Below are 57,671 nucleotides of genomic sequence, written 5' to 3'. Positions count from 1 at the left end.
CTGGTGGATTTGTTCGTGTGTTAGCAATTGACCGGGATGGCGCATTAAGTATTCTAATAACTGACATTCTTTTTCTGATAAGTCAATTGTACGATCGCCCCGATAAGCTAATTGATTGTCGTAGTCTAGCTGTAAATCTGCAACTTGCAGCCGCCCGACAGCAACCTCGGCGTCAAAAGTAGGAGGCCGCCGCAGTAATGCGCGGACTCTCGCTAGCAGTTCTCGCAGTTCAAAAGGTTTGACTAAATAGTCGTCTGCACCGGCGTCAAGTCCTTGTACGCGATCGTCTACGGTATCTTTGGCGGTGAGAAATAGCACTGGCGTATTCCGTCCTTGCGATCGCAACTTCTGGCAAATTGCCAGTCCGGTTTGTCTCGGTAGCATCCAATCCAAAATTAGCAAATCGTAATTGCCCTGCATTGCTAAATTGCTGCCACTTGCTCCGTCAAATGCCACATCAACTGTATAACCTTCGCGGGTTAAGACTCGACTCAAAGGGTCAGTTAACTCAACTTCATCATCAACTAAAAGAATCCGCATCCTGATTTCAAATTTGAGATTTGAGATTTTAGGTTAAGTAAACTGATTTTTCCTAAATTTTAATGTGTGGAATATTTTCCGTTTCGCTGCAAGCTGCTGCTACCCATTCCTGGATGGCCGGCAAGGCCAAAATCGCATCCGCATACGCTTTTGTTACTGAATCTAATTTGACTCCGTAGGTGACAAAACGCATGACAACGGGGGCAAACATAGCGTCAACAATTGTGAATTTTCCGAATAGCATATTGCCACCTATTCCGAATTTTTGACGGCATTCGCGCCAAATGGCAAAGATGCGATCGATCTCTGCTTCTACACCGGCAGTCCTCCCTTCTCCCGGATAGCGGTTGCGGCAGTCCATCGGCATATTGTCGCGCAAATTTTGGAAACCCGCGTGCATTTCGGCGCAGATGGAACGGGCGATCGCCCGTTCCGCTACATCCGCCGGCCACAAATCATTTGCAAAGCGTTCTGCAACGTATTCGCAAATTGCTAAAGATTCCCACACTTTCAGATCGCCGTCGATTAAAACTGGCACTTTTCCCGAAGGAGAATAGCGCCGAATTTCCTCATGGGTTGTCGGCCAGTCTAAGGGGATTCTCACCTCGGCAAATTCCAGTCCAGCTTGTTTCATCGCCAGCCAAGCGCGCAGCGACCAAGAGGAATAATTTTTGTTGCCGATTACCAGAGTCAATTTGGTCATAATGTAGCTGTCAGCTATTTCCGATCGCCCGTGCAATTTTAAGTTTTAGAGTTGAATATACAAAAGCGTGACACACAATGGCGATCAGGCGATCGGCCCGTTTTCTGCACCAGCCTCTGCAAGCATTTTACCAAAAAATTGGGTCTAAAGCCCCGTCTTTCTAGGACGACTTTTTATTCTTGGTCGTGATAATATTGTAATGTGGCTAGGGTATTCAACCACATTAAAAACCCAGTCGCCGGAAGGCAACGCACCTTGAAAACTGAAGTTATGGGCTTGAGCGCAGAAAAGCTTGCGCGGGTAAAAACTTCGAGCAACAAGTACGCCTAGAAACCAGTATTTTGGGTTTTGAATTGTACCGTGGGGCACACGGGAACAAGACTCTGCAATGAGTCGAAAGCTTGAGGACAGAACCATCTTGCGGTAAGTACAGGAAGCTGTACTTATTAAGTGGACTGAATGATACAATAATCTCTGCCCTTCTAGGGCCCAGAGTTGTCAAATTAACAGCCTCCCAGCGTTCCGCGTTTTTCTGCAAACTGCGATCGGGGGGCGCGATCGAACACGCTGGATTTCACATGAGATGAGAAGCCTCCGTCCCTGGGAACCCTAGCCTGGTTAGCGCTAGGTAAAGCTACTGTATAGTCCATTTCCTCCCTCTCTACACCACCGCCTGAGAGGATTTCATCTACTGTAATCTTTTTCAGGGAATCCGGGTCTACACTGTGAAAATTTGCGTCAAATTCTTGATTGTTTTCCATACCGACCGCCCTTGAAAAACGTGACGAAATAAAAACTTACTAAATATAATATATACCCAAACAAAGGATCGAGCAATACCCGAAATTTATTTTTGCCTAGGAACTCTATGTGTTATTCTGAGTTGGGCAAAAGCTGTTTATGCTTGTGCCGCGATCGCCCCCTTGCCAAATTAAGCAATTTAGACTCTAAAAATTGACATGATTACTGTTGCACTTCCCAAAGGCGGACTGTTAGGAGATAGCATTCGACTGTTTAAATCTGTTGGATTAGACTTCAGTGCTTTTCTCGATTCATCTAACAGACAACTTCAAATATATGACCCTACCGGAACAGCAAAAGCTTTGCTAGTCAGGACGCACGACGTGCCGGTTTATGTGGAATACGGTCAAGCAGATTTGGGGATTGCTGGCTATGATGTTTTGCGGGAAAAAAAGCCGAAAGTTGCCAATTTAATTGATTTAAAATTTGGCAAATGTCGGCTGTCGGTGGCGGTGAAGGAATCTAGTTCTTATCGACGAACTGTGGATTTGCCTCCTCACGGTAGAGTTGCTTCTAAGTTCGTACACTGTGCTAGGGAATATTTTCACAATTTGAATTTGCCGGTGGAAATTGTGCCGCTTTACGGTTCTGTTGAGTTAGGGCCGATTACGGGTATGTCGGAGGCAATTGTGGATTTGGTTTCGACTGGCAAAACTTTGCGAGAAAATGGTTTGGTGGAAATTGATGTTTTGTTTGAAAGTTCGGCTTATTTAATCGGTCATCCTCTGAGTTACCGTTTGAATGCGGGGGGGGTGAATGAGTTGATCGGGAAGTTGAGAGAGCAAGTTTTGACCGCTGTTTGATGGTATAAAATTAGAGTAGACTTATGGCATAAATCTTTCAGTGATAGGGAAAGCACAGACGCAACGCAGATACAATTCACGATAGTTAGCGACTTTTTCCAGAGTTCTAAACTCTTGTAGGAAGTAGGGGTTGGGCTTCTAGCCCGCCCTAAAAGTTAAATCTTTATGAGCTGGTATTTGCCGTAAGAAATAGGACTGAAATCCTCAGTACGAACTGGTTCTATTTAGTTGATTTCTGAGCGCTTACTTACAGGTATAAAACCTAGTTTTTCCTGGCAGCGATTGATATAAAAACTGACGACTGTATCAGCAGGGTTTTGTTCGATTAGTTGCTGAAAATATCCCAAGGCTGCGACAAATCTTTCGGATTGCCATCCTTGAATTCCTTTGTCAAATAAACCCTGGGTAAGCTGCTTTGCCTCCGAGTCGGGACATGAGGCTGCCCAGATTTCGTAGATTTCAATAGCTTCCTGCTTGCCGCGCGGGGTTACTCGATCGATCCAGCGATAGTAATAATTGTGGTGCCCCAAATGGCTGTCAGCAGCAGTCGCCCCAGAAGTACAAATAATACTCTCCTGTGTTTCCACTTCTAAGTCGCACTTTAATAATAGACTTTCTTTTGAGTGGGAGTTGGAACTTATGCCATTGAGAAATTCTCTCGCATGAACAATGGCATTTTCGCTAACAATAATTTGGCAACCGTATATTTTAGTTAAATTTTCTAACCGAGAAGCTGTATTTACCACATCACCAATGACTGTAGAGTCCATGCGGCGATCGGAACCTAAAGTGCCGATCATGCCGATACCTGTGTTAATTCCCGTACCAATATTGACGGGAGATTCTAAATTGTATTTGTGGCGACTGGCATTAAATTCTTGCAAAGTTTCTTGCATTGCTACTGCGGCTTCGATCGCATTCATGGCGTGAGAATTTGGCTTGTCAAATACTGCCATGATTGCATCGCCTAGGTATTTGTCAATAAACCCGCCGTGAGACGTTATGCACTCGTTCATTTTAGTAAAAAAAGCGTTCAACCATTCAAAAGTCTCGCGAGCTTGTTGAGATTCGGCGATCGTAGTAAACCCGCGAATGTCGCAAAATAAAATAGTCAACTCTTCTTCTGTGACATTGCCCAACTGAATAGATTCTATTCCTTGTGGCGCAATTCGTCCGAGAAGTTGCTCTGGCACAAATAGCTGAAATTTTTCTGAAAGATATTCGTTGGCTTCCCAAGCGGCAGCGATTTGGCGTTTGCTTTGCTCTTTTACCTGCTGGTTGAATTGGGAAGATACAGCTTGCGATCGCATTTGACTCAACTGCAAAATATTTTCAACTTTTGCCAGCAACAAACGACTGTTAAAAGGCTTTGTCAAATAATCATCTGCCATCATTTCTAACCCTTTGATTCGAGACATATCGTCATCGAGGGCAGTTAAAAAAATTACCGGTACAGTCTGCAATGCCGTATCCTTCCGCAGGATCTCGCACACCTCAAAACCGTTCATCTCCGGCATCATAATATCTAGTAAAATTAAATCCGGTCGAGAGGCGCGGGCAAGCGAGAGCGCTTCATGGCCAGATAGCACTGATACTGTAGCGTATCCTTTGAGGTGCAATAACTCTTCCAGTAAAGTCAGATTAGCTGGCTCGTCATCAACCAACATGATGCAGGGCGACTTGTTTGACATGGAATATGATATAATATATCGAATTTAGCTCGGAAGTGGCGCGTGGGGAAGCTCGAAAACGGGTTAATTGATATATTTCTCCTTACTAAACTCGATATTTTTCCTAGGAACAGGCTTTCGGAGGCAAGTGCGGGCAAGTCATATAGATATTTATCTACTATTGAGTTTAACCTTTGTTGTTATCAATTTTCATAAATGGCAGTGCTGGAACTGCAAATAATTATTGTTAGCCGAGAAAATTACGGACTGTAGCGATCGTCAAATTCAAATCCAGTGGCTTGCTCAAATAAGCAGAAGCGCCAGCTTCCAAACATCGTTCACTGTCACCGGGCATCGCCATCGCCGTCACCGCAATCATCGGTACCGAATCCCAGACAGGATCTGCTTTAACTCGGCGCATCAACTCAAAGCCGTCAACATCCGGCAACTGAATGTCCATCAAAATCAAATCCGGCAGCAACTCCGGGGCAGCAGAGGCGGCGAGAATACGATCGACCATAGCCGAACCATCCGCGAGTATCTCTACCCCGTACCCCTCCAATTCCATCACCTCAGAAATTAACATTTGGTTAAAAGGCTGGTCTTCGACAACCAAAATCCGCTTCCTGGCAATTGGTAAAGCAATCGCAGAACCAGGGACTAACTTAGAATCTAAGGCACAAGAAGCAAAGTTCTCCAACTCTTGACGCATCTCTGTCAAAGGCAGCCAAACGCGGAAAATACTTCCCCGATCGCAAACAGATTGAAAAGAAACAGTTCCCCCGTGCAATTCTGCCAGACGCTTAGTCAAAGCCAAACCCAAACCTGTACCTTCGTGCCGCCTAGTCAGGGAAGAATCCACCTGTTGAAAAGGTCGAAATAGCAAGTGCCAGCGGTCTTGAGGAATGCCGATGCCGGAGTCTTTCACCTCAAAACAAAAATAAGGAGTGCTGGCATTTACAGGAGAACAATCCGGTCGGTAGTCGCCGTCTATTTCACTGCCGTAGGCCAGACGCCCGCTGAGTTTAACTTGTCCCTGTTCGGGGGTAAATTTGATGGCATTGGAAAGTAAATTAATCACAATTTGTCGCACTCGCCTTTCGTCGAGGAAAACTTTAGTAATACGGTAGTCGAGTTCTAAAGACAAACCGATTCGCTTTTTGTCGGCCCGTGGCTGCATCATTTTCATACAGTCTGTCGCGAGTTCTTGAACGCGAACAGGCTGTAAGTTTAGTTCTACTTTCCCGGCTTCAATTTTAGAAAGATCGAGAATATCGTTGATTAGCTGCAACAAGTGCTGCCCACTTTTTTCGATCAGTTCTACATAGTTCATTTGTCGATCGCTCAACTGTCCGGCCGTTTGCCGCAGCAGCAAGTCAGAAAAGCCGAGAATGCTGTTGAGAGGCGTCCGCAATTCATGGGACATTGAGGCTAAAAACTCGGATTTCAACTGAGAAGAATACTCTAATTCTTCGTTAACTTGGCGCAGGTTCTCTTGTGTCTGAGCCCGCTCGATCGCCGCCCCCAAAGTCCGGCAAGCAGCCTCCAGGACTTCTTGGTTGAGGGCGGTTTGCAGTTTTTTGACGTTGCGGGACTCCAGCGTCAGTACGCCAATAATTGTACCGTCGGTGGCTGCGATCGGAAAAATGCCCAGTTGTCCAATTCCCGGATGCCGAAATTTCGGCACGGCATTGGGATGTTGGGCATAATCCTCTACGAACAAAGGTTTACCAGTTTTCACCACTTCCCACAGCAAACCGATGCCGTAGGGAATGCCTTGGTCGAGCAATTCTTGCATTCCTGCGACTACTGGTTCCCCGTAAGTAGCCAAAAATTGACTAGAAACTTGGTTGGAAATCGCCGCCGCTTGCCGATCGTTTCCTTTGCCGTTAATCACCTTAACATCTCCGAAAGCTGCATTCATTGCCTCTACTAAATAGGTGAGGGCAAACTGACCTATTTCTTGCAAACTGTCAGATTTTTGCAGGCGTTCGGTTAAACCTAAAAGAAAGCTCAGCCGCCTTACTTCTGCGTTCAAGCTAGCTTGGGAGTTTCGGTATACCGTAACGTCTCTAAAGGTAAACAGCCGTCCGCCGCTGTTGGTAATCGTGGCGCACACCTCCAAACAAACCCCATTGGATTGCTCGAAATAAAATGATAAACTTTCATCCTGAGATTTTTCGAGTGCTTGCTGAAACTCTTGCCACTGCTGAAGGGACAAGTAACCCCGATCGACAATTTCCGCAAACAGCAAGTGGCACTTCGGTTTTGTTTCCAGCCATTCTGGGGACAGTTGCCAGATTCCGGCCAATTTTTTGTTAAACAAAACTAAGCAGTCAGACGAGTCGAACAGAGCGATCGCATTGTCTACTTGATTGAGAATCAGTTCTTGGTCTGCCCTCAACTGGTGCAAGTCTCTCTCCATTTTCTCTGTGTGTGTAGCTCTTAGTTTCGTTGTCATAACTTTCTAGGGATATGGCAAGAGTTATTTTATAACCCCTTACTTAAGGTGACATAACTTTACGTTTTTTGGCAGTGAGGGCGATCGATCTGCCTTGTGATCTGAGACACTTGCTGATTTCGGAGGGCGATCGGAACCCGCTTTGAACTGCGTCGGCTACACTGCTTAATCATCAGGCAATAAGGAGGGAAAGCATTATAACAGAAGGAGAATATTTTAATAATAATGCTGTCGAACTTGATGGCATCTGACTTGAAACTATTGTCTCCAACCCTGTGCTAAATTGACCCATAATAAAAACTAATTCCGCTGATAAGAAATCAGCATATAGCAATCCTCGCATCATTTGTGAATTTCTTACGGACTCCCAGCGGGTTCGGAGAGGGTTGGGGGGGGGTAAAAAATTTACGACTCCTGCAAGGATTCCTATATGTCAAATGCAATCATGACCTTACCCTTAAATTTTATTAGCAATAACTTGGTTATTTGGATTAACTGCTCAAGCAAGTGTGGGATTCAAAAACATAGGTATAAGGCGCGCACGGATCACCCGGAGACAGTGATATCAGTTTCAAAAAAGCAACTGTAGGCTCGTGTTCCCAACCCATACACAATCAGTTATTCCCAATAATTTAATCTCAAATTGTGCGACGGAGCGCTCACGCCGAAGTCTAAAATCTACAATGGTATGAGTTATTACGATCGCACTTATGAGTCATGTGTGCAGTGCACACCCTACAAATGTGAGTTAAGCTAATCCGCATTTAAATTGCAGAGTAAAATAAATCTTTACTCTTATGGGGAGTAGGGGTTGGGCAGGAACTCCCACACTTAATATCGTTTCCGGTTGTATCGGAATGATTTAACCGCAGAGGGCGCAGAGAACGCAGAGGGAGAGAATACAGAGATGAATAATTCCGATGCTACCGGATTTGATATAACATACAATTTAAACTCACATCTTGCACCATTGTCAATTAGCCTTTTCAGCAACAGGCTTTCCGGCCTGTTCCACAAGAAGAAAATTTATCTTTTGTGGAACAGGCCGGACAGCCTGTTAAGAGAGAATGGTGCAACATCTCAGTTTAAATGCAGTGCAGCTTAGAGCGTAAGTCTCGTTAATGTTTCTTAGGATTTTTCGGAAAAGGAATGCCCAAACTTTCGTGAAAAACAACCTGAGTTTTATAAGTCAAGCGCCGGTTAACTTGTTTGATGATTTTTTCCAAAAGCGCATCGCCGGTTTTTTCTATTAAAGGTTGAGACATCGATCGAATAAACTTGGGAAAGCAAACTCCCACAGCCAAATCCAGCTTCCAGGTAGTAATGGTAATCACAGGTGGCAGCTTAGCACGTTCCGAGCTCGGCCAATCGGCGGCAAACTCCTGAGACGGTATCTCCACTAGCTTCATTGCCGATCGAAAATCCACCTCATACCCAGGCGAGGTATAATTCGGAACCGGAATAGTCTTAATCAAATAGCAGCCTTCAGCGTCAGGGGGCAGCAACTCTAAACCAATTCTGGCTTCAACGCGGTAGCCGAAAGCCCCAAAACGCCCGATTAATAAATCATAGCCGTTTTCGCCGATCGGCTGGGCCTTCATCGGCGAAGCGCAGTGGCAAAACCAACTCTTGTGGTTGTTCAAATGGTTCCCCACCGTTTCCGCATCCGCGTACATCTCCATGCTGTCTTCAAAATGCGTGTGAAACCAAATCGGCTCAACTTCTTCTCCTGCATCCGCGCTTCCACTTTCGGGGTGTCGGAAACTCGCATCTGGGTAGTTATTTTCGTCAGAAGCTTCAACAGTTTGATATTCAGCGGAATCCTGCTTCATCGTATGCTCTCCTGTTATACACGCCAATCGATCTGGTTGGGGATGTGTTAAGGGAGTTTCCTCCCTACAATTGAGAAATTGATAGTAACAAAACTTACCCTAGTTCAGCATAACTCGACATATGAAAGCATTTGTAGCAGGAGCCACAGGTCAGACAGGTCGCCGCATCGTCGCAGAATTGGTCAAGCGAGGTATTCCCGTGCGCGCCTTAGTCCGAAATCTAGACACAGCTAGACAAATTTTACCACCGGAGGCTGAGTTAGTGACCGGGGATGTATTAAATGCGACTTCTCTGGGCGATGCCATCGGCGATAGTACGGTATTGCTGTGCGCGACAGGGGCGGCCCCTGGTTTTGACCCCACAGCGCCTTACAAGGTGGATTTTGAAGGTACTAAAAATTTGGTGGATGCAGCTAAGGCTAAGGGCATTGAGCATTTTGTGCTTGTGACTTCTCTGTGCGTCTCTCAGTTTTTTCACCCGCTGAATTTGTTCTGGCTGATTTTGGTTTGGAAGAAACAAGCCGAGGAGTATTTGCAAAAAAGCGGCTTGACTTATACGATCGTCCGTCCGGGCGGTCTCAAAAATGAGGATAATTCAGATGCGATCGTCATGACTGGTGCCGACAAAATGTTTGAAAGCAGCATTCCCCGCACTAAGGTAGCCCAAGTGTGCGTGGAGGCGCTGTTTCAGCCGACTTCTCGCAACAAGGTTGTGGAAATTGTGGCGAAGTCGGAGGCTCCGCAAAAGAGTTTTGAGGAGTTGTTTGCCAGTGTGATTTGATTGAATTAGGACGCACGGGTGCCCAGAAACCGGGTTTTTTCACGAAAATACCCGTTGCAGCCAGCAGCCAAGGTAAAAAACCCGGTTTCTTTAGTCCCAGGTAGCGAACAAAGAAACCGGGTTTTTTTACCGAGATTGAGGGTTTTAGGCAAGTTTTTGGTTAAAAAACCCGGTTTCTGGGCATCAGCGCGCAAGTCCCACCAGTACAAACCGCAGGGGAATTGCCAGTTTTCCGATCGCCAAATCTGGCAAAATCTTAATAGTTTTACGATTCGCCCTTAAAATTTCGTTTTCCCAGCATGAAAACTCTCAAGTGGCCAGCTTGGTTCCCCTATCCGATTTCGTGGTTAAGGGCATTTGCTCTCGCTCAGAGTTTTAGTTTTGTCCTTCGCAGGGGCATTCCTTTTGTCAGCGACGATATCGGCTTTCTGACTCTACTGCTGGCGGCTTGGCTGATTCAGTTGCCTGTGTTTTTTGTTTGTCACTTTTTAGCAGTCAAAATCTTAAATCCCTTACTAATTATGCTGCCGGGGCGCTTTCGCGTGGCGCGCAAGTTCAAGCGCCGGCATACGGGTATTCGATCGCACTTGCGAGAAGGCTTGAATGCTGTTGTAGTGATTTTTTTTGCATTTAATCTGTCGCTGTTGGTGCAACTTGCGATTTTTTATTGGCCAGCGCGATCGATCGATCCGGCCCAGTTACTAACAGGAATATCTACTCTGACAAATGTTGCCGTAGCCGGTGAATTAGATTTCTGGCTGATAAAATTGGCGGGGGTTTTATCGAGTCTAACGCTGGTAGCCGCGCCGCTATATCAATACGATTTTCGGGTGCGCCGGATGCGGGTGGCTCGCAAATGGGTCGAAATTTCGGAAATGGAAATGACTTTGCTGGAAGCTGAGAAATTTGGCCGTCGCAAAAGAGGTTTGCTGAGGCGAGCAGAGATTCAAATCCTCGGATTTATACTTTTAATCGGCGCTGTGATTGGCGGCGGTGTTTTTTTGGTTGACAGTTTGCGGGGAAATCAGCAGTTATCGCAGTCGGTAAGCGGGCGGGGAAAATTCCCACCGCTGGCTATGAAAACGGGCGATCCTTACATTCGGGCGCTGATGCGTACTATTTCTGCTAGCGAGTCGAATGTTTCTCGACCTTATCACGTTGTTTACGGTGGCAAATACATATTAGATTTGAGCCGCCATCCTGACTGGTGCGTGAAGATTGTTAATGGCCCGAATCGGGGCAAGTGTACTACGGCAGCGGGCAGGTATCAATTTCTGACTACGACTTGGAAGGAGAAGGCTAAGCGCTATCAGGCGCGTCGTGCTAATTTTTTATTCTGGGAAGATTACAGTTTTGAACCAGAAGATCAGGATGCTGTGGTTTATGCTTGGTTGAGCGATCGCAAGTTTTGGAAAGCGGATATTTCTGAGATGTTGCGGCAGGAAAGATTAACTGAGGTATTGCGGATGCTTTCGGGAACTTGGACGAGTTTGGGATATGGAATTGAGAACAATTCTATGAGTTCTCGTTTGCCGAAAGTCTACCGGGAAATGCTGCGGGAAGAATTGGAAAATGCTGGTTCTTAGGAAGTTAAATGTTGACTGTTGACTGTTGACTGTTGACTGTTAACTGTTAACGAATGTTATTGGTTATTAATAAGCCAAAGCGATTAAGAAATAACCACTAACAAATAACGAATAATTTCATGTCTGGTCGAGCGACCGCGATTTTTGTAGGGGCGGGTTCACCCACAATACCTGCCAATAATTGACAATCTCAAAAACCCGCCCCGACCGGGATATTATGGTTGATCGATCGGACATGATATGATTACTTCAATTTTGGTAAAAATGCTGTCAAACATTTGTACAATTCTAATCCCGGCCCAGCTTGCAGTGGATAAAGCTTGTCGAAATTAATCGGGTTTCCCGGTGCTAATTTCCACTCGGTTTGCTGTGCTGTTTTCGGCGAAATTTCGATCGCTACCGTGATGTTAATAATGTTGTTGTGCTGGGGGATGCCCCGGAAGCAGTAACTTTTGCCCGTGCGTTTGTCGGAATCGCTGCCGATGATGTATCTGTCTTGTTTGCGAAATTGAATTTCTCGAAAAGGTCGATCGAGCACAAAGGAGTCTCGGTAGCGGTAGTCTCCGTCGCGCAAGCTTTGGACAGTCGGTCTAATTTGAGCTATAACTGTTGGTGCTACAAGGGGATGTGGTACAAAAAACATAGCTAAAGAAGATAACTTGTAGCGGCGGGTTATACCAACCATCAGTGCCTAAGACCAATCATCTCATAAATCTGCCCCCGTGCAACCATAAATCGCCATTTACCTCTTTCAAAATACAAGGTACGGATTTCACCAGAGATATTTTAGGTAGCTAATAGTATAGATCAACCCGCCCCCTGGTGATCGCATAAAATATTGTCAAAAACATGAAAAAATCTCAATCTCAGTCTTTCATTCTGTGGCGACAAGTCGGGGGCGTGGCGGCTTTGCAAGGGGCAATTACTCTGAGTTGGATGCTTTACCGACTGTATTTGCCTCAGCTTTTAGCGGGATTTGGTTTTCCGGGACTCGACAGGGGAATCACCATTCTAGAGGATACTTTGGCAATTGCGATCGAACCTTTTTTTGGCTGGCTTTCTGACAAGCAGCGTCACTGGATGGGCACTCGTTTTCCGCTAATTGTTGTCGGCACTATTCTGTCGTCGGTGCTATTTATTGCGATTCCGGCTATTTTTATTTTCGGCAATCCAGTCTCGCCCCTGCGCTGGCTTTTGCTTGTGGTAATAGTAGCTTGGTCGATCGCAATGGCGATGTTTCGATCGCCCGCAGTGTCGCTGTTGGGCCAATATGCAACCCAAACGCAGTTGCCCCAAGCCATGAGTTTATTGGTTCTTGTGGGGGGATTGGTTGGGGCGGCCAGGCCTGTTGCGGGGGATTTTCTTCTGAGTTTGGGCCCAGCTTTTGCCTTCGCTATTGGTTCGTTTGTATTGTTGGGTGCGGTGGCTTTTTTGCGATCGGTTAATCCTGATGCTGCGCTGTCGGAATTGCCACCGGATACTGCAATTTCCGAGAAAGTTTCTATCACAGCGCTGGGGTTAATTGCGGTGACGGGAATGGCTGTTGCTTGGGGAAGTCGGGCGATGGGAGAACGGATTTTGCCCCATGTTTTCCAAACTCAAATCGCGAGTGTTGATAGTAAGTTGTTAATGGCGGGATTTACTTTGGCTTTGGCTTTTGCTTCTTTGCTGGCTGGGGTGATTGCGGTGCGTATGGGCGGCCAGCGTACCCTGTTGGGTGGATTGGTAGCAACGGCTATTTTGCTGTTAGCAATGGTTTTTAGTCAGGGATGGGTGATGGTAGTGGCGACTGTTTTGGCTGTGATTTTTACTAATAGTTTGATTACTACTGGTACGGTTCCTTTTGCTTTGTCTCTGGTTCCTCCGCTGCGGGGAGGATTTGGCGTAGGTTTGTATTTTGGTGGTTTTTCCCTGGGGATGAGTTTATACTCTGTGGTGTTTGTGGCACCAAAGGCGATTCCTGCTGTGACAACGGCGATGGTGGGGGCGATCGCCTTTTTGGTTGCTGCTGTCTGTGTCGTCGTGGGCGATCGGCTTAAACAAACGCGCGCCGTGTAACAAATTAATAAAAGCCGTTAAGCAGTTTAAGTTGATCCCTGCCTATCGTGAATAATTATTGCATGGTTTCATCTCTGTTACCTATCTGAGTAATAATAGAAACATACAGCAAGCCGTGAGAAATTTTACGGGCGCATATTTAGGGATTAATTGACAATACTGCGAGGATACTGATATGTTTTGCCTGACGCGAGAAACAAAAAATTTAGGGCGGGTTGAAACCGGAAATTCCCAACGGCGAGGCTCTTTCACCTCTGCGTCTAAAAGTACCCGTATTCGGCTATCTCGAGTTTACAAAGATGAGGCTCTGGTGTCGGCTGCGCTAGCGGGGCTGCCAGCTCTTTTGGCATCCCTCGAAAGCTTTCGCGAGCAGTAGAACTTGGTATTTTCTATTGCGATATAGCAATCCTTGCAGGAGTCGTAAATTTTTTACCCCACCCCAGCCCTCCCCTTATCAAGGGGAGGGAGTAAGAAATTCACAACCCTCCCCTTATCAAGGGGAGGGAGTAAGAAATTCACAAATGATGCGAGGATTGTTATATATGGCGCGTGGATGTTTGTGATAGCGGCTGCCAACCGAGCAAGGGCTGTTTTGATTGCACCTAAAATTATCCTCGATTTGAGTAGAGTTTTGCTGTGCTGAACTATTGCAAGACTCAGAAACCTGGTTGTTTATACAAAAACATTTTTACAGCCCTTTGTTATGGTATGAAAAATGGTATAAAAACCAGGTTTCTTGGTATCTGTCCGTAAGTCTTGTGTTTACAAAATTTATTTGTCAGTGTCATCGGGTGCGATCGATGCCTCTACCTCTTGGGAGGAACGGCTTAACATAGAGTCGTGCAGGTGTTCGCTGTGCTGCCTTTCTTGAGCCATTAATTCTCTGGCTTTTTCTTCAGCAATTCCCTCCCCATGTGTTTCTAGCTCGTGGGAGGAACGATTGAGCATAGATTCGTGCAAGTGTTCGCTATGCTGCCTTTCTCGTGCAATTAGTTGTCTAGCTTTTTCTTCAGCGTTCATGAGTAGTATCTCCAATTGTTTGTTTGAAGTGATTCTTATATTAAGATGCCACAATTGGAGGGTAAATGTAGCAAGATTAACATAAATTTTTACAAATAATTGTATAAAAAAAATTGAGTTGGCTGGCGGTGGGTATCGGGTTCGGTGCTTGCTGAGCTAATTATTGCCAGACGCCGGAAAAGATATTCTTGACTGCGATCGCAATTCGATTTAAGTCTTCCTTCAGCAGCGGCGGCCAAGAAACTCCTCTGCGAAGTCCTGCTTCAAATTGCTGCAAACCTTCTACTGACAGTAAATGCAGTGCCGAGATTAATTGTCGATCGAGCATTGGAGATTCTTGCAGACTCTCAAACAATATTTTTAAAGCTAATAAAATCGATGTCACCTGTCCGGGTACGGGCGGTTGACCTTGTTTGAGACGCATCAGGAAGGCGTCGGGATTTTTCTTGGTTTCCAGGGCGGTTCCTTGGTCGATCAGAAAACTGCGGGCTGTTTTGTAATCCATTTGACGTGCGATCGATCTCCTGCAATTAATTAGCTGGCATTATATCACTTTTTGGCTTGCTCAATTTGGTAATATATTTCCAGACAGCCTACACTACAGCTACTGGTGAGGTGCGCCCATAAGCACGCTACAGCTAATGATTAGAGGCGTAACATTTATCCCACAGTCGCCTTGAGCGAAGTTAAACGGACAGGAAAAAATAGAACAATGGCAAAACACCCAGGAAATAGCAGAAAATCCAAGATTTATCGCTACTTGTGGCTGCTTTTTTTGTGTCTGAGCTTTCTGTTAGTTCCGCTCATCAAAAAAATAGCTGCCGATACGCCATTCCCCCCACCCGCTCCTATTGCAAATAATGCTACTTTTGGAGCGAGGATTCAAAGGACGATGGGGCTACTTGCTGCTAGCACTCCCACAGACCGCCGCCAAGTGCGTATCCTATTTTACGGTCAATCCATCACAGAACAAGATTGGTGGCAAGAGGTAGTAAAGGATTTGAAACAGCGATTTCCCAATGCAGATTTGATTGTGGAAAATCGGGCACTCGCAGGATTTTCAGCCCCGATTTTAATCCGTCCCAGCGAACACGATTTGTATCCTTTTTATCCAGACTTGCTAATTTTTCACGTCTACGGAGGCGGTGAAGATTACGAAGCCATAATTGCCAATGTCCGCAGCCGCACTGCTAGCGAAATACTCTTGCATTCAGACCACATCGACTGGATGCCGACAGGCAACAGCGACGATCCAAATTCAGTCAGCAGATACGAATGGCACAACACTCATTCTACTAAATGGCTGCCGGAGTTTGCCGATAAATACGGCTGCGAAATCGCCGAAATTCGTGAACCGTGGCGCAGGTATTTGAAAGACAATCGCTTGCAGCCCCAACAGCTATTGAGCGACAGCATTCACCTCAACGATTGGGGAAATTTTCTCCTAGCAGCTCTCATAAAACCGCATCTGCGATACAAGCCAAATTCTCCTCAACCGCAGCAGGATTTAGTGAAAACCTATACAGTTGGCAGGGATGTTAAGTGGCAAGATGGCAAGTTGGTTTTAGAATTTGAAGGAAATAGAATAGATGCGATCGCCGATAAAACCTTCAACGGCAAGGCAATTTCTGCTAAAATTGCGATCGACGGGAAAAAACCCTCAGAATTTCCTGAACTTTACAGCATCACCAGACCTAGCCTTAGCCTTGGCGTCGGTTGGCCAGCAATCATCCAAATATCCAGTCAAAAACCGCTAATCGTCGAAGATTGGAAAGCCATAATTACTGAGATTAACAGCGACGCCAGCAAGTTTAAATTTGACGTTGTAGGTTCTAAAACAGGTTACGACGGCAGCGGTACAAACGACGAAATGTTTGTCTCAAACTCTGGCCGCGTCGTGATTGAACCGAGAAACTGGTGGCTAAAAAATTCTTATGAATACTCTAAAAAACCTACGCCTAAAGGGTTTGAGATTTCCTGGCAGGTGCGACCAATGTTTGTTGATTCATACGTTCCGCCACAAATTGCAGATTCAAGCCGCGAGTATTCTACAACATTGGCTCAGAATTTGAGCAACTCCAAACACACCCTCGAAATCGTCCCCGAAACAGATGGGAAATTTCCTATTGAGGCAATTCGAGTGTATCGCCCTCCTTTCTCCAATCTACCATCTAAAGTTGAGAGTTTTAAACCGCAGATCTCAGCGGATGAACACGGATGAACGCTGATAAAATTGCATCAGCGTTTATTTGCGTTCATCTGCGGTTTAAAAAATCTTCATGTTGATTTTATAGCAATCGCCTTGGCGGCGTAGGGCGTTGATGATTGTTCAAACCCTTAATATTTAAGCATCTGGACGAATAATATCAATTCCGGTTATATCGGAATGATTAAACCACAGAGGGCACAGAGGAAACAGAGAAAGAGAAGAGAGAGATTATAATTCCGATGTCAACGGATTTAATATAACTCCTGACCCCGAATTTCAAAGGTGGTACCCGCCACGTGATTTATCCGTGGAATCAATCCAAAATCGAAAATCAAAAATCCTCAAGCCCCCGCATTTATCTCGCGCAAGTCAATCGAAAATCGAAAATCAAAAATCGATTGACTCCTGCTATAATCGCCAAGATTATCAACTTCTGATAATCCCCAACTCGTAAAACATCAACAGCGATAAAAACAAATCCGCCACAAAAATAAACACCCACGAAGTCACCACCGCAGCCGTTGCAGCTTGACCTACTCCTTTCCCTCCGCCCACCGTCGTCAATCCCCAACCGCAACCGACAAGGGCAATTATTAACCCAAAAATAAAACTCTTAATCGCCACAGTTACTAAATCCCAAGGCCCCAAAGAAGTCCGCACTGATTCCAAAAATACCGACGGTTCCAAATTATAAAAATTAACCGCTACAAATAGCCCGCCCAAAATCCCCACCGCTACCGCAAAAATTGTTAAAATCGGCAGCATGATGCAGCAAGCTATCACCCTCGGCACTACTAAATAATCAACCGGATTTGTTCTCAACATATACAGGGCGTCTATTTGTTCCGTCACCTGCATTTCTCCTATCTCTGCCGCAAAAGCCGAACCGACTTGTCCCGCCACCACGCCCGCCGTTAAAAGTGGTGCTAATTCCCCACAAAATGCCACAGCAAAAGCACCTCCCACCGCCCCTACCGCCCCAAAGTGAACCAATTCTCTGGCTGATTGAAAGGTAAAAATCATGCCGCCAAAAAAGGCTATTAGCAGCACCGAGCGCAAAGAATCCAGACCTACTGTTACTAAATGTTCCATGATTTTGCGGCGGTCAATTTTGCCTTGGATTATGCGTAGCAGCACTTGGCCACCCAGGAACAGCGTCACGAAAAACCGCTGAAACCACCTGTTATTGAAGGTTTCATCTAAAGGTCGATCGTACTTTTCTTGGTATTTCTTAACCAATGACTGACGGCTCGCGATTAATTGCAAACAGGGCGAAGCACTGCTAAATAGAGATTTTCGGCAATCCTACGGCAATTATTGCACGATTTGTCAACATATATTTTCAGTCGGCTTGCCCTGCGGTTGGTGGGTTAGGCGCGGTTTAAGATTTATTTATTGGTGACTTAACTTAATCGTCGCGCCCAACCCACCCTACAATATGACGAAAACTCTAGGACTACTCCGCAAGTAACAAGTCGATAAACTTATCCAACTGTTCATTATTCTTTTCGGCTTGCTTCTTGCCAATTCTCAGCAGGTCTGATATTTTCTCTTCCGAGGCATCATCAATCTGCAGCGGTTGTTCGTGGCTCAAATCGGGAGTAATTCTCAAATATTGATTCGGTCTTTCAACCGCATCATAAATTTGAATTAGTTGATAATTTACAGTTTCCGCAACTCCCGTCATCATGATATTAATCAAAGGCTCAACCCACTCAACTTGACCCCAATTTTTTACTCTTTCGTAGGGGTATTTTTTCTGAGCTTCTCCGGTTCCCAAGGATAAAATTACCATATCTTTTGCTGTCGGGCCTTTGTCGGGGCGGTCGTCAGGAATTCTGAATTTATTTCTAACTTCTGCATAGGCACAAAGTGCGGGATTGTTTGCGAATACTCCCCCGTCAATTAAAGCGTAGCATTCATTGCTAAAAGAGTAGATTTTAGCAACCTCAAAATAAGAGGGAGCTGCCGATGTTGCTCTGGCGATATCTCTAATGAAATAGTCTTCTGCTGGACATTTTTGAGCATCTATTTGATCGAAGAAGTGAGCTTTTCTCCTTTCGATGTCGTAACTGCAAATTAAACAAGGTTTTAGCAGTTCGCTGAGTTTGTAATCGCTAAAATTTTCCCCAAATAATTTTTCTAAGGGTTCCCTGGGATATTTCTCATCTCTCAAACCATCTAGAGATCTGACTTTTTGCCATAATGAAGTCTTAAAAACGTCGCGGCCGCTCTTAATCGAAAAATTAAGAGCATCTTCGGCAGACCACCGAGGTCTGGTGGGATTTTCGCCGTCAGGACACAAATAGATGCAAGTTAAAATTCCTCCCGCACTCGTGCCCGCGATTAAATCAAAATAGTCAGCTATTCTCGCCTCTGGGTTGCCACTTTTTTGTTGCAGCTTTGACTCAACGCTAACTAAAACTTGCGCGGGAATAATTCCTCTAATTCCGCCTCCATCTATCGATAAAATCCTGGTATATTTAGCCATAACTGTTGTCTATTTTGGACGTTTGCTCGTTTCCTAATTTGAAATCCCTAAGCCTCGGAATGCATGCACCGCTCAATCTCTACTCTCAAATCTTCAATCTAAATTTAATTGGCGGGCTGCGATCGTATAGCGAAAAATGTATTCTACAATTTCTACGTAATTGTAGGCAGCGGCTGGCGAGTCTGCCCAGACTGTGATACCGTGATCGCGAATTAATAAAGCGGGTACAGAGGGCGCACAAATGGCAAAGAAGTCGCAAATTTCCTTGGCTATCTTAGGCACTTCTAAATAATTTGTAAAGAGGGGTATCGACACTTGCGGGTTTTCCTCCCACACCCCCAAACCTTTCACCATTTCGATCGCGGGTAAAGGCACTGCATCTCCTGCGGTTAGCCGAGAAACTAAATTTGCTTCAATGGAGTGCACGTGATAGCAAGCTTTAGCGTCTGGAAAACAATTGTAAACGGCTAAATGAATGCTGGTTTCGGCTGAAGGGCGGCTGTCGGCAACAGGTTGCTCAACAATAGCGCCGTCTGAGTTCATTCTGATAAAATCTTGTTCAGTTAACTGCCCTTTCGCGCGGCCACTAGCAGTAATCCAAAAACTGCCATCTGGTAAGCGGGCTGAAAGATTGCCAGCAGTCCCAACCATCCAACCGCGATCGTAAAAATGTTTGGCTGCTGCAATTAAATCCGATCTCAAATCGCCACTCATTGTTTACAAATCCTCAATTTTTAATCTACTTTTTACGTTAATAGGAATTGCGCTGGCCTATCTAAACGTAGGGTGTGCATTGTGCACCTTATATCAAATCCAGTAGCATCGGACTTATATGCACGGGGGCGGGTTTATTATATTGTCTATTATAGGCCATTGTTGCTGGCTCACGGGCCCCTACAAAATTTAACATCATACAATACCGATGCAAACGGAATTTATATTACCTGAGAAAGGCGATAGTTTCAATTCCATTTTTGGGACAAATTTTCCAACACATCAAAAAAATTATCCCATTTAGTATAAGGCTTTTGCTGTTCGTCTAGATACTGGGCAAGCCGATCGCGCGCAAACACCGAGGAAGCCTGCAAAGCCATATTAAAATCCGTCAGGGAATCTCCGATTGCCACCTGTTCCTGGGCCGGGTGCTGGCCCATCACCCGCACCTTAGACACCAATTCCTCATCTCCTTCAAACTCAGAATTGACTTGCAAGCGAGGGCCACTAGCATCCACATCCACAGCATAAATAACGCTCGCCCGGTGTACCAAATCGCCCATTACCGTCTCTACCATAATCCGAAGACCGCCGGAAACGATCGCAAAATCTACCTTTTTTTCGTCCAAAAAATCCAGCAACTCCAACAATCCCGGCCGCATCAGCCTTCCCCTAGAAAATTCCACAATTTCCCCGTAACGTTCCGAGGGAATAGACTCTAATAACTGCCGCACTCCCGATCGCAAACTCAGCCTTCTAGCGTAGATTTCAGGCATCAGTTGAGACGACAATTCGGGTGCGAAATGCTTGAGCATTGCCACAAAAGTTTCTTCAACAGTTATCGTGCCGTCAAAGTCGCAGAATACCACCCGTTGCTGATTGTTCGGGATTGAAGATTTTTGCTTGTCATCGGTCATTGTCAGTCGCACCTTTCGAGAACGGGAAAATTTTACACAATTAATCGTACACTGTCGAGCGATCGAGCGCGACTGCCCAAAACTAATAGTGACGTGCTGTTTGTTGGCAATTTACCGCAGGATTTTATGCAGATTCTTCGAGAGAATCTTCATCATCCAAGGAATCATCCAAGGAATCTTCCAGGGAATCTTCCAGGGAATCTTCCAGGGAATCTTCTACGTCCTGCTTGTGGTTTTTTGTCTTTTGGGGGTTAGACTTAGCCGGCAAACAGATTAAATTATCATCCTCAGTATTAATCAAACCTTTCGATCGCAACTTACCCATCAGTCGTGTCACCGTCACCCGCGTTGAGCCAATTGCGCTGCCAATTTGAGCGTGAGTCAAGGCCCAAGGCAGCCGGTAGCCCCGAACTACATCCGGTTCGTCGTCACTTACGTAAGGTTCGCCGAACTCCTCGATCAACAAAGTGAGAAATCCCAACAGTCGATCAATCGTCCGGCGCTGTCCCAAAGTGCTTAGCCAGAGAAGTTTCCGCTGGTGCTGGTAGCGAAACGCATCCAAAATTTCCCTGCGAAAGTGAGGCCAATTATCCAAGTCGTGCCAGTACATCCACACTACGTGAGTTTGATCGGCATGGGCGTAAGCTTGGAGAGTAAACGGAGACTGAGCAACAAGTTCAAAGGGCTGACCGGCCCCGACGAAGCCCAAAAAAGCTTCTTCTGTAGTTTTGTCAACGGATTTTGACTTCGCTGCTGCCGCGCTAACTTGAGCGCTGCCTACGAGCCGCACAGAACCTTTCTGGACTAAATACAGCAGTCCGGGTCTTGCGGGAATCCGCTCATCTTTGCTAAAAGTCCGGCAGCGGTAGTGTTCCTGGGCCCAGTCGATAATTCGCTGCCAAGTGATAAAAGGTCGATCGATAGTCTCTAGATGTGTGGAAGTTGATTGCATAAGTGAGGCTCTGGGATATATTTGATAGTGAGAAAAACAGCTTTTGCCAGCAGTGCGATACCAAGTGAGACAACCAACCCCCGATCAAGCTTGCACGCTTCTTAACTGTGCTGACTTTTCTTAGTTTTACCGAAAGATTTAATGTAGCAAAAAATACATCAAAATGGTAGAGTTCAGCAAAAAATTTGTCGTAAATTATTGTATAGTTAGCAAACAAATGGCTAGAAAGCCGATTAATTCGAGGTAGCCCTGATCCGGGGAGCTGATCGACTATCTCTGACATCAGCAGTTTAACGTACAAGAACAGTGCAAGTGGTAACAGTCGCTCGTTGCTCTTACGGTAGGATGAGCCGATATGGATACAGCAAATATGGAGCAGTGCCCGGAAGTTACAGTGAAGTGTTTCTTGCTTTCAAGGTTCCAAAGGGCGATCGGCCAGCAAGAGGCACTAGGGAAAATTCCATTAAATCTCATAGGTGGCACCATTCTCAAGAACGGGCAAGATGCCCATTCCACAAGAGATGAATTTTCTTGTGGATCAGGCAAGATGCCTGTTCCTCAACAAGTAATTGAGAATGGTGCAATATTCCCGTTAAATCTTAAATCTTGCACCATTCTCAAGAACGGGCAAGATGCCCATTCCACAAGAGATGAATTTTCTTGTGGAACAGGCAAGATGCCTGTCCCTAAACAAGTAATTGAGAATGGTGCAATATTTCCGTTAAATCGGAGTAAAGATAGCGCGCGGGTGCTGTACATGTCTGCGATCGCCCTGAAATTGGCTAAAACTTGGCAGCAGACACCGCAGACAATCGCTGCACAGTTGGCCGAAACACTCGAACCGCTGTGCTACCCGGATTTCGCCGTTAAAGTGGCGCCGGCGGGAATTATCGAGCTGGAGTTGACTGATGCAGGTTTAGCCGTCTGGTTGCAGCGTTTAGCTCAAACGAACCTCCCAGTTCCAGAATCTAGAATATTATCTCCTGTTGTGTGTGCCGATCGACTGTTTCCCATTCAGTACAGCCACGCGCGCTGCTGTTCCCTGCTGCGAATGGCCCACCGCGATCGGATAATTGCGATCACGCAGCCCGATGTCGCTACAGCGCCGGAAATTTGGTCGCTGGCGAGTCCAAATCCTATCCCTTGGATTGACGAGGGCGATCGACTGCGGTTAGTGCATCCTGCAGAACGCCGTTTAATATCCCAACTCTTAACAGTGCTAGACAATTTATATCCTACTTTTGATGTAAAGAACCGCGAACAACCTGTCAATTATTTCAAATTAGCCAATAGTTTGAGCGAATCATTTCAGATTTTTTACAGCCAGTGCCGAATTTGGGGAGAAGTTAAAATAGAACAGCCAAAGCTCGCCCAAGCTCGATTAGGTTTAATATTAGCAACTCAATCTTTGCTGCGATTTATCCTAGAAGACTTATTGAACGCTCTTGCTCCTTTAGAACTTTGATTAGGTTCTCATTTTTAGCAACATTTATTCATACTAAGAGGTGGGTTTCCGAAAGTTACCTTGACCGAAAGCGTCCAAAATAAAACCCCCCGGATTCATCCGTGGAAAAATAAAAAACCTGTATCCGATGAAACTTGCCCCCCGAATTTATCCGTGTGGTCAATTCTTTAATCTAAAATCTAAAATCTAAAATCGATTGACTTCTTCCATCTGAAAAGCTCTCTGTTTTATTGGGTTCACCCTGAAGAACCCAGTAACCTACTGTCGCATAGGAAATTTATAAAAACTTAGCTATTTATTGATTAATTATTATTATTAATCAATGCAATTAATAATAATTAATCGGTAATTTTGGCATTCTTATTTTTTCTAATTTATTTAAGTAATCTTTCTTTTTACTTGTGAGAGCGATAACTTTTAGCTCAATACGGTTCAGTTAAGCTCGATCCCCCCTACTAGCCATCCTTAAAAAGAGGGATATCAGAACTTACTCAAAGTCCTCCTTCTTAAGGGGGATTTAGGGGGATCTCCGAGGAATAAATAGTTGTAAACCAAGCGTATAGACTTTTAGCTTGCATCTATGGCTGTGCTCCTTAAAATACTTAATCTTATGTTATACAATTAAGCTGCGTAGCAGCTTATCTATTGGCTATCCAGTATGCTCGAAAAACAAGAAGAAGATTACAGCTTAGTAGGAACGAATCCTCTCGATCTTCAGGAAATCCAAGAGGATATAGCCTTACCAGAGACGGTACTTCTGACAAATGGGCATCTAAAACTTTCCAAACCGGAAACTCGATCGAGCCTCAGAGCACTAACTTTGGACGGTGTTTTCGCTACGCTTTTTTACAGCATCATCGGCGGCGCGTTGCTCAGTAATTTCTTGCTCGATTTGGGGGCTGGTCCAGTCGAAATTGGTATGCTCTCCTCCATTCCTCAACTGGTAAATTTGCTCCAACCGTTCGGAGCTTATATAGCAGACCGAACACAGAGCCGCCACTGGTATTCCTTCTGGATTTTCGGAATATCGCGACTGCTGTGGCTGATTCTCGTGCCAGCCCTTTGGTTGGGAGGCTCATTTCATCTGGCCGGACATCAGCTAGTGCAGTTGACATTGGCAATCATCTGGATAACTCAAGTCTTAGAATCTTTAGGTCGTGCTTCCTTCTTGAGCTGGATGGCGGCGTTAGTACCTCAGCGGTTGCGCGGGCGGTATTTTGGCTTTCGCAATAGTGCTGTCAGCTTGACGACTCTCATTGGTGTGCCGTTGCTGGCTCTAGTGGTATCGAACTGGCCCGGTGGAAAGCTCCAAGGTTACAGTGCCATCTTGGTTTTAGGAATTGTGCTTGGCCTCATCAGTCTAGGTTGTCAGTTCTTTATGACCGATGTGAACCCAAAGCTTGTACACACGCATTCAGATACAGGCGAAAAATCATCCACAGGGACAATTTTTAGCTTTCTCAAGGAAGCCAATTTTTTAAAGTTTTTGCTTTACTCTGGTCTATGGAGCTTTGCCGTTAACGTCAGCGCGCCCTTCTTTAATCTTTACTTGCTGGATGACCTAAAGATAGATGTCAGCGTGGTAACGCTCTATAGCAGCTTAGGTGCTGGTGCTAACTTGCTGATGCTGGTTTTTTGGGGGAAGCTGGCTGACCGGGTTGGGAATCGCCCGATTATGCTAGTAGTGGGAGTTTTGGTGGCTCTGACCCCTCTACTCTGGCTAGAAGGGGGAACGGCTCCAATTTTCCTATGGGTGTGGTTCCCGCTGTTGCACATCATCGGTGGTGCAACGTGGGCGGCGATCGACCTGTGCAGTGGTAATCTGATGATGTCGGTGGCACCACTGTTGAATCAGTCGATATACTTTGCGATCGCGGCCGCGGTTCCTGGTGTCACTGGGGCAATGGGAATCACCGTGGGTGGCTTTCTCGCCACTTTGACCAATCTCGGTGGCTTGCCAGGGGTGTTTGCCCTCTCAGCCGTCTTACGACTGGTGGCTCTCCTGACCTTGGTTTTTGTTCACGAGCAGCGTTCTGTGTCTTTGGGTAAGTTTTGGCTGCTCTTGTTGCCAGCTTGGTGGAGAAGAGTGGCAATTGAACCGGGAGACATCAGGTTTCAACCATTAATAGTTGAACAGTTGGACTGTCCACATGAAAGCTCATGCGATCGCTCTTCAACTCTTGATTGATTGTACGGCACAAGAGTCCGAAAATAATTCATAAAAGAGTTTATTAACCATTTTTAAAGTGTTAAAATACTCATCAGATAATCTCAGATGTGACGGTTGTTGGGTCGCTTTTTTTCAGAAATATAAAGTCTGGCTACTCAGATAAGTTTTGAATGGTATCTAATTATTTTTTGGGTGCGTTCAACATTTTTTACGATGCCGATCGAGCTTTGAGGAACGATCGCCAATTCTCCCGCTCGTCGATCGCTCCTGGAACGACGATGCTCAATTTCATCAGTTGACCAGCGACTGTTAATGGTTCTTCAAATTCTGGCGTTGTAAAATAGCGAGAGTGTTCTTAAGTTTTTTGAGGATACATATCAGGGTCAGACTACCACGTATAGCCTCATCCGGGCGTCAAAGTTATCAATGAATATCCCAATATAATGCCTGCATCTAGTTTAAGGCGTTGCAGGCGAGATTTGCTTTTTTCCAGGTTGTGCGATCGGCAGCGTTACTGTAAATGTACTGCCAACCCCTTCTTCACTGTTGACAGTAATTTCGCCACCGTGCAAGTCCACGCATTTTTTAACAATGCTCAGCCCCAGTCCCGTACCGGGAATTCGACCGACATTTTTAGCCCGGTAAAATGAATCAAACAACCGTTCTTGGTCGGCGACAGGTATGCCAATTCCTGCATCCTGTACCGAAAAAATAGCCTCGGCTTCAGTAAGTTTTAATTCAAAGATCACTTCGGTATTTGGGGGAGAATACTTAATAGCATTGGACAGCAAATTGCCCAGAATTCGCCGGAGTAAGCTTACCTCCAAACACGCCATCGCGGCTGGATGGTGATTTACAAAAATCAGCGTTACCCGATCATTTTCCGGTTTCAACTTCAGGCTGTTCTGAAATTCCCCTACCAACTCATTACAAAACTTTGCTAAGTCTATCGGTAGCAAGGAAAACCCGGTTTTTCCTGACTCAACACGCCCCAGCAACAGAACATCATCTAATAACAGATCAATGCCTTTTGCGGCGGCTTGAGTTTTGTCTAACAGTTCTTGTGTTTTCTCATCTGTTAATGTCAACTTGTACTTGGTAAGAAGTTGGGTAGTGCCGATGATGAAATTCAAAGGATTGCGAACATCGTGGGCAATCATGTACAGCAAAGATGTTTTCATCTCGTTGAGTTCTTGGGCTGTTTGCAGAGTGCGATCGAGTTGGTCGTGAGACAATTTGAGAGTTAAAGACAACTGGCGCGATCGCAGCAAAATCTCCACCCGCGCTTGCAATTCTATCTTCTCGATCGGAGCGATAATCAAATCGTCAATACTTTGCCAAATAAATTGCGTTGCCATCCCTACATCCGAGCGGGATGTAATCAAAAGAAAAGGCAAGCATACCGGGTGTTCTGCCTGTTTTTGGGCTGCCACCCATTGCCAGTGGCGTTTCAAGGAAATACCGTCAATTATCCCCAGGTCAAAAGATTGATTAAATGGTAAAAACTCCTCACTATTTTCTGTTGAGTTTGGCAGCAAAACCTCATAGTAAACTGCTAGCCATTCTAATAACAAGCGGCGATTTTCTTTCTGTTCGACAAGCAATAAAATTTGACTCACGCACGTTCTCCTAGCAAGCTGTGAACAATGGATAGCAAATCTCTAACGATCAAAGGTTTTACCAACATATTCCGAGCACCGTGGCAGAGGCTTTCGTGCTGAATGGCAGCGCTTTGTTTGGGCGAGAGTATCAGAAAAGGGATTTGGTGATTTCGCAGTTGTTCGCAGCACTCCCAAATCCGGCGATCGAAACCAGAAATATCTACTAAAGCCATCCCGATCCTAGCAGGCTGACTGATAGCTTGTGCAACATCTTCAAAGTTATAAGCCGCGATCATCTGGTATCCTTCTTTGTTGAGAAACTGTGCTAACAGTTCCAAGTTGCGCTGATTGCGGTCTACGGCTAAAATTATTGAAGTGCCAGTCATTTATCAGCTTCCTGTGAATAGGGGTTATAACCATTTTAGATTTTAGATTTTAGATTTTAGATTTTAGAAGGGGGAGTGACTGATTGGGAGCATCTCATATTTGTAAAAACACTTCTTCTTCCTGCTTCCTTCTGACTCTTTCCTCCTGACTCCTGACTCCTGGCTCCTAACTCCAATTTTGGGCTGGGCTGCTTTCATTGAGATGCTCCCGACTGATTATATATGGGTTGGGAGGTGGCCTAAAGTTGGATTCTTTTTTTATCTGGTATTAGCTTACTTTTCGGCGAGGGATTACATAGGTTTTCAGTTGAGTGAAGTACAGATGCTGGGGTACAGGATACGGCCGCGTGCCCTGTGCCTCTACTGTATTTCAGAGAATTGAAAACTGCTATAAAAGTCGAAAAATACACAAATTTACCAATATATTTAAGTTTTCCAGGACTTAGGCTAGTGGTGAGGTGCGCGGTGCGCCCCTACTGATTAGTAGATTCACGACTGTAAAATTAGCTGCAATTGCCCCAAAACAGCAGCACAAATCCCGATTCAATCTTCCTCCCCTCCCGCCTCAATCCACACCGGCGCCGAACTCAAAATGCCGCGCAGCCCCGCTATCGGTTTGCTGACTTTGATGCCGTAGCGAGTAATCTCGAGTTCTCGCAGACTTCTCTCGAAATTGCTGACTCGTTTTTTAATTACTCCGATCGCCTTGCGGATTTCTGTCCTATTATGGAGTTGGCATTCCAGATAACGTAGAAACAGAAGATTATCCGCCAAATAGCTAATCCCGATCTCGGTCAGCCGAAAATCTCCGCTAATGGCTTCTACCTCATTAATCAAGATAACGGTGACTCCCATATTCTTCAGATACTTACACAAAGCGTGCAAATTGTGCACCAAATCTTGCCCCTGCATCGAAAGCTGATAGCCAGAAATACTGTCAATCATCACAATCTGCGTCTTTTCCTGCTCCACCTGCTGGCGAACCATAGAGGCAAACTGATCCGGCGAGTACAGCAAAGGTTCCACGGGTATCACGGAAAGACTTCCTTGCCCCATCATCGCCCCAACCGGGATGTTAACTGATTCGCAGCGCTGCAGCAGAGTAGAACTTGACTCCTCAAAAATGTAAACTACTGATCGCTCCCCCCTTCCCGCCGCTTCCTTCATAAACTGAACCCCCACCGTCGTTTTACCAACGCCGCTAGGCCCGGTAATCACCGTGACAGTCCCCCGTTCCAGTCCCCCGTGCAGTAGTTCGTCCATTTCTGGAACCCCAGAAGAAATTGCTTCCGCAACAAAATCCTGTTGAAAGTTATCTGGAAGCAGTCGCGGAAATACCTCCATACCAGCCTGAGTCAGGCGCAGCGAATGGCGGCCGCTGCGGAAGTTGGAGCCTCGCAGCTTGGTGACAGACATGGCGCGTCCTTCAGGGCGGAGTTCTAAATAAATTACTCCGTCGCTGATGAATTGCAAATCGTCATCGGGAGCACTTGAAGTGCCTTCTGAGGTGAACACCACCGTCGCCCCCCCTTCGACTAAAAAGCGCAGAAAAGATAGAACTTGTTTGCGGAATTGGAACTCATCCGCAGCTAAGTAGCGAAATTGAGTTATCGCGTCCAAAAACACCCGTTGTGGCTTGACAGCTTGGACTCGTTCGATAATCTTTTGTGTAGTCGGTTCTCGCTCCACCTCCGAGGGCGAGAAAATGTCATAAGTCTGAACTTCTGTAAAAAATTCTGAGGATGGGCTCAAATCCAGGAACGCCATCGCTTCCATATCAAAACCGAGACTTGCGGCATTGGCCCGCAATTGCGCTTCGGGTTCTCCTAAAGTAATAAACAGGGGCGTTTCTCCCAGAGCCACACCAGCAGCCAAAAAGTGAAAGCCGAGTGTAGTCTTGCCAGTACCCGGGCCGCCACGCACCAGATAAGAGCGTTGAGAAATTAGGCCGCCGCCAATCACTTCGTTGAGACCGGTAATTCCCAGAGAAATTCGGTTTTGAGACATTTGTTTCTTCATGTTTTGAATATCGGGCCCGTATTAATATTTAATGGTTTTAGGCAATGTTTTGAGAATTTTTTTTACCGGGCGTCTGATAACCTTCATGAAATCTTTTTCTACCGAAAATTACGTAAGCACACAAGAATTAGAAAGTATTGTCGGGACTGCTGGCATCTGTCGCTGGCAAGATACAGAGCTATTTTGGCAAGAACGGGTAGAAAAAGCAGTTGCCCCCGACACGAAAATAGATTGTACCGTTTACCCCAATACTCAGGAAGAACTGGCGGCTGTCATTGCTTGGGCTGGGCAAAATCGCTGTGCAGTCTTGCCCTGTGGCAGCGGCAGCAAACTTGATTGGGGCGGTTTAGTCAAATTAGACTCCGATCCCCCCCTGCCCAGGGCGGGCACGGGGGCACCGCCCCTACAAAGGGGGGAGCAAGATGTTGTCAAAGTGGGTCTTTTTAAGGGGGATTTAGGGGGATATCCTGGGGCAGGGGGGCTTGTGGCTGTCAGCACTTCGCGCCTCAATCGACTTGTAGAACACGCTGTGGGCGATTTAACCGTGACTGCGGAAGCGGGGATGAAGTTTGCGGATTTGCAACAAATTTTAGCTGCAGCAGGTCAATTTTTGCCGATCGATCCAGCATATTCGCAACAGGCAACTTTGGGCGGCATTGTCGCTACTGCTGATGCGGGTTCCTTGCGGCATCGCTATCGGGGGGTGAGAGATTTGCTATTGGGAATTACCTTTGTGCGATCGGACGGTAAAATTGCCGTAGCCGGGGGTCGAGTTGTTAAAAATGTCGCCGGTTACGACTTGATGAAACTGTTTACTGGTGCTTACGGTACCTTGGGCGTCATTTCTCAAGTAACTTTCCGAGTTTATCCGCTGCCTGAATCATCGGGAACCGTAGTGCTGACAGGGGAAGTTAATGCTTTGTCCCAAACGGCTCAAATCTTATTATCCTCTGCTTTGACACCAAGTGCGATCGATTTGCTGTCACCTGAATTAGTGGCAAAATTAGGCTTAGGAAAGGGCACGGGATTAATCGTCAGATTTCAAAGTATCGCCGAAAGTGTTAAACAACAATCAGCCCGCTTGCTGGAAGTTGGCGAAAAGTTGGGTTTGCAAGGCACTAGCTGCTGCGAAAATGATGAGCATCAGTTATGGCAAAGATTGCCAGAAACTATGTGGGATTCTGGCACAAAGTCGGCAATTATTTGCAAAATAGGAATCAGACCGTCGGAAGCTGTAAGGGCCCTTAACGAATTGCCGGTACAGGACGCTTGGATTCATGCAGGCAGCGGTTTGGGGGTTTTGCGGTTTGAGAATGCGACGGCCCAAACGCTGTTGCAGGTACGCAGAGGGTGCGAAGCGAAAGGCGGTTTTCTGACTGTTTTAGCAGCGCCGACCGACATCAAGCAACAGTTAGATGTTTGGGGCTATACTGGAAGTGCGATCGATTTAATGCGCCGGATTAAACAGCAGTTTGACCCGGAAAATCTTTTGAGTCCCCGTCGTTTTCTCAGCGGTATTTAGTTGAAACTTTGTAGTCAGAAATTCAGTTTCATTGGTGTCAACTTAACGTCTTATGTAGTACCGCTCTACTGTTTGACGATTAGGCTCTAGATCCCCCCGGCGCCAAGGGCGGGCACTCTTGGCACCGCCCCTAGGTCGGGGGGGACAGGAAATGCTCAAAGTCAACCCCTACTCCCCAACAATCAGGGGGATTTAGGGGGATCTAGACTCAGCTAAAAGCAATAATTCTCAAGGGTTTTAGGCGATAGTCACTAGGAACCAAAACAATTAGGTAATATATATATGCAAACTTCAGAAAAATCTCAAGTTCCCAGCGACAATTTAAGACCTGCCAAAGAAAGCAATTTTCTAGCACAAAATCCCCACTTAGAAACCCTCGAAATCCCAGGTTTCGACGCCAACAATCCGCCCGACCCGAAATTAATCGATACTTGCGTACACTGCGGCTTTTGTTTGTCAACTTGTCCGAGTTATCGCGTACTCGGCAAAGAAATGGATTCGCCTAGAGGTCGCATTTATTTAATGGATGCAATCAACGAAGGCGACGCACCATTAAATGAAGCAACCTCGCAGCATTTCGATACTTGTTTGGGCTGTTTGGCCTGCGTTACAACTTGCCCTTCTGGAGTTCAATACGACAAATTAATTTCCGCCACTCGCCACCAAGTTACTAGAAATCAGGAACGCACTTTTTCCGACAATGTAATTCGCACTCTGATTTTTAATCTCTTCCCTTATCCTCACAGATTGCGGCCTTTGCTTGTACCGCTGTTTATTTATCAAAAATTAGGACTGCCAAAACTTGTCCGCAAAACAGGTTTGCTGAAAAAAATATTTCCCCGCTTGGCGGCGATGGAATCAATTTTGCCGAAAGTTACTGTCGATTCTTTCCGGGATAATTTACCAGAGGTAATTCCGGCAATAGGTGAAAAACGCTATCGAGTCGGTGTGATTTTAGGCTGCGTGCAGCGGCTGTTATTTTCGCCAGTTAATGAAGCTACGGTGCGTGTTTTGACGGCTAACGGTTGCGAGGTTGTGGTTCCTAAAAGTCAGGGATGCTGTGCTGCTTTGCCGGAACACCAAGGCCAAGCGGAACAGGCGAAAGCTTTGGCGAGACAAATGATTGATAGCTTTGAAAATACTGGCGTTGATTTTGTGATTATCAACGCTGCGGGCTGCGGCCATACTTTGAAAGAATACGGTCATATTTTAGCAGATGACCCGCAATATCGGGAGAAAGCTGAGAAATTTGCTGCTAATGTTAAGGACGTGCAAGAGTTTTTGGCAAGTGCGGGAATTACGGCAAAACTCAATCCTTTGATTGATGGAGATTTGACAATTGTTTATCAGGATGCTTGTCATTTGTTGCACGGCCAAAAGATTAGTTTGCAGCCGCGTCAGTTGCTACAACAAATCCCTGGGGTGAAGTTAAAAGAACCTGTGGATGCGGCTTTGTGCTGCGGGAGTGCGGGAGTTTACAATATGCTTCAGCCGGAGGTTGCTGATGAATTGGGAGTGCAAAAGGTGGAGAATTTGCTGAATACTGGGGCGGAGTTGATTGCTTCTTCTAATCCGGGTTGTTCTTTGCAAATTAAGAAGCATTTGGAGTTGCAGGGAAAAACAGTTACTTTGATGCACCCAATTGAGCTTTTGGATTATTCGATTCGCGGGGTGAAGTTGCTGAGGAAGTAGTTTTGTAGGGCGGGCGGTGTCTGCCCTATTTTCGATGCGCTCTTTTGTGAATGAGATTTTTTTTTAATGAATTGCAGGAATTCACAGGCGGGCCGCCTGTTCCACAGAGGAGCGGCGGGTGAAGAGTGGCAAATTTATCGCCCTGACGGCGAACCGTTTACAAGTTATGAGGAGGTTTCTCGCAGCTTGGAACAAGCCGAACAGCGGGCTGCTGTACTGGCAGAAAGGCTGCGAGCGATGGCGATTGACCCGGAACAATTGTAAACTAGATTGGGGAAAAGAGCGATCGCACTTTTAAATTTTAGCAAAAGTGCGATCGGCATAACAACTAATGACTAATGACTAATGACTAATGACTAATGACTAATGACTAATGACTAATGACTAACAACTAACAACTAATGACTAATGACTAATGACTAATGACTAATGACTAATGACTAATGACTATTTCCCCTCTTCTAACCTCAAAAAATGCACCTGTCCCGAAGCTTCCGCCACTACGATTGTCACCCCATCCGGTGCAATAGCGCAAGCTTTCAAAGCACTATCTCCGCTGAAACTAGCAATTACTTCTCGACTCAACAAATCCCAAACTTTGAGAGTATTATCGTCCGAAACAGAAATTGCCTTTGTTCCCATAGTCGCCACAGATGTTACCGCATCAGCATGACCTGCCAAAGTAAAAACTTCTTTTCTACTTGACAAATCCCAAACTTTCAAATTGTGTTCCCGCCCGCCAGAAATCGCCCATTTGCCATCCGCCGTAACTGCCACAGCATTCACAAAACTCTCATGACCTTTGAGAGTGAAAAGTAGATTTTTGACGGCTAAATTCCAGAAATTTGCCAAAATATTATTTTCTTTCCGCAAACTCCAAACTTTCAGAGTTTGGTCGCCGGAAGCCGAAATAACCCGCTTGCTGTCGGGAGTAACTGCCACAGCTTTTATCCCGTCCTCATGACCTGAAAAAGTAAAAAGTTCCTCTCCTGTTTCTAGATTCCAAACTTTAATAGTTTTGTCTCCCGAACCGGAAATCGCCATCGTTCCGTCTGGCGTCACTGCCACAGAATTTACCCAGTCTGTGTGACCCGTGAAAGTAAAGATTTCCTTTCCGGTTTCTATATCCCAAAATTTCACAGTTTTGTCGCCGGAACCCGAAACTACTCGCTTGCTATCCGGTGTGATTGCGATCGCTTTTACCCAATCTTTATGTCCCGGAATAGTAAAAATTTCCTGTCCGTTTTGGAGATTCCAGACTTTAATGCTGTTGTCTCCAGAACCGGAAATTGCTTTCGTACCGTCTGCCGTCACTGCTACAGCATTTACCCAGTCATCGTGACCTGCAAATGATAAATTTTCTTTGCCTCTTTCTAAGTGCCAAACTTTGAGAGTTTTGTCAGAGGAACCAGAAACTATCCTCTGGCCGTCGGGGGTAACAGCCACAGCATTCACTGGGGCGATGTGATTGGTAAAAGTGAAAAGTTCTTCTTTTGTTTCCAGATTCCAAACTTTTAGCGTTTTGTCGCCGGAAGCCGAAATTACCCGTTTGCCGTCAGGACTGACTGCCACAGCTTGAACGAAACTGCTGTGTTTTCCTAAAGTGAAAAGTTGCTTTCTTTCTGACAAACTCCAGACTTGAACAGTTCCGTCGTAACTGCCGGAAATTATGAGTTCGCCGTCGGGAGTAACTGCTACACTTTTTACCCAGTCTTCATGACCCGTGAGAGTAAAAAGTTGTTTTCCGGTTTCTAGGTTCCAGACTTTCATGCTGTTGTCGCCTGACCCGGAAATTAACCGTTTGCTATCAGGAGTTACTGCTACGGACTGGACAAAACTGCTGTGACCTTTGAAGTTAAAAGTTACTTCCCTGCTTGTCAAATCCCAAACTTTAATACTGCCATCCCAAGAACCAGAAATTACTCGCTTGCCGTCGGGAGTTACTGCTACTGCTTCTACGGCAAAAGTATCGCCTGCAAAGGTAAATATTTCTTGTCCCGTTTCTAAATCCCAAATTTTAATAGTATTGTCCCAAGAACCGGAAATTACTTTAGTCCCATCGGGCGTGACAGCTACAGCATTGACGTAGGTAAGATGACCTTTGAGGGTGGCAAGTTCTTCTCCTGTTTCTAAGTGCCAAATTTTGAGATTGTGGTCGGAGGAAGCAGAAATTGCCCGCTTGCCGTCGGGGGTGATTGCTACAGCTTGTACCCAGTCTGTATGTCCGGTGAGGGTACGCAGCAATCTCCCGCCGGGAGGGGTAAAGCTGGGCGTTAGCGGTCGCAGCCAGGGGGTTGTTTGGTGTTTTGCCTGTGCTAGCAGTGCTTGAATTTCTGGACTTTCAAAGCACATCAAGCGGGCTATTAGTTGGGTGGCTAGTTGGCTTTTATCTGTGGCTAGAATGTGTGCTGACAGCCGAATTGCTTCTTGGATTAATTTGAGTTGGTCGGCTTTTGGGTCTGAGATAATAATATCGGGATTTGTTGCTAAATCGTAATCTTCTATTAGGGCCTGTACTCCCGATGCTGACAGCTTGGCTTTAATAAAGTTGTAATCTGTTAGTAAGCTGTATAATTTTTCTGAGTCTGAATTCGCTGCTAGCTGACTGGGCACGATTCCCAGGTAGTGCGTCTGTTCTGCAGGCTGCATTTTATCCAGCCCTTGTGTAAACTCGGTCATAAATTTACGGATGTGTTTTTAAAATGTATACGATCGCTAGCTGCACCCTACCGAAAAGCCGATCGACAATCTTTTCTCTTAGACTTAGCATGACATATTTGAATGCTATGTGCTACGGGCTTGCTGTCCTCGGTTTGGTGATGGTTGGAGGAATTGCTGGTTTTTTAGTCGGAGTCTGCTTTGAGAATTTTCAAGCAGTGCGCTTATAATAAATCGCCGTCAATATAATTCAACTCAGCAACGCCCAATTTACCGATAGATCGACAAAAGCTTAGATATATCGTTGCTTTTCTTAACATAGCTGGTATTTGGGCGATGATGGTCGATCGATAAACACTGTCAATCGATTTTAGATTTTAGATTTTAGATTAAAGAATTGAAGCCTTGACCCCACGGATAAATTCGGGGGCTTGTGTATCGGATACAAGTTTTTTATTTCTGGACGGATGAATCACGTGGCGGGTATCCTGGATGCTTTCGGTCAAAGCTAAAAAATTTCAGGTATCGTAATCCTATTTAATGTGCGAAAAAGACTTTTTATAACGAAACATGATGGCGGATGATCTAATTTTCTCTCAAGTCGGCCGCATCAGCGAGGCAGATGTCCTCCTGGTTGGGTTTGCTACCTCAACGGCATCTGCAATCTGCTTTACCCAAAGCTCTCAGAAAGCTTTGCAGGTGCGCCCCCTTCCTCTAAAATATAGAAAAGGACTTGCACTCTTAAACCGGGTTTCTAGACAAAATCATTGGTTTGGCCGCTAGTACGCAGGAAGAAACCGGGTTTCTGACTCCATAGCGCGCAAGTCACGATCGCAAATAAAGCAGTATTGACTTTAGAGACAAATTTCATGGATGTTATCGAGTTTTTCGAGTTAAGTGCAGGCAAATGGTTTTCTCAGCGTACCGTACACAATCTCAATTCTGGGGAATTGCAGGCGGGTAAATCCGACCTCAAAATAGAAATACTGACAGCTAGCGATGCAGCAGTCGTCAAACTTTGCCAACAACACTCGATTAACCCGGCTTCAACTGGGCTAACCAGCGTTCGGATTAGTTGGGACGGTATTCCCGATCGCGACAAAGCTAAACAAATCGGTTCTACAATACTAGCGATCGTACCAAATCCCGACAATCCAAGCGAAGGCAAAGTGTTGCAAGACAAGGGTAATAGTCGCTACGTGATGGGCGATGACGTGCTGACATTGATTACAGAATCAGACACCCTCCATGCGGAAGAAAGGCTGTGGTATCTCATGCCCAATTTGCGGCTGCGGACTAGCGTTGTTAAGCAAGCTAACGGTACCGAACAAGCTTCTTTTTGTTCGGAAATTCGGATGGGAGTAAGTGCCCCAAGTGAAAAATGAAAAATAACTATCTATAGCGGTTCTCAAGCGTGGTGAGGTATGGGGGCGAGTCCTATGCCCACGGAGGCCTATGCCCTATGCCCGCCAGAGCACCTCATGTTACTGATAAAGGCTATAGTTCCCAAAGTTTACACTCTATTTCTGCTTTCTCCCTTCTTTCTTCGGCCTTCTCTGGCAATCGCTTTTAACTTGGTGTGAAAATCAGTGTGTTTGACAACTGGGAATGATTTTGCCACAGGTTTGTCCGCTAATTTTTGCTCGGCTTCGGCTCGATCGGCGAGGGCGGTAACAGCCACATCTTCATATACTACAAATTCTGTATTTTCTTTGGTGCGATCGTCGGCGGCAGGCAATTTTCCTGTTTCCTCGGCATCTGTGTTTGGGACTTCTGCATGAAGTGCCACATCAAGTTGCGCCTCTGAGGGCCCACGCCACTCTAACTCTGCGGCAGTTACTTCCGATTCCTGGTTTGATAAAAGTATATCTTCCTGTGGTAGTTGAGCAGCATTTTCCCCGGTTAAATTTTGAGGAAAATTATTGCATACCAAGCGTTCAAACTCGCGATTGAAATGATAGAGAGGTTGACCTATCCGATGCCACATACTCAATAGCTGTCCCACAGAAACAGCCTTGTAGCGGCCTTGGTAAAGCGCTTCAACCACTGCTAAACGCAGCCAATAGCCGGGATACTTGGTTAGCCATTCACCCGCCAATTTCTCGGCTTTTTTGCCACCTAGGTCAAAACCGTAGTGAACCAGCAGAGCCGCTGCTTGTGCAGATATTGCGGTCACTTCTGTCATGTGTTGTCTGTTGACTGTTGACTGTTGACTGTTTTCTGTTTTCTGTTGACTGTTTTCTGTTTTCTGTTGACTGTTTTCTGTTTTCAGTTGGCGGTTGACTGTTGACTGTTTTCTGTTGACTGTTGACTGTTTTCTGTTGGCGGTTGACTGTTTTCTGTTGGTTCCCAATTCCCAATTACCAATTACCAATTCCCCATGCCCAATGACCAATGCCCAATTAGCCAATTGAATTAATCGGATAAACGCACTCCTCCTTCTACAGTTCGCGCGTCCCCGGAAAAAGGTTGGGGAGTCCCATTCCAGTTGAAGTCGCTAATTCTAAAAGTCAGGCTGCCGACTTGACGCTCAGGATTAAAACGCAAAATGATTGCGTAGCTGCGGCGACTGTATTCTAAAGTGTAATTCGTACTGATTGTTTCCCCGCTTTCTAAATTAATAGCACTTTGAAATCCAACTCGAAAGCCTCCGTAAACTTGCTGGACAAGTCCAAAAGACAGGACTCTCAAATCTACTAAGCGATCGAATAAAAACGGCGATATACCGTCCCGTCCCACCTGGGTATAAGTCACGTTAAACCCAGTGTAATCGAGGAAAGGGCGGGAGAAATGACCGAACTGCCCTTGAATGCCGACGCTGCCAGCGAGGGAATTTTGTCTGTCGCCACTGCTGTAATAAGTACCAACTCCCCGGAGTCCCAAGGCCAGTTGCAAGAAAGGAACCACCGGCGACCGCGTATACCTCAAACCCTGGGTGGGAGTGCGGGGCAGCGGTTCGCCCTCCCACAGGTTGAAGCCGCGACTCAAGGCGAAGCTGACTTGGGAACGGCCCAGATCGACGCGGTTGTTTTCCCGCACTGGTTCGAGCAAGTCTGCTCGATCGGTGTCAGCATTGATAAATTGATACCCAGCTTGGTAGCTGAGATTGAGGCCGGTGCGTCCGAGTGGGATGACTGGGGAAGTGAGGACAGCCCCCAGGCTGCTCTGCACGGTTTGATAGCCCAGAGAACCGTTAAACAGTCGATCGCGATAACTGTATTCTGCAGCCAGAGAGTGAGTGCCGATCAACTGTCGCAGGCGCAAATTGCCCCGAAAGCTGTTTTCCGGCAAATTCGGGAAATCTTCCAAACTCAGAAATATTGCCGATCCATCCAGCCTGGTGCGCGGGCCGAGACTAGCGCCCAACCGCGCTTTGATCCCGTAGCTGTCGGGAGAAAACGGATTACCGCCGTGCTTTTCCACAACCCGCTGCAGGTAAATTTGGGGTGTCAGGGTTAGTCGCACCGGCCCGTTTTGCAACACCTCAAAACCGCACTCGGCATACAAACCGCCGCGGTCGCCTCCGTCGTAGCCAAAGGTCAAACACGGGCCGTTTTGCTGCCGGCTGTCAAACACTTGCCTGCGGGGATACACGGGTATTTTCACCCGGTTGTCGAACACCAAGCGGGGTTTAGTTGTGACCAATTCCTCAGCCGTGGGCGAAATCCTTCTAATCGTCGCCCTCCGGGCCCTGTATTCAAATTCCGGCGGGGAAAACGGGTCGTTAGTAAGCCGAATGTTGGTTGCTACCCTCGCGCCGTCTGGCAGGAGTTCGATGCGTTCTGCTTCAAAGCGGACGCGGTTGACGGCGCCGATAACTTGGGGGGCTGCTAACTGTCCGCCGCCCCCGATGGTAACTGTGGCAGCTCCGGGGGATTTGACTCCGCGCAGGGGCTGCTGGCTGGTAATTCGATCGCTCAGTGGCTGTTCGAGAATCGTCCCCGCACTGATATCTGTCGGCAGTGTGGGGGTGAGTTCGCTACCTGCTGCGGGCAGGAATATTTCGCCGCTGGCTTGTTCGACTGCACCGCTGTTGAGCCCGAGATTGAAGTCCATCCGCTGGCCGCGCACTACTTGTTGGCCGCGGGTATAGGCGACATTGCCGGATGCTACCACTTGGCGGGTGACTAAGTTGACGATCGCCCGATCGGCATCAATCACAGTTTGCCGGAACCGCACAACGACATTACCAACCGCCGTGACAATTTGCTGCTGGTCGTCGAATTCTTGGCTATCGGCCTTAACTTCGATAGTATCGGCCGGAGTGACCGGAAAAGGCACCGTCCGCCCAGAAGGGGCGGTGCGGACTCCCGGCGGCGCGGCGGGTTTAGGTTTCGGTTTTGGCGCAGCGGGAGTTCTGGGTGCGGGGGCAGTTCCTGGTGTGGGAATGTCGAACTGCTGTTGCCCGCTGGGTGCTGGTTCCGGGGCGGGTTCTGGAACGGGAATCTCCGCAGGTTCGGGAGGATTATCTTCTAACTGCCGGCCTTGGGCCTGATACCAACTTTCCTGCTTTCCGACAACATTCCTCTCCTGTTGTTTCTGCGCCTCTGCGGTTCGTTTTCTATTGCGAATGGCAACGGCATTTTCTACCGAACCCAATTGGTAAGCAGTAAACGAGGAATGTTTCGGAGTTTCCGCTGTTTCGGGTTCTCCCACAGGTGCCGGACGCTGAAATCCCAGAACTGCGTCGCCGCTTTCCACTTCCGTTAGGGGGTCGGCGATTTCTGGAGGCTGGCCGGTGGCTGGCGTAGAGCCCAGGAGTGTGGCTGCGGGTTCTGCTGGGGCTGGTGTGGGTTCTGGCTGAACAATATCTGGGCTTGGTTCCGGTATTTCTGCGGGGTTGCTGCGGGTGTCTCCATCGCCGGCCGCGACAGTGAGGGCGACTTTTTTTGGCTTTGCGATGTAGATGATGGCAGAGGGTTCTGGCGGCGGTACCGGATAGGGCATAGTTACAACAGGTAAGTCATCCGATTTTAGATTTTAGATTTTAGATTTTAGATTTTATAGGGTGCAAATTATTGAATATTTTGCATCTAAAAGGCAACTTTTTAGAGATTAATCTGACATCTCAAATTTGCAGTGGCTTTGGCGCGCCTAAAGATGGCTGATTTGAGAACTTGCTTTCGCCACAAGATAACCTCGCTGCTGGTGCGAGGTCAATCGATTTTAGATTTTAGATTTTAGATTTTAGATTGAAGCATGACCCCACGGATAAATACGTTCGGCAAGTTTCATCGGATACAGGTTTTTTATTCCTCCGTCCTGAGTCTGCGAAGGAATGAATCCGGGGGCTTGTATCCTGGATGCTTGATTGTCAAGTTTTGTTCGACTAATTTTTGCGGGTTTACGGGCTGGCTGGGGGGATGCGGTGGCGTGCCCCTCAGCCAGCGGCCGAGATAACTTGTTTATTCCATGTCTCTGCGGTTCGGGTTCCGGGCTGGGTCATTGGACAAAAATCCAAATATGAACAGGGAAACAAAAAATAAAACAACTACATTAACTACGATTTTGAGGGTTAGCACTGTGGGAGTCTCCAAAGATGGCCTAATACTGAGCTGATTTGCTGCTGTTGCCGCAACTTTTTTATCATAAGCTAAAGATTAGTCAATTTTATCTTTGCTTTTGAGGATTTTTGGCAAGTTGATTTTTGCCCAATTCCAGAGTTGCTCGGCGATGTTTTCTAGTCGCAGCATGACTCGATCGAGCCATTCGAGCACTTGTTCTAGGGGGTGCTTAATGTATCCCATCGATTCTGCTTTTGTTTCTAAGTATTCGCCCTCTGGTGGGACGCCTGCGCTGGGATTTTTGGGTTCAGCAGCAGCGCGGGTTGTGGCGGTGTATCTGCTGGTTTGCGCGGTGATTGCTGCTGGGGATTGACCGTTTTGTGCGGTGTTCGGGTTGGTGTTTTTTGGCACTTGGGTTTCCGGCGCGCGCCCTGGGGCTGATTCTGCTGCGAGTGCAGAGCTATTTTTTTGAGTAACTGCTAAATCAGATAAATCAGATGCTGGTTGGGGTAGACTTTTTGAGCTTTTTGTCGTCAGCAAGCTCTGTTTTAGCTGCCCCAGCAGGCGGTGAAGTGCTTCGGGGTAAGGGGATATTGAGACTGCGGTCGATCGACCTTCGGGCAATTCTCCTAATTCTGCAATTCTATGCTTGACTTTTGGGCTGCTTTGTGCTATATCGGTTTCGGAACTGCCGTCGATTAAATGCGGCGGTGCTGCTTCCCCGAATAAGTCTTGCCAGTTGAGCCACGGTCGATCGACCTCTGGGCTTTTTTGCGTGTTTTCTTGCTCTTGTCGCTGTTTCAAATAATACTGAATTGCGACTGATTTTTCCGTATTATCACTGGCGGCTGTTTCTTTGCCCAAAAGGTGGTCTACTGACGACCAAATCATTTGTTCGATGTTGCGAGCGTATTTTTCGAGGATGTCGCGGGCGGACAAATCTACATTAGCGTCTGTGCCGGCTGTATTAATTTTTACTCCGGGGGTCTCCGTTGGTGGGGCGGTTGTTTTTAGGGCTGGCGGCAGGGTTAATTCCTCGATGTTGACGGCGGCGCGATCGAGTAATGTAACAAAGGAGAGAGGAGTAGGGGGTCGATCGAACTTGCTGTTAAAATTAGTTTCTAGTTTTGGGGTATTGTGGTCGATCGAATTTGATGCCGCAATTGACTGCTGTGCGGTTTTTGCTTCGATCTGCGCGCGGGCTTTTTGGACTAGGATGGCATTGCGGTCGATCGATTTTTTAACTGCGAGGATTGATTCTCCAAATTGATTTCTTTTCAGGGCAACCGGACTCGTCTGAAGCCAGGCCATCAATTCCCAAAAACGACGCATCGGCGGTAACTGCGCTTTTTTCGCCGCTGACTCCAAACCGAGATTAAATTTTAATTCTTTTTGGGTAATTTCCCGTTGTTCGGGGCCGCAGTTTGCTACTTCCCAAGTTATGCAACATTCGAGCATTTCCTGCTGTTCGGGTGTCAAAATATCTAATATCTGATTTTCTTTTCCGACCAATACTAAAGTGCGGGCCGGGATAAAACTGGCAATTCCCTCAACTTTCGGCTGGGGTTTTAATTCACTTTTAGCAAGCGGGTGTTCTAAGACGGAAGTGGTTTGATGCTTTGTGATTTGTCCGCTAAAATTGATTGCCGGATGTAAATCGCTAGCAGTATTTCCCTGATTAATTAACAGCGGGAAGCTGGCTACAGTTTTCGCAGTTTGCGACGAGTTTAGTAAATTTTCGGCTAGGTGTAAAATTTCGGCGATCGAACTTTCGTCGGAAGTTTCCCCCTGATACCAATTTTGTGGCAAATCGGGATTTTCGTCACCGCCAAATTCTTGCAGTTCCGGTAAATCTACTTTTTGACTTGATTCCCGCAACTGTCGCCCTAGCAGTCGGGAACTTTGCACCAGCAAATAAGCTGGATAAAGCAGGATTTGGGTGGCCGTGAGAGTTGCTTCTTTAATTTGACGCCAAGTTCGATCGCAATTGTCAGCGACTTGGCGGGACTGTTTCGATATAAAATTTAATAGTCGGCTTTGGTATGGGCCGTAGTAACCGTTGGACATAAGTTTAATTATTGAATTCAGGGAATTGCTAAATATTGCTGTAAAATCAAAGCGAGCTCTTAATCTCCGCTTCAAACCCTCTGAAACCTTTTTCTTCGCGTCCTAGCGCTAACGCGCCGCTTCGCGTAACGCGTCTTCGCGGTTCAATCCGATCTTTGATTCCTACACAAGTTTGATTTTAGCTAAAAATGAGCGCTTCTGTGTCACCTGCTAGCAACAATATTTCTGCCACTGTCGAAAAGTTGCGCCGCCTCAGTCAAGTGGAGGTTCAGTCTGGTTGGAGGTACTGCGATTCTGACTCGGCTGTCTCTTCGGTAAATATTTGTAACAGCCCTGTTGCCGAACTTAACGGGAAAGGACATATTGCTTGGCCGTCTGGGAAGCAAGTTTTGTATTTGGGCCAGCAATTTGTAATTCCTGACAATTTGCACGGCTATCCTGTGGTTGGTTTGCGGTTGCTGCTGGGCTTGACTTGGTGGGCAGAAGATGCTCAAATTTTTGTGAACGGCGAGTTAGTCGGACGGGGAGATTTATTTGATTTTGCCGATCGAGTTTTGTTGAGTTCGTCGGCTAATCCCGGAGATGAATTTTTAGTTATTTTGCGGTTGGTAAGTCCGGGTCACGATAACGGTGCTTTAGTGCGATCGATTTGTTTGTACGAAGCTGCTGACTCTTCTTGTTTTGATCCGGGTTTTGTGGCTGCCGAATTAGAGATTTTGCAAAATTCGCTTAGTCGAAATTTAGAAATTGAAAATTCCCAATACCTCCCCACCGAAATCATAGCAAATACCCCCAGGTTTGTCAAGGGGGAAATGCTGAAATCTGAGATTGATTTGGCGCTTGGTTTGATTGATTGGTCGGCGGTGTGCGATCGCGAAAAGTTCGATCGCTCGCTGTCTGTTTTGCGGCACAATTTATTGGGATATCTGCGGGCTTTTTTGGGGGATTTAGATGAGGGAACCGCAGAGGCCGCAGAGGCCGCAGAGGGAGGAAGAAGGGAGGGGGTTTTTGAGGTTGGAGAAAATAGCAACGCTACATCTATATATATAGGAGAAATTGGTGAACTGACATCTTTTTCTGGGGATTTAGATGAGGGAACCGCAGAGGGCGCAGAGGGCGCAGAGGGAGGAAGAAGGGAGGAAGTTTCTCAGGTTGGAGACAATAGCAATGCTACATCTATATATATAGGAGAAGGTGGTGAGCTGACATCTATATATACAGGTAAAATCTATTTGGTGGGTCACGCTCATTTAGACTTGGCTTGGCTGTGGCCTGTCCCGGAAACTTGGGAAGCGGCACAGCGAACTTTTGAGTCGGTATTGAAATTGCAATCGGAGTTTCCCGATTTGATTTTCTGTCATTCTACTCCGGCGCTTTATGCTTGGATGGAAGAACATCGGCCGGACTTATTTGCTGCGGTTAAAAAACAGGTGGCCGTCGGACGTTGGGAAGTTGTCGGCGGGATGTGGGTAGAACCGGATTTAAACTTGATTTCCGCTGAATCAATGGTGCGGCAAGTTTTTTACGGACAGCGTTATGCAAAAGAAAAATTTGGGGAATTGATGCGGGTGGCTTGGCTACCGGATACTTTCGGTTTTGGGTGGCAATTACCTCAGATTTTGCGGCAAGGTGGAGTTGATTATTTTGTGACGCAAAAGTTGCGGTGGAATGATTCAACGGAATTTCCGCACGGTGCGTTTTGGTGGGAAGGGTTGGACGGTACTAAAATATTTAGTATGATGTCTGCTCCAATTGGTGAAAGCATAGAATCTGTGAAAATGGCAAGTTATGCTTTTGACTGGCAAGTTAAGACAGGTTTGCAAGATGCTCTTTGGTTGCCTGGGGTTGGCGACCACGGCGGTGGCCCGACTCGTGATATGTTGGAGGTGGCGAAACGCTGGAAAATGTCGCCTTTTTTCCCCAGGTTGGAGTTTGCGAAAGCGGTTGATTATTTGTCTTTGATTGAGAGTCAGTTTTTACCGGCAGTTGCGACAACTAAGCCCGAAAGCGATGTTCCCGACTCGGACTATCAGGAAAATTTGCGGGCGCTAGAATTTTCAAACTTGTCGGCAATGAAGGATGCAAATCCTCCCATCTCACAACTCAAAACTCTTCCCCGCACTCTCCCGATTTGGAAAGACGAACTTTACTTAGAATTCCACCGGGGTTGCTACACGACTCGCGCCGACCAAAAACGCCAAAACCGCCGCTGCGAAGAATTGCTCTACCAAGCGGAGTTGCTGTCTTCGCTGGCCACTATTTGTACTGGTGCGGTTTATCCGAAATCTGAGTTAGAATCTGCTTGGAAACAAATTTTGTTTAACCAGTTTCACGATATTTTGCCCGGTTCTGCGATCGCCCAAGTTTATGCGGATGCTAATCTAGCCTTTGCCGAGGTCGATCGCACTTGTCGCGAAATCCTGCTACAATCTTTGGATGCCATCTCGGCTCAAATTTCTCTCCCTTCGCCTCCTGGGCCCGACGCTCAACCAATTTTGATTTTCAATACTCTCAATTGGTCGCGCTCTGAGGTTGTCGCTGTAACGCTTCCCGATGTGGCTGATTCAGCTTGGCAAATTTACGATTTTTCCCGACGGCGACTGGCTTCGCAGATTGTCAGGGGCGATCGACCGCAATCGCACTCTACATCGCCATCTACACTGTTATTTTGGGCAAATAATATCCCCGCCGTTGGCTACCAGGTGTTTTGGCTGTGTCGCGAAGACGCTCAAACTGTGGATCATGCGTCCGCGAGTCCAGAAACCGAAAAAAAGACAGAGTTATCGAAACTTACATACGGTATAGCACAAAAAAACACACCTTGTCAAGAAACGCATTTTGCAACCGCACAAATGGTTCTAGAAAATGAATTTATTCGGGCAACAGTAGACGGCAAAACTGGCAATTTATCCAGTATTTGGGATAAAGTAAATAACCGAGAAGTCCTGAATGCAGCAGGCGGCAATCAACTGCAAGCATTTCAAGACAGTGGTCAATATTGGGATGCTTGGAACATTGACCCAAATTATGAAAAACATCAATTACCCGCGCCGACACTCAAAGATATTGCTTGGGTAGAGCAGGGAGAATTACGGCAGAGTTTGCGCGTAGTCCGACAAATTGGTAAATCGGAGTTTTGCCAAGATTATATAGTAGAAATAGGTTCGCCGCTGCTGAAAATCAAGACAGTGGCAGATTGGCAAGAAAAGCACGTTTTAGTAAAAGCAGCCTTTGGGTTAAATGTAGAAGCAGATTTTGCAACTTGCGAAATTCCCGGCGGTGCGATCGATCGCACAACTAAACCGCAAACTCCCGCCGAAAAAGCCAAATGGGAAGTGCCGATTTTGCGCTGGACTGATATCAGCAATGACGGTTTTGGAGTGAGTTTGCTCAATGATTGCAAATACGGCTGCGACCTTCAACCAAATCAAATTCGGCTGACTTTGCTTCGCGGTTCGACTTGGCCGGATGAACAAGCAGATGTAGGAGTTTCGGAATTTACTTATGCAGTCTATCCCCATGCTGGAAATTGGCAAGAAGCCGACACAGTTCGACAGGGGTACGAGTTGAATTTACCACTGCTAGTAAAGGTGTTACCCAAGTTAGAGAAAAATGACCACAAGACTCTGCCCGCAGTTGGCAAGTTTTTGGATTTGTCCGCCAAAAATTTAGTGCTGATGGCATTCAAACAATCGGAAGATGATTCTAATGTGTGGATTTTGCGGTGTTACGAGTGTCACGGTGAAGAGGCGAAGTTGGAATTAAAGAGCGATTTGGATTTGGCGATTAGTCAGCCTGTCGATTTATTAGAACAACTCATAAATTTGCCCCAGAAGTCAGACGATGGGACAAGTTTCACAATATCACCGTGGAAAATAGCCAGTTTTGCAGTCAATTTATCATTACCAATTGAGATATAGTACCCCATCGCAAGTTTATCCAACCTTTTGAGACTTGGCGAACTTAATGCGACAAAAATTTGCCAACCTACGCCAATTAGCTCTCACAACTTTCTTCTGCTCTAAAATATGCAAAATCACGAACGCTAAAAATGTGTACGCCAGCCAAAAATGCAAACTCCTTCCCAGCTCAACCATTGCGGAATTCTGCGGAAACACATCCGGCAAAACAATGCCGAAAAATTTCACATTGTTACTTTTGAAAGAGTTAGAAAAAAAGAAACCACTAACCGGAACTAGCCACATAAAAACGTACAAAGTCGCGTGCAGAGCAAAATTTTTGTACCATTCCTTCGTAAACTTTGGCAGGCGTTTTGTATATTTTTTCCACCATACCCGCAACAGAGTCAAAATCCGCCAAGTCAGCAAAGCCATTGTCAGCACGGCTACGGATTTGTGAAAATCGTACAGGGGGCCTCGAATAAACAATTCTCTCGGCAATTGAGCCATAAACGTACCGGTAATAAACAGCACTAAATAGCAAGCTGACATTACCCAGTGTAAGGACATCAGTTGTTTGAACGCAGAATTAAGTCTGGGTTTCGCAGCGGGTTGGATACTCACTCTTTCTTACCTCCTTAGCGTTTGCTGCACAAGATTAAGTATAAACTATAGGACTAAAGCTCGTGGCCGATTGTGCATTATAAGATTTACTTAACTTAAGTATTATAAATATTTATTAAACAGTCAAATTAAATATATTCACGATCGTCAATCGATTTTAGATTTTAGATTTTAGATTTTAGAGGCGACCCCACGGATAAATGCTCTTTCTTGAGAATTTTCGATTTTCGATTTTGGATTGATTCCACGGATAAATCACGTGGCGGGTACCACATGAAGAAATTCTTGGTCATTCCCAACACAAAACATCGTACTTGGGTCGATCGCCTCCCAAGCAGTTTTCAGGTCGAGTATCCCCAAACCCACTGCACTCATCTGACCCGATAATTGCAATCGCTGCCCTGTTCATCCGCAGCCCCGGCAAATATCCCAAACCCAATCCGAAGTAGGTCAGTCCCAATACTAGGTATTTGAGTGTTATCATATATACTTAAAACTATTGATTGCCGATTTTTTTTATTGTCTAGGATGCTAAAAGTACAGAGTGGGTAATTGCAGCTAAACCTGCTGGCATTGCAACTAGCCGGAAATATCGCCGACAGACGGTCTACCAACTACAAACAAACACAGTGGTTGCATTGGGAAGCGAAAATCAGGGTGCGAGACAAGTGGTAATTTTGTTACAAGTTGTAACTTTTTTCAAACAACAGGTTTAATTTAGTTTCACAAAAAAGTTAAATTCCAGAAAGTAAAATTAATTACAGTCGAGTTAAGCTAAAAGTGTTTGCTAAAAAAAGTAATTCAAGCAACCCCGAAACCAACTATTCTCACTTGATCGACACGGACGGCGAGTTCGCGACAGCAAAACTTTCGTGCAGCCAACAAGTCGAACAAGATTGGTATGGAACTCTCTACGAGAATTTTCCGGGCATTTACTTCGTTCTAGACGCTTTGGGAAGAGTTTTTTCGCTCAATCAATTCGGCGCGTCTCGCCTTGCCTACAAATCACAGGAATTAATTTGTCATTCAATTTTTAACATATTTTACTGCCAAGAGCAAGGCAAAATGCAGGCAGAATTTGCCGGATTAGCCCAGCCGGAAAACGGTACGCCAACTCCAAAAATTGCCTGTTGGGAAGGATGCTTGACTTGCAAAGACGGCAAGATTATTAGGGTAAAAGCAACCGCGCGACCAATGCCGGCGGTAGATTGGAAAATAGAGGAAAATACTAATGGTCGTTCTATTGCCAATTTCCAACGCCCGGCTGTACTGTTAGTTTGCGAAGAAATTAAGGCTGCTTCGCAGTTATCCACGCCGTCCAACCAGAGAGGAAATGGGCGCAGTCCAACTTTAGCGATCGCAAAATTAGCCAAAAGTCAACTTAAAGAACGCAACAATATAGAAGACTTCATCCGCGAAGTAACAGAAACCGCTGTTAGTATTGTCAACTGCGATCGAGCCAGTATTTGGCTGTATGGCGAAGACAAAACGCAGCTTCACTGCATCGACCTTTACGAACAAAATACTAAACTCCATTCTGTACAAATAATCATCACAGCAGCAGACTGTCCGGCATATTTTCAAGCTTTAAAATCGGCAAGTGCGATCGCAACAGTGGCAGCAGAAAATGACCCCAGAACACGAGAACTTGTCGGTCTTTATTTGCTCGATCGGGACACGACTTCCCTGTTAAACGTACCGATTGTGCTAGCAGGTCAAAGGTTGGGAATAGTCAGCGCCGAACGCCAGGGTTCCGACGGTGATTGGACGGAAGAAGAACACGAATTTACCCAAATATTAGCAGATTTTGTATCCTCAAGTTTGTCAGCTAGCGAAAAGTTAAAATTAGAAGCAATGCGGCACGAACAGCAGCAAAACTTGCTGGCCCAATACTACGATCAACTAGAAGAAAGAGTAGAAAGACGCACTGCTGAACTCAAAAAAGCTAACCAAAAACTGCAAAAAGAAATAATTAAAAGAAAACAAGCAGAAGCCGAACTACGCCTGCAGCAACAAGAACAGCAAATTATTTTTGATTCCGTGCCGGCGATGATTTGGCTCAAAGATACCGAAAGTCGCCTGCTGCGAATTAATCAAGCCGCCGCTGCATCCAGAGGTTTGCCTGCCGATCAATTAGAAGGTAAATCTTTTTATGAAATATATCCAGACGAAGCAGAGCAATATTATTTAGAAGATTTGGAAGTAATCAATTCCGGCGTTCCCAAGCAGGGCCAAGTCGAATTGCTACCAACAGTTTCCGGTCAAAAATGCTGGGTGCGGACAGATAAAATACCTTACCGGGATGAAACAGGTAAAGTCGCTGGTGTAATCGTGTTTGCAGTAGATATTACTGATTTAATTAGAGTCGAAAAAGAACTGCGAGAATATCGGGATCGCCTCGCAGAAAAAGTCGAAAAACGTACTGCTATGTACAGGCAAGCCATGACCGCTTTGTACTCGGCAAATACGCAATTGCAACAGTTAATTAACAACAGCTATTCTGCCGGCGAAAATGGCAGCAGCCAGCCAGCAGCGCGCTTGCTCGAATGCGAAGCTTATTTTGAAGCAGTTGCCGTGGCTGACCGCGACACAATTTTGAGCGTCAGCAGCAATTTTGCCCAACTTTTCGGTTACGAACCTGCGGAAATGGCGGGAATGAGCTTGCTGGAACTACTGTCGCCCAAATCCTACAAACAGGCGTCGCAAATGATTTCAGCAGCCAGCAATACAGTCTGTGAAACTATTTTTCTCAAGCGAGATGGAACTGCTTTTCCTGCTGACGTTCGCAGCAAATTCGTATTTTGGGAAGGTCGTTTAGTACAGGTGAAAGCAGTCCGAGACCTCACGGAACGCAAATTGACCGCAGCAGAATTAGAGCGATCGCGCTCTTTGCTGCACGCTACCTTAGAAGCAACGGCAGACGGCATTCTCGCCGTTACTACCGCCGGAGAAATGATTAGTTATAACGAAAAGTTAGTTCAAATGTGGGGAATCTATGAAGAAGTTAGAAACTCAATGGATCGAACGGTGCGGCTGACATTTCTCACCAAGCAAGTTAAAGATCCGAGCGCTTTTTTGCAGAGAGTTAAAGAAATTTATAGCGATGCGGAGTCGGAAGGTTGCGATATTCTAGAATTTAGAGATGGCCGCACTTTTGAGCGCTACACGCAGCCGATTCGAGTTGGACAAAATATTATTGGCAGGGTGTGGCGCTTCCGCGATATTACCTCTCGCGAAAAGGTGACGGCAATGTTGGGAGATTCTCAAAGGCGCTTTCGGGCAATTTTTGATTCTTCTTTCCAATTTGTGAGCTTGTTGAAACCGGACGGGACTCTGCTGGAAGCTAACCAAACTTCTCTGGATTTTGCGGGAATTAAGCTCCGGGATGTTGCCAATAAACCGTTTTGGCTGTTGCCTTGGTGGGGAGATTCTCAGGAAGTTCGCCAACAGTTGCAAGAGGCGATTTCTCGATCAGCAAAAGGTGAATTTGTCCGCTATGAAGTGGAAGTTCAAGGTGTAAATCGGACGGCAACTGTTGATTTTTCTCTCAAATCGGTCGCCGATGAAACTGGCAAAATAGTATTGTTGCTGCCGGAAGGTCGGGACATTACTGAAAGTAAGCAAGCCCAAGTCGCGCTGCGGCAACAAATAGAACGGGAACGCTTGATCGCACAGATTCAATCGCGCATCCGTTCTTCTCTGGATCTCCAAGATATTCTCAACACTACAGTAGCGGAAGTGCGGGAGTTTTTAGTAACTGATCGCGTGCTGGTTTTCCGCTTCCGACCCGACTGGAACGGAGATGTGGTGGTGGAGTCGGTTGCAGAAGGATGGATGCCACTCAAGGGGATGGGAATTGAGGATTGCTGTTTTGCCAATACTTACATCGGACAGTATTTAAAGGGCCGCATTCGCGCCATAGAGGATATTCACACTTCTAATTTGAGCGAGTGTCACGTTAATTTTTTGGAGACTTGTCAGGTGAAGGCAAATTTGGTGGTGCCGATTGTCCAGCAGGGAATTGAACCGAGGGAAGGTAACAGTTCTTGTCAAGTGCCGAAGTTGTGGGGTTTGCTGATTGCCCACCACTGTTCGTCACCCCGCCAGTGGCAGCAGTTTGATGTGGATTTGCTGAGTCAGTTGGGGACTCAAGTGGCGATCGCGATCGAACAATCTTTACTTTACCAGCAGCTAGCTGCTGCCAACCAGCGACTGGACGGGTTGGCGAATTTGGACAGTCTGACTCAACTAGCTAACCGCCGCCGGTTTGACGAGGTGATCAACCGAGAATGGGAGCAGTCGAGCTCTTCGGAACCGCTATCTTTGATTATGTGCGATATTGACTGTTTTAAACTTTACAACGACAATTACGGCCACCAAGCCGGGGATGCTTGTTTGCAGCAAGTGGCGCGGGCGATCGGAGATGCTTGCACAAACGCACCCGCAGAACGCCTTTATTTGGCTGCTAGGTACGGCGGCGAGGAATTTGGGGTAATTTTGCCAAATACAGATGTCGTGGCTGCACAGGCTGTTGCGGAGGGCATCCGCAGCCGGGTCAAAGCTTTGGCAATTCCCCACATCAAGTCTGTTGTCAGTGATTGTGTGACTCTCAGCTTGGGAGTTGCGGCTGTTTCGCAAAGTCAAAATTCCCCGAAAATGCTGATTGAAGCTGCAGATAAGGCACTGTATCGAGCTAAGTCTGGCGGGCGCGATCGAGTGGCTATTAATGAGTAATCAGGTTATTTTAAATTTGAGATTTTAGATTTTGGAATTACTGATGAAGCTGCTGGTTTGGAGCTTGTCTGCTGTGGCATTCTTTTTTGAAACGGGTATTACTAAAAAAGCGATCGCCCTAACTGGCATAAAGTTAGTGCGATCGCGGTACTATGAATCAGCTATTTATCTATCAGACTCGGCGCGGAATTTTTACGCATTTTCACTTATTTTTTTACAAAACTTTACCGTGAGTAGCGTACAAATATCCAAAAACCACGTTTCTCTACCCGATCTCTCTTTTTTATTGAACCGCAGAGGGCACAGAGAGCACAGAGGAAGAGAAAAGAGCAAGGAAGGAGTTCGCAATTGATTGGGGATTGCTATAGCAATTACTCACCTATTTCGCTAACAGTTTTTGAAACACCTCATACATATCCTCAGCCAACTTTTTAGGATTCCACAAAGGTGCGAGATGTTCTGGCTGCTTAGATTTTACTAAATGCTCTTTCACCGCATTTCTGAAACCAGCATCCCGACCAAACTTAACTCCCCACTGCGTGTATTCCTCCCAACTCCACGCCGCACCTACATCAAGATTTGCACTTTTCAGAAAAGCGTAACCCATGCGCGAAAGATATTGGTCGCCGGAGCGAGTTACCACTGGCAAATTCGCCCACAAAGCCTCTAAATTGTGAGTCCCGCCATTGTAAGGATAGGAATCTAAAAGCACGTCGGCTACATAATAAATAGCGCGGTGTTCTTCCTCACTTCTGGTTTGCCCTATAAACTTAATCCGAGCAAAATCTACTCCCTGAATTTCGCATTCTTCGCGGTAAGTGCTGTGAATAACATCGGGGTCGCCTTGACCTTTGCGGATTAACACACTATCTGGTACTTCCTTCAGAATTGTAACTTGAGCTCGTACCATTTCTGGATTGGTTTTTCTCCCTGGCGCAACGCACAAATAAGTCATTTGCTCTAAGCCAATTCCGAGAGCGTTTCTAATCGCCTCTCGATTCACAGGAATGCTTTGCAGTGCGCCAATTGCTACCGAACCAGCAGGCAATCTTACTAACTTTTCTAAGTAATTTTTTTCAACACCAGGGGGGTGAGTGTGTTCGTCGCACAGAAAGTAGTGATTATCTGAAATGTAGGGTGCGTCAAATCCTAGCCAAGAAACGCAGATTCCCGCAGGATATTGATACAGCACTTCGACATTTGTTGGCACTGTCATCGAGTCTAAGTCTATCAATACATCCAAGTTGTCTTGCGCTACTTCGGCGAAGATTTCACCGCCATCAGCAAAGCCGTTTGGATATTTTTTAGGCCAGTAAAACTTGCCCGCCATGTCTTCAAACCGCTGCGTAACCTCATCTCGGTGGAGTTTCCCGGTGACGTAAAGGTGAACGTGGGGGGTGATGTGGCTTAATTCGCGAATTAAAGCTTCGCTGCACCAGCCTACTGAGTGGCGGCGGAAGTGTTTGGAAAGGAAGCCGATTTTTAAAGGACGCTGTTCTTTTGTTTGGTAATTTGCTAGGTTTGTTATGTTAATCTCTTGGCGCTTAGGGACGGCTTTTTGGTAGTATTCTTTGGCAATTAGTCTGTAGAAACTGGCATTTTTTTCGCGATTGTCTCGCAGGTGAGAAACTGCAAACAGGAAGATTTCGTAGAGCAGTTTTAGTTCGATTGTGGTAAAAGTTTCGACCTTTTCGTAGCAGAGTTTTTCGATTTCTTCGAGTTTCTGAATTGCCTGTTTGCTGACACCTGATTGCAGGTAGGAAAAGACGTAGGCTGTAGCTGACATGACTGGGGCGACATCGCCGCAGTTTTCGCAGTATTTGTCGGCTACGCTACGGGCTCCGGCGAGGTTGGTGGAATGGCTTAGCAAGTCGCACAATTGTTGGTAGGCTTCGCTGTATTTGGGGTTGCATTCGATCGCCTTTTCAAAATTGGCGATCGCCTCCAACGGCTTATCTTGCTTTTGAATGTGTCCCATGCGGCAGTAAACCTCTGCCCAATTCGGTTTTAATGCCAAAGCTTGCTGATAGCTGGCTAGAGCTTCTTCGAGCCGCCCCTGCATGGAAAAACAACTGCCGAGGTTAGCGTGAACTTCGGGCCAGTTGGGCTTGATTTTCAGAGTGTTTTGATAATTAGTAATTGCCTCGTCGTACTTGTTTTGCTGTAAAAAAGAATTGGCTATATTGAAGTGCAAAACTTCTAATTGCGGCTTTAAAGCTACAGCTTTCTGATAGTAAGCGATGGCGGCGTCGAGATTGCCTTGTTGCGATCGCGCGCTGCCGATGTTACCGTAGGCTTCGGCCCAATCCGGTTTAATGGCGATCGCTTTTTCGTAGCTTTCGATGGCTTCCTCGCGCTTTCCTTGGCCCAAAAGTCGATTACCTAAGTTAAAGTGGAAGTCTGCACCGACTAGCTGCGGGTTGAGTTCGGATGTTCTTTTAAAACAGGCGATCGCTGCTTCGATGTTGCCGTGTTGGTGATATACTTTCCCTAAATTCCAGTGAGCTCCCGCTAAATCGGGACTCAGGGCGATGGCTTGCTGGTAATGGGCGATCGCTTCTTCCAAACGCCCCATTTTGAAATACATACTGCCGATATTGGCGCGCACTTCCGCAAAATTTGGCTGCAATTCTAGGGCTTGAGAATATGAACGAATGGCAGCTTCAATTTTGCCTCCTGCTTGCAAGGCATTGCCTAAAGTGACGTAAGCGTGAATGAAATCTGGTCGAACTTTTATCGCTTGCTGACAAGCTGCGATCGCCTCTTTAATTTTACCTTGAACTAAAAAGTTTTCTGCCAGTTTTTTGTAAGGTTCTACTTCTTGAAAATTGGCAACTTGTCCGCTATCGGGAACATTGAGCGCGGTAACTTGTTCGGAAAGTTCGGCGGGGTTGGTAAACGGAGTATTTAAAGTTTCAGTGGTGGGCGCTGGCGGCAAATTGATGCTCGAAGGCTGCAAGCCGTAGCCTTCATCTTTGTTGACAGATACTGATTGCTGTTCCCCTGATTCTGTTTCTAATTCGATAAAGTTACTGTCGGTAGTTTCCCGCTCTTTTTGTTCTATCAAACTCGATAGTTTCTCAGCAGCGCTGACATCTCCCGGTTGCAGTTGCAGCACTTTTTGATAGCAAGTAATTGCTGCATCTAACTTTCCTTGCTGCTGCAAAACGCTGCCCAGCATCATATTAACCGAAGACAATTGAGGATTAATCGCAAGAGCTTTTTGGTAATGATTCGCCGCCTGTTCCAATTGCCCTAACTTGTAATACATACTGCCCAAATTCGCGCGGGCTTCAGCAAATTCTGGCTGAATTTCTAAAGCTTGCAAGTAAGCTTCAATTGCCGTTTCCAGCTTGCCTTGACTCTGCAAAGCATTGCCTATTGTTAAGTAAGCAGCAGCAAAATTGGGTTGAAATTTAAGAGCGACATTACAAGAGGCGATCGCCTTTTCAAATTCTCCTTGCAAAACATAAACTTCCGCCAACTTTTTATGAACTTCTGCATCTTCGGGATTGAACTCTAAAGCTTTCTGATAGTTCTCGATGGCGCCACCGAGATCACCCTGATCTTTCCGCCAATTTCCCTTTTGAAAATAATCTCTCACTGCCTCTAAACCTACTAAAGAATTCCCGATCATTTGCTCTGCCACTCTTACAGGTTTTACACTAATACTATTCAGCCATTCTACCCACTTTCGGGAACGCACAGACCAAGTACACCCTTGATTTATATATTCTACCTGCTGTCTTAAATGATTTTCAGCAGTGGCGCTGCCCGCACCCGTGTCCTCATTTAAAACTCCGACTATCGCCTCTAAAAACCGCCTTGTATATCCCTCCCAATCTGCGTTGCCCGCCCGCTTCCAATTAGTTATCGATGCAAAATTTTCCACCCCTGACATTGAAACTAGACGGGCAAATCCAGCAGTTGTTTCCGGCAAAGCTGCCAATTCACTCGTTACAATCCGGCAACCGCAGGCCATCGCCTCCATCACCGCAATAGATGAGGTTTCTAAATAGGTATTCGGGTAAGCTAAAACCGCGACTGAACGCAGTTGCCGGACGAGTTCGGGTTGCGGTACGGAACCGATGTACTCGACGCCTTCTGTTTCTTGACACTGGCGGTAAAGTTGACCGAAAAAAAGCTTGTTATCATTGTCCTCTATTTGGTGTACTTTCATGCTTGAAAATACTTTTAATCTGGTTCCGGGGACCGCTTGACGAATTTCGGGAAAGACTTTTAACAAAATATCTAGTCCGCGAAATGGAGTGCTGGTGTAAGCTAGAATGGGCGGTCGAGATTTATGAGAGAGGATAGAAATATTATCGGCGAAAATGTTAGCAAAACAAGGTGCGATCGCATTTCTTAAAACACAACTGCGATTGGAGTCAATCCCAAAGCGCCGGTGAAATTGCTCGCGTTGCCAGTCGCTGACAAATACAAAAGCATCGCAAGCATTGATTTCTCGGTGATTATTGAAATCTTGGAGAAATACAAAGCCCGGTTCGTTATGAATCCACAAAATTAACTTAGTTCGGTGTCCCAAAAGCGGCTTGATTTCCAGCGCTTTGCCGACTATATTGACTATAACTAAAAAATCGAGCGATCGCAGCAATTCTAAATTAGATTTGTCCCCCACCCTGCGCCTGCAATCAACGCCGCGCCACATCCCCGACTCGGAAGTATTGTTGAGCAAAAATACCTCGTTTCCCTGTGCAGCCAACGCCTCAGCTAAGTAACAAATAGCCGACTGAGTGCCGCCCAAAGGTTTGCAGTAAGGAGTTTCAATATTGTAATCCCAAGTGTAGGTATCGAGAAATCCGATTTTCATTGTGGCAATTATCCACCGATTTGTGAACTAGATTTTTTTTATTTAACCGCAGAGGACGCAGAGGGCGCAGAGAAAACAGAGAGAAGTTCCCACTTGAAATAATTTGCGAGTTCCCTCTCTTCTTCTTCTTCCTCTCTGCGTTCTCTGCGCTCTCTGCGGTTAAATAAATCCATAATAAATGGTATAATCTTAAAACTATTAAGGAGTACCGAACATGACTACAGAACAAGATCCCGTAAAATTGATGAAACAGCAAGTCGGCTTTGCTGCAGCCGATCGCGTAAAATCTGGTATGATTGTCGGACTCGGTACCGGGTCAACTACAGCTTATACTATTCAAGCATTGGGCGATCGCATAAAATCAGGTGAACTCAAAGATATCAAGGGAGTGCCCACATCTTTTCAATCAGAAGTGTTAGCCAAACAGTACGGAGTACCGCTGGCAACACTCGATGAAATTGATAGAATTGATGTTGCTATTGACGGCGCTGATGAAGTAGATCCCCACCTCAACTTAATTAAAGGTGGTGGCGCAGCCCACACCCGCGAAAAAGTAGTCGATTACCTCGCCACTCAATTTATTGTAGTAGTTGATAGTTCCAAAATCGTAGATAAATTGGGTTCGACTTTTCGCGTGCCCATCGAAGTTATACCGATGGCATTAACACCAGTGATGCGCGCCATTGAAAAATTGGGTGGCAAACCCGAACTCCGCATGGGCGTGAAAAAAGCAGGCCCCGTAATTACCGATCAAGGTAATATGGTAATTGATGTCAAATTTGATGACATTGCCAACCCCGGAGAAATGGAAAAAAGCTTGAATAACATTCCCGGTGTGTTAGAAAATGGTTTGTTTGTAGACTGTACAGATTTGGTTTTAGTCGGCGAAATCCAAGACGGAAAACCAGTAGTACGCGAAATTTCTAAATAGTCAAAACTGCCCTGGTTTGGTCAAAAACTC

Annotated in this window: 40 protein-coding genes (1 of these 40 cut by a window edge); 15 read left to right on the top strand and 25 right to left on the bottom strand. The window is 46.1% G+C overall.

The window, feature by feature from the left end; all coding sequences use genetic code 11:
* The 3 genes from rppA to QUB11_RS05815 all read right to left on the bottom strand — a co-directional run.
* Window positions 1-540, bottom strand: partial view of a two-component system response regulator RppA gene (rppA, locus tag QUB11_RS05825; RefSeq protein ID WP_333199721.1) — the 5' portion only. 147 nt of this gene lie to the left of the window's left edge; only the first 540 of its 687 coding nucleotides appear in the window; its start codon is at window positions 538-540; its stop codon lies beyond the left edge, outside the window.
* A gap of 52 nt (window positions 541-592) precedes the next feature.
* The gene (locus QUB11_RS05820) at window positions 593-1,243 is read right to left on the bottom strand and encodes a glutathione S-transferase family protein (RefSeq protein WP_333389998.1); all 651 of its coding nucleotides are present in this window, start codon (window positions 1,241-1,243) and stop codon (window positions 593-595) included.
* A 503-nt stretch (window positions 1,244-1,746) separates the two neighbouring features.
* On the bottom strand, window positions 1,747-2,004 hold the full coding sequence (locus QUB11_RS05815) for a hypothetical protein (RefSeq protein ID WP_333199717.1): 258 nt from the start codon (window positions 2,002-2,004) through the stop codon (window positions 1,747-1,749).
* A 198-nt stretch (window positions 2,005-2,202) separates the two neighbouring features.
* Between QUB11_RS05815 and hisG the strand changes: the two genes are divergently transcribed.
* Window positions 2,203-2,847 (top strand): ATP phosphoribosyltransferase, encoded by a 645-nt coding sequence (gene hisG, locus QUB11_RS05810; RefSeq protein ID WP_015174599.1) that lies wholly within the window; start codon window positions 2,203-2,205, stop codon window positions 2,845-2,847.
* Window positions 2,848-3,071: 224 nt separating this feature from the next.
* Here the strand turns inward: hisG and QUB11_RS05805 are convergent, their stop codons facing one another.
* The 3 genes from QUB11_RS05805 to QUB11_RS05795 all read right to left on the bottom strand — a co-directional run bounded on the left by QUB11_RS05805 (window position 3,072) and on the right by QUB11_RS05795 (window position 8,810).
* The gene (locus QUB11_RS05805; RefSeq protein ID WP_333199715.1) at window positions 3,072-4,538 is read right to left on the bottom strand and encodes a response regulator; all 1,467 of its coding nucleotides are present in this window, start codon (window positions 4,536-4,538) and stop codon (window positions 3,072-3,074) included.
* A 226-nt stretch (window positions 4,539-4,764) separates the two neighbouring features.
* Window positions 4,765-6,978 carry an ATP-binding protein gene (locus tag QUB11_RS05800; protein ID WP_333389996.1) on the bottom strand — a complete coding sequence of 738 codons (2,214 nt, stop codon included), beginning with the start codon at window positions 6,976-6,978 and terminating at the stop codon, window positions 4,765-4,767.
* Window positions 6,979-8,096: 1,118 nt separating this feature from the next.
* Complete coding sequence (locus tag QUB11_RS05795; protein ID WP_333389994.1) at window positions 8,097-8,810, bottom strand: DUF1997 domain-containing protein; 714 nt, start codon at window positions 8,808-8,810, stop codon at window positions 8,097-8,099.
* Window positions 8,811-8,931: 121 nt separating this feature from the next.
* On the opposite strand from QUB11_RS05795, the gene QUB11_RS05790 reads away from it, so the two are divergent.
* Together QUB11_RS05790 and QUB11_RS05785 are read left to right on the top strand one after the other, a co-directional pair.
* Window positions 8,932-9,591 carry an NAD(P)H-binding protein gene (locus QUB11_RS05790; protein WP_333053110.1) on the top strand — a complete coding sequence of 220 codons (660 nt, stop codon included), beginning with the start codon at window positions 8,932-8,934 and terminating at the stop codon, window positions 9,589-9,591.
* 299 nt (window positions 9,592-9,890) lie between these two features.
* Window positions 9,891-11,177 (top strand): glycoside hydrolase family protein, encoded by a 1,287-nt coding sequence (locus QUB11_RS05785; protein ID WP_333199708.1) that lies wholly within the window; start codon window positions 9,891-9,893, stop codon window positions 11,175-11,177.
* Window positions 11,178-11,421: 244 nt separating this feature from the next.
* Here QUB11_RS05785 and QUB11_RS05780 read toward each other — a convergent pair whose 3' ends face one another.
* The gene (locus QUB11_RS05780) at window positions 11,422-11,862 is read right to left on the bottom strand and encodes a hypothetical protein (protein ID WP_333199706.1); all 441 of its coding nucleotides are present in this window, start codon (window positions 11,860-11,862) and stop codon (window positions 11,422-11,424) included.
* Between the two features lie 164 nt (window positions 11,863-12,026).
* On the opposite strand from QUB11_RS05780, the gene QUB11_RS05775 reads away from it, so the two are divergent.
* Window positions 12,027-13,235: a hypothetical protein gene (locus QUB11_RS05775; protein WP_333199704.1), complete on the top strand. Its 1,209-nt coding sequence runs from the start codon at window positions 12,027-12,029 to the stop codon at window positions 13,233-13,235.
* Window positions 13,236-14,006: 771 nt separating this feature from the next.
* On the opposite strand, the gene QUB11_RS05770 is transcribed toward QUB11_RS05775, so the two are convergent.
* Window positions 14,007-14,255: a hypothetical protein gene (locus tag QUB11_RS05770; RefSeq protein ID WP_333108562.1), complete on the bottom strand. Its 249-nt coding sequence runs from the start codon at window positions 14,253-14,255 to the stop codon at window positions 14,007-14,009.
* A 160-nt stretch (window positions 14,256-14,415) separates the two neighbouring features.
* The gene (locus QUB11_RS05765; RefSeq protein ID WP_333170930.1) at window positions 14,416-14,760 is read right to left on the bottom strand and encodes a Dethiobiotin synthetase; all 345 of its coding nucleotides are present in this window, start codon (window positions 14,758-14,760) and stop codon (window positions 14,416-14,418) included.
* Between the two features lie 207 nt (window positions 14,761-14,967).
* Between QUB11_RS05765 and QUB11_RS05760 the strand changes: the two genes are divergently transcribed.
* Entirely contained in the window at window positions 14,968-16,476 is a 1,509-nt protein-coding gene (locus QUB11_RS05760) for an SGNH/GDSL hydrolase family protein (RefSeq protein WP_333199702.1), read from the top strand.
* 414 nt (window positions 16,477-16,890) lie between these two features.
* Here the strand turns inward: QUB11_RS05760 and QUB11_RS05755 are convergent, their stop codons facing one another.
* The 5 genes from QUB11_RS05755 to QUB11_RS05735 all read right to left on the bottom strand — a co-directional run bounded on the left by QUB11_RS05755 (window position 16,891) and on the right by QUB11_RS05735 (window position 21,538).
* Entirely contained in the window at window positions 16,891-17,703 is an 813-nt protein-coding gene (locus QUB11_RS05755; RefSeq protein ID WP_333199700.1) for an MlaE family lipid ABC transporter permease subunit, read from the bottom strand.
* Between the two features lie 217 nt (window positions 17,704-17,920).
* Window positions 17,921-18,955 carry a patatin-like phospholipase family protein gene (locus tag QUB11_RS05750; protein WP_333199697.1) on the bottom strand — a complete coding sequence of 345 codons (1,035 nt, stop codon included), beginning with the start codon at window positions 18,953-18,955 and terminating at the stop codon, window positions 17,921-17,923.
* A gap of 93 nt (window positions 18,956-19,048) precedes the next feature.
* Window positions 19,049-19,669 (bottom strand): methylthioribulose 1-phosphate dehydratase, encoded by a 621-nt coding sequence (gene mtnB, locus QUB11_RS05745; RefSeq protein ID WP_333199696.1) that lies wholly within the window; start codon window positions 19,667-19,669, stop codon window positions 19,049-19,051.
* Window positions 19,670-19,917: 248 nt separating this feature from the next.
* Entirely contained in the window at window positions 19,918-20,586 is a 669-nt protein-coding gene (locus tag QUB11_RS05740; protein ID WP_333153956.1) for an HAD-IB family phosphatase, read from the bottom strand.
* A gap of 124 nt (window positions 20,587-20,710) precedes the next feature.
* A complete protein-coding gene (locus QUB11_RS05735) occupies window positions 20,711-21,538 on the bottom strand; it encodes a Crp/Fnr family transcriptional regulator (protein ID WP_333199694.1) in 828 nt (275 codons plus the stop codon).
* A 355-nt stretch (window positions 21,539-21,893) separates the two neighbouring features.
* Here QUB11_RS05735 and QUB11_RS05730 point away from each other — a divergent pair, with 355 nt between their 5' ends.
* From QUB11_RS05730 to QUB11_RS05720, 3 genes are all read left to right on the top strand, one after another.
* Window positions 21,894-23,003 (top strand): DALR anticodon-binding domain-containing protein, encoded by a 1,110-nt coding sequence (locus tag QUB11_RS05730; protein ID WP_333199692.1) that lies wholly within the window; start codon window positions 21,894-21,896, stop codon window positions 23,001-23,003.
* A gap of 658 nt (window positions 23,004-23,661) precedes the next feature.
* Window positions 23,662-25,191 (top strand): MFS transporter, encoded by a 1,530-nt coding sequence (locus tag QUB11_RS05725; protein WP_333199691.1) that lies wholly within the window; start codon window positions 23,662-23,664, stop codon window positions 25,189-25,191.
* A gap of 152 nt (window positions 25,192-25,343) precedes the next feature.
* A complete protein-coding gene (locus QUB11_RS05720; RefSeq protein ID WP_333199690.1) occupies window positions 25,344-25,472 on the top strand; it encodes a hypothetical protein in 129 nt (42 codons plus the stop codon).
* Between the two features lie 159 nt (window positions 25,473-25,631).
* Here QUB11_RS05720 and QUB11_RS05715 read toward each other — a convergent pair whose 3' ends face one another.
* From QUB11_RS05715 to QUB11_RS05705, 3 genes are all read right to left on the bottom strand, one after another.
* A complete protein-coding gene (locus QUB11_RS05715) occupies window positions 25,632-26,792 on the bottom strand; it encodes an ATP-binding protein (RefSeq protein ID WP_333199689.1) in 1,161 nt (386 codons plus the stop codon).
* Complete coding sequence (locus QUB11_RS05710) at window positions 26,789-27,160, bottom strand: response regulator (RefSeq protein ID WP_333199687.1); 372 nt, start codon at window positions 27,158-27,160, stop codon at window positions 26,789-26,791. The genes QUB11_RS05715 and QUB11_RS05710 overlap by 4 nt, the downstream gene beginning before the upstream one ends.
* Window positions 27,161-27,703: 543 nt before the next feature.
* The gene (locus QUB11_RS05705) at window positions 27,704-29,167 is read right to left on the bottom strand and encodes an ATPase domain-containing protein (RefSeq protein WP_333199685.1); all 1,464 of its coding nucleotides are present in this window, start codon (window positions 29,165-29,167) and stop codon (window positions 27,704-27,706) included.
* A gap of 97 nt (window positions 29,168-29,264) precedes the next feature.
* Between QUB11_RS05705 and QUB11_RS05700 the strand changes: the two genes are divergently transcribed.
* From QUB11_RS05700 to QUB11_RS05690, 3 genes are all read left to right on the top strand, one after another.
* Window positions 29,265-30,701, top strand: a complete 1,437-nt coding sequence (locus tag QUB11_RS05700) for an FAD-binding oxidoreductase (RefSeq protein ID WP_333199683.1) — start codon at window positions 29,265-29,267, stop codon at window positions 30,699-30,701.
* Window positions 30,702-30,983: 282 nt separating this feature from the next.
* Entirely contained in the window at window positions 30,984-32,393 is a 1,410-nt protein-coding gene (locus tag QUB11_RS05695; RefSeq protein ID WP_333199681.1) for a heterodisulfide reductase-related iron-sulfur binding cluster, read from the top strand.
* Window positions 32,394-32,459: 66 nt separating this feature from the next.
* Window positions 32,460-32,657, top strand: coding sequence for a hypothetical protein (locus QUB11_RS05690; RefSeq protein ID WP_333199679.1), 198 nt, complete (start codon window positions 32,460-32,462; stop codon window positions 32,655-32,657).
* Window positions 32,658-32,840: 183 nt separating this feature from the next.
* On the opposite strand, the gene QUB11_RS05685 is transcribed toward QUB11_RS05690, so the two are convergent.
* The gene (locus tag QUB11_RS05685) at window positions 32,841-35,072 is read right to left on the bottom strand and encodes a beta-propeller domain-containing protein (protein ID WP_333199677.1); all 2,232 of its coding nucleotides are present in this window, start codon (window positions 35,070-35,072) and stop codon (window positions 32,841-32,843) included.
* Window positions 35,073-35,920: 848 nt separating this feature from the next.
* On the opposite strand from QUB11_RS05685, the gene QUB11_RS05680 reads away from it, so the two are divergent.
* On the top strand, window positions 35,921-36,436 hold the full coding sequence (locus QUB11_RS05680) for a phycobiliprotein lyase (protein WP_333199673.1): 516 nt from the start codon (window positions 35,921-35,923) through the stop codon (window positions 36,434-36,436).
* A gap of 128 nt (window positions 36,437-36,564) precedes the next feature.
* On the opposite strand, the gene QUB11_RS05675 is transcribed toward QUB11_RS05680, so the two are convergent.
* The 4 genes from QUB11_RS05675 to QUB11_RS05660 all read right to left on the bottom strand — a co-directional run bounded on the left by QUB11_RS05675 (window position 36,565) and on the right by QUB11_RS05660 (window position 42,622).
* Window positions 36,565-37,461, bottom strand: a complete 897-nt coding sequence (locus QUB11_RS05675; protein ID WP_333199671.1) for a hypothetical protein — start codon at window positions 37,459-37,461, stop codon at window positions 36,565-36,567.
* A 5-nt stretch (window positions 37,462-37,466) separates the two neighbouring features.
* Window positions 37,467-39,998 carry a DUF3769 domain-containing protein gene (locus QUB11_RS05670; protein ID WP_333199669.1) on the bottom strand — a complete coding sequence of 844 codons (2,532 nt, stop codon included), beginning with the start codon at window positions 39,996-39,998 and terminating at the stop codon, window positions 37,467-37,469.
* Window positions 39,999-40,456: 458 nt separating this feature from the next.
* Window positions 40,457-40,573, bottom strand: coding sequence for a photosystem II reaction center protein I (locus QUB11_RS05665; protein ID WP_039887172.1), 117 nt, complete (start codon window positions 40,571-40,573; stop codon window positions 40,457-40,459).
* Between the two features lie 78 nt (window positions 40,574-40,651).
* On the bottom strand, window positions 40,652-42,622 hold the full coding sequence (locus QUB11_RS05660; protein WP_333389991.1) for a hypothetical protein: 1,971 nt from the start codon (window positions 42,620-42,622) through the stop codon (window positions 40,652-40,654).
* Between the two features lie 188 nt (window positions 42,623-42,810).
* Between QUB11_RS05660 and QUB11_RS05655 the strand changes: the two genes are divergently transcribed.
* Complete coding sequence (locus QUB11_RS05655) at window positions 42,811-46,542, top strand: alpha-mannosidase (RefSeq protein ID WP_333389989.1); 3,732 nt, start codon at window positions 42,811-42,813, stop codon at window positions 46,540-46,542.
* A gap of 15 nt (window positions 46,543-46,557) precedes the next feature.
* Here the strand turns inward: QUB11_RS05655 and QUB11_RS05650 are convergent, their stop codons facing one another.
* Entirely contained in the window at window positions 46,558-47,145 is a 588-nt protein-coding gene (locus QUB11_RS05650) for a cytochrome b (protein ID WP_333199662.1), read from the bottom strand.
* A gap of 289 nt (window positions 47,146-47,434) precedes the next feature.
* On the bottom strand, window positions 47,435-47,629 hold the full coding sequence (locus QUB11_RS05645; RefSeq protein ID WP_333199660.1) for a hypothetical protein: 195 nt from the start codon (window positions 47,627-47,629) through the stop codon (window positions 47,435-47,437).
* A gap of 296 nt (window positions 47,630-47,925) precedes the next feature.
* On the opposite strand from QUB11_RS05645, the gene QUB11_RS05640 reads away from it, so the two are divergent.
* Window positions 47,926-51,879 carry a PAS domain S-box protein gene (locus tag QUB11_RS05640; RefSeq protein WP_333199658.1) on the top strand — a complete coding sequence of 1,318 codons (3,954 nt, stop codon included), beginning with the start codon at window positions 47,926-47,928 and terminating at the stop codon, window positions 51,877-51,879.
* A 379-nt stretch (window positions 51,880-52,258) separates the two neighbouring features.
* On the opposite strand, the gene QUB11_RS05635 is transcribed toward QUB11_RS05640, so the two are convergent.
* A complete protein-coding gene (locus QUB11_RS05635; RefSeq protein ID WP_333389987.1) occupies window positions 52,259-56,710 on the bottom strand; it encodes a tetratricopeptide repeat protein in 4,452 nt (1,483 codons plus the stop codon).
* Window positions 56,711-56,924: 214 nt separating this feature from the next.
* On the opposite strand from QUB11_RS05635, the gene rpiA reads away from it, so the two are divergent.
* Window positions 56,925-57,641: a ribose-5-phosphate isomerase RpiA gene (gene rpiA / locus QUB11_RS05630; RefSeq protein ID WP_333061722.1), complete on the top strand. Its 717-nt coding sequence runs from the start codon at window positions 56,925-56,927 to the stop codon at window positions 57,639-57,641.
* The last annotated feature ends 30 nt before the right edge of the window (window positions 57,642-57,671 follow it).

It is taken from the genome of Microcoleus sp. B6-A1 (assembly GCF_036705085.1).
Taxonomy (GTDB): Bacteria; Cyanobacteriota; Cyanobacteriia; order Cyanobacteriales; family Microcoleaceae; genus Microcoleus.
Note: the sequence above shows the minus strand (reverse complement) of the source record. Positions and strands in the feature narration are given on the sequence as shown.

Excerpts from the sequence above, each read along its gene's own strand:
- QUB11_RS05820 (WP_333389998.1), bottom strand. The coding sequence starts at position 1,243 with ATGACCAAATTGACTCTGGTAATCGGCAACAAAAATTATTCCTCTTGG.
- QUB11_RS05815 (WP_333199717.1), bottom strand. The coding sequence starts at position 2,004 with ATGGAAAACAATCAAGAATTTGACGCAAATTTTCACAGTGTAGACCCG.
- hisG (WP_015174599.1), top strand. The coding sequence starts at position 2,203 with ATGATTACTGTTGCACTTCCCAAAGGCGGACTGTTAGGAGATAGCATT.
- QUB11_RS05805 (WP_333199715.1), bottom strand. The coding sequence starts at position 4,538 with ATGTCAAACAAGTCGCCCTGCATCATGTTGGTTGATGACGAGCCAGCT.
- QUB11_RS05800 (WP_333389996.1), bottom strand. The coding sequence starts at position 6,978 with ATGACAACGAAACTAAGAGCTACACACACAGAGAAAATGGAGAGAGAC.
- QUB11_RS05795 (WP_333389994.1), bottom strand. The coding sequence starts at position 8,810 with ATGAAGCAGGATTCCGCTGAATATCAAACTGTTGAAGCTTCTGACGAA.
- QUB11_RS05790 (WP_333053110.1), top strand. The coding sequence starts at position 8,932 with ATGAAAGCATTTGTAGCAGGAGCCACAGGTCAGACAGGTCGCCGCATC.
- QUB11_RS05785 (WP_333199708.1), top strand. The coding sequence starts at position 9,891 with ATGAAAACTCTCAAGTGGCCAGCTTGGTTCCCCTATCCGATTTCGTGG.
- QUB11_RS05780 (WP_333199706.1), bottom strand. The coding sequence starts at position 11,862 with ATGGTTGGTATAACCCGCCGCTACAAGTTATCTTCTTTAGCTATGTTT.
- QUB11_RS05775 (WP_333199704.1), top strand. The coding sequence starts at position 12,027 with ATGAAAAAATCTCAATCTCAGTCTTTCATTCTGTGGCGACAAGTCGGG.
- QUB11_RS05770 (WP_333108562.1), bottom strand. The coding sequence starts at position 14,255 with ATGAACGCTGAAGAAAAAGCTAGACAACTAATTGCACGAGAAAGGCAG.
- QUB11_RS05765 (WP_333170930.1), bottom strand. The coding sequence starts at position 14,760 with ATGGATTACAAAACAGCCCGCAGTTTTCTGATCGACCAAGGAACCGCC.
- QUB11_RS05760 (WP_333199702.1), top strand. The coding sequence starts at position 14,968 with ATGGCAAAACACCCAGGAAATAGCAGAAAATCCAAGATTTATCGCTAC.
- QUB11_RS05750 (WP_333199697.1), bottom strand. The coding sequence starts at position 18,955 with ATGGCTAAATATACCAGGATTTTATCGATAGATGGAGGCGGAATTAGA.
- mtnB (WP_333199696.1), bottom strand. The coding sequence starts at position 19,669 with ATGAGTGGCGATTTGAGATCGGATTTAATTGCAGCAGCCAAACATTTT.
- QUB11_RS05740 (WP_333153956.1), bottom strand. The coding sequence starts at position 20,586 with ATGACCGATGACAAGCAAAAATCTTCAATCCCGAACAATCAGCAACGG.
- QUB11_RS05735 (WP_333199694.1), bottom strand. The coding sequence starts at position 21,538 with ATGCAATCAACTTCCACACATCTAGAGACTATCGATCGACCTTTTATC.
- QUB11_RS05730 (WP_333199692.1), top strand. The coding sequence starts at position 21,894 with ATGGATACAGCAAATATGGAGCAGTGCCCGGAAGTTACAGTGAAGTGT.
- QUB11_RS05725 (WP_333199691.1), top strand. The coding sequence starts at position 23,662 with ATGCTCGAAAAACAAGAAGAAGATTACAGCTTAGTAGGAACGAATCCT.
- QUB11_RS05720 (WP_333199690.1), top strand. The coding sequence starts at position 25,344 with ATGGTATCTAATTATTTTTTGGGTGCGTTCAACATTTTTTACGATGCC.
- QUB11_RS05710 (WP_333199687.1), bottom strand. The coding sequence starts at position 27,160 with ATGACTGGCACTTCAATAATTTTAGCCGTAGACCGCAATCAGCGCAAC.
- QUB11_RS05705 (WP_333199685.1), bottom strand. The coding sequence starts at position 29,167 with ATGTCTCAAAACCGAATTTCTCTGGGAATTACCGGTCTCAACGAAGTG.
- QUB11_RS05700 (WP_333199683.1), top strand. The coding sequence starts at position 29,265 with ATGAAATCTTTTTCTACCGAAAATTACGTAAGCACACAAGAATTAGAA.
- QUB11_RS05695 (WP_333199681.1), top strand. The coding sequence starts at position 30,984 with ATGCAAACTTCAGAAAAATCTCAAGTTCCCAGCGACAATTTAAGACCT.
- QUB11_RS05690 (WP_333199679.1), top strand. The coding sequence starts at position 32,460 with ATGAATTGCAGGAATTCACAGGCGGGCCGCCTGTTCCACAGAGGAGCG.
- QUB11_RS05685 (WP_333199677.1), bottom strand. The coding sequence starts at position 35,072 with ATGACCGAGTTTACACAAGGGCTGGATAAAATGCAGCCTGCAGAACAG.
- QUB11_RS05680 (WP_333199673.1), top strand. The coding sequence starts at position 35,921 with ATGGATGTTATCGAGTTTTTCGAGTTAAGTGCAGGCAAATGGTTTTCT.
- QUB11_RS05670 (WP_333199669.1), bottom strand. The coding sequence starts at position 39,998 with ATGCCCTATCCGGTACCGCCGCCAGAACCCTCTGCCATCATCTACATC.
- QUB11_RS05660 (WP_333389991.1), bottom strand. The coding sequence starts at position 42,622 with ATGTCCAACGGTTACTACGGCCCATACCAAAGCCGACTATTAAATTTT.
- QUB11_RS05655 (WP_333389989.1), top strand. The coding sequence starts at position 42,811 with ATGAGCGCTTCTGTGTCACCTGCTAGCAACAATATTTCTGCCACTGTC.
- QUB11_RS05645 (WP_333199660.1), bottom strand. The coding sequence starts at position 47,629 with ATGATAACACTCAAATACCTAGTATTGGGACTGACCTACTTCGGATTG.
- QUB11_RS05635 (WP_333389987.1), bottom strand. The coding sequence starts at position 56,710 with ATGAAAATCGGATTTCTCGATACCTACACTTGGGATTACAATATTGAA.
- rpiA (WP_333061722.1), top strand. The coding sequence starts at position 56,925 with ATGACTACAGAACAAGATCCCGTAAAATTGATGAAACAGCAAGTCGGC.